At 69.3% G+C, this 54,991-nt stretch carries 57 protein-coding genes (1 of these 57 running past the window's edge); 38 read left to right on the top strand and 19 right to left on the bottom strand.

Annotated features, from left to right (window positions below):
- Positions 1-202: 202 nt before the first annotated feature.
- Positions 203-1,462, top strand: a complete 1,260-nt coding sequence (locus tag Q0568_RS03780; RefSeq protein ID WP_298862470.1) for an SAM-dependent methyltransferase — start codon at positions 203-205, stop codon at positions 1,460-1,462.
- A 7-nt stretch (positions 1,463-1,469) separates the two neighbouring features.
- Here Q0568_RS03780 and Q0568_RS03775 read toward each other — a convergent pair whose 3' ends face one another.
- From Q0568_RS03775 to flgN, 10 genes are all read right to left on the bottom strand, one after another.
- On the bottom strand, positions 1,470-2,546 hold the full coding sequence (locus Q0568_RS03775) for a hypothetical protein (RefSeq protein WP_298862467.1): 1,077 nt from the start codon (positions 2,544-2,546) through the stop codon (positions 1,470-1,472).
- Positions 2,543-3,343 carry a hypothetical protein gene (locus Q0568_RS03770; protein ID WP_298862464.1) on the bottom strand — a complete coding sequence of 267 codons (801 nt, stop codon included), beginning with the start codon at positions 3,341-3,343 and terminating at the stop codon, positions 2,543-2,545. Before Q0568_RS03770 ends, Q0568_RS03775 begins: the two co-directional genes overlap by 4 nt.
- A 276-nt stretch (positions 3,344-3,619) precedes the next feature.
- The gene (locus Q0568_RS03765) at positions 3,620-4,057 is read right to left on the bottom strand and encodes a hypothetical protein (protein ID WP_298862461.1); all 438 of its coding nucleotides are present in this window, start codon (positions 4,055-4,057) and stop codon (positions 3,620-3,622) included.
- Positions 4,054-5,121, bottom strand: coding sequence for a tRNA (adenosine(37)-N6)-threonylcarbamoyltransferase complex transferase subunit TsaD (tsaD, locus tag Q0568_RS03760; RefSeq protein ID WP_298862458.1), 1,068 nt, complete (start codon positions 5,119-5,121; stop codon positions 4,054-4,056). Before tsaD ends, Q0568_RS03765 begins: the two co-directional genes overlap by 4 nt.
- Positions 5,118-5,579, bottom strand: coding sequence for a ribosomal protein S18-alanine N-acetyltransferase (gene rimI, locus Q0568_RS03755; protein ID WP_298862455.1), 462 nt, complete (start codon positions 5,577-5,579; stop codon positions 5,118-5,120). Before rimI ends, tsaD begins: the two co-directional genes overlap by 4 nt.
- The gene (gene tsaB / locus Q0568_RS03750) at positions 5,576-6,172 is read right to left on the bottom strand and encodes a tRNA (adenosine(37)-N6)-threonylcarbamoyltransferase complex dimerization subunit type 1 TsaB (protein ID WP_298862452.1); all 597 of its coding nucleotides are present in this window, start codon (positions 6,170-6,172) and stop codon (positions 5,576-5,578) included. Before tsaB ends, rimI begins: the two co-directional genes overlap by 4 nt.
- A gap of 48 nt (positions 6,173-6,220) precedes the next feature.
- Positions 6,221-6,592 carry a flagellar assembly protein FliW gene (locus Q0568_RS03745; RefSeq protein ID WP_298862450.1) on the bottom strand — a complete coding sequence of 124 codons (372 nt, stop codon included), beginning with the start codon at positions 6,590-6,592 and terminating at the stop codon, positions 6,221-6,223.
- Positions 6,589-7,470 (bottom strand): flagellar hook-associated protein FlgL, encoded by an 882-nt coding sequence (gene flgL / locus Q0568_RS03740; RefSeq protein ID WP_298862447.1) that lies wholly within the window; start codon positions 7,468-7,470, stop codon positions 6,589-6,591. Before flgL ends, Q0568_RS03745 begins: the two co-directional genes overlap by 4 nt.
- Before the next feature lie 9 nt (positions 7,471-7,479).
- The gene (gene flgK / locus Q0568_RS03735) at positions 7,480-8,889 is read right to left on the bottom strand and encodes a flagellar hook-associated protein FlgK (RefSeq protein ID WP_298862444.1); all 1,410 of its coding nucleotides are present in this window, start codon (positions 8,887-8,889) and stop codon (positions 7,480-7,482) included.
- A 13-nt stretch (positions 8,890-8,902) separates the two neighbouring features.
- Entirely contained in the window at positions 8,903-9,391 is a 489-nt protein-coding gene (flgN, locus tag Q0568_RS03730) for a flagellar export chaperone FlgN (protein WP_298862441.1), read from the bottom strand.
- A gap of 293 nt (positions 9,392-9,684) precedes the next feature.
- Here flgN and Q0568_RS03725 point away from each other — a divergent pair, with 293 nt between their 5' ends.
- The 28 genes from Q0568_RS03725 to csrA all read left to right on the top strand — a co-directional run bounded on the left by Q0568_RS03725 (position 9,685) and on the right by csrA (position 32,657).
- Positions 9,685-10,488: a sigma-70 family RNA polymerase sigma factor gene (locus Q0568_RS03725; RefSeq protein ID WP_298862438.1), complete on the top strand. Its 804-nt coding sequence runs from the start codon at positions 9,685-9,687 to the stop codon at positions 10,486-10,488.
- A 109-nt stretch (positions 10,489-10,597) separates the two neighbouring features.
- Positions 10,598-11,485 carry a flagellin gene (locus tag Q0568_RS03720; protein WP_298862435.1) on the top strand — a complete coding sequence of 296 codons (888 nt, stop codon included), beginning with the start codon at positions 10,598-10,600 and terminating at the stop codon, positions 11,483-11,485.
- Positions 11,486-11,568: 83 nt separating this feature from the next.
- Positions 11,569-12,936 carry a flagellar filament capping protein FliD gene (gene fliD / locus Q0568_RS03715; protein WP_298862432.1) on the top strand — a complete coding sequence of 456 codons (1,368 nt, stop codon included), beginning with the start codon at positions 11,569-11,571 and terminating at the stop codon, positions 12,934-12,936.
- Positions 12,936-13,340, top strand: coding sequence for a flagellar export chaperone FliS (gene fliS / locus Q0568_RS03710; RefSeq protein ID WP_298862429.1), 405 nt, complete (start codon positions 12,936-12,938; stop codon positions 13,338-13,340). The genes fliD and fliS overlap by 1 nt, the downstream gene beginning before the upstream one ends.
- Positions 13,337-13,609: a hypothetical protein gene (locus tag Q0568_RS03705; RefSeq protein WP_298862426.1), complete on the top strand. Its 273-nt coding sequence runs from the start codon at positions 13,337-13,339 to the stop codon at positions 13,607-13,609. The genes fliS and Q0568_RS03705 overlap by 4 nt, the downstream gene beginning before the upstream one ends.
- A gap of 130 nt (positions 13,610-13,739) precedes the next feature.
- A complete protein-coding gene (locus tag Q0568_RS03700; protein WP_298862423.1) occupies positions 13,740-14,081 on the top strand; it encodes a flagellar basal body protein in 342 nt (113 codons plus the stop codon).
- Entirely contained in the window at positions 14,081-14,473 is a 393-nt protein-coding gene (locus Q0568_RS03695; RefSeq protein ID WP_298862420.1) for a flagellar basal body rod C-terminal domain-containing protein, read from the top strand. The genes Q0568_RS03700 and Q0568_RS03695 overlap by 1 nt, the downstream gene beginning before the upstream one ends.
- A 1-nt stretch (position 14,474) precedes the next feature.
- Positions 14,475-14,804, top strand: coding sequence for a flagellar hook-basal body complex protein FliE (gene fliE / locus Q0568_RS03690; RefSeq protein WP_298862417.1), 330 nt, complete (start codon positions 14,475-14,477; stop codon positions 14,802-14,804).
- Complete coding sequence (gene fliF, locus Q0568_RS03685; protein ID WP_298862414.1) at positions 14,804-16,420, top strand: flagellar basal-body MS-ring/collar protein FliF; 1,617 nt, start codon at positions 14,804-14,806, stop codon at positions 16,418-16,420. The genes fliE and fliF overlap by 1 nt, the downstream gene beginning before the upstream one ends.
- Entirely contained in the window at positions 16,420-17,424 is a 1,005-nt protein-coding gene (fliG, locus tag Q0568_RS03680; RefSeq protein ID WP_298862411.1) for a flagellar motor switch protein FliG, read from the top strand. The genes fliF and fliG overlap by 1 nt, the downstream gene beginning before the upstream one ends.
- Positions 17,414-18,046 carry a FliH/SctL family protein gene (locus tag Q0568_RS03675; protein ID WP_298862409.1) on the top strand — a complete coding sequence of 211 codons (633 nt, stop codon included), beginning with the start codon at positions 17,414-17,416 and terminating at the stop codon, positions 18,044-18,046. The genes fliG and Q0568_RS03675 overlap by 11 nt, the downstream gene beginning before the upstream one ends.
- On the top strand, positions 18,043-19,338 hold the full coding sequence (locus Q0568_RS03670; RefSeq protein ID WP_298862403.1) for a FliI/YscN family ATPase: 1,296 nt from the start codon (positions 18,043-18,045) through the stop codon (positions 19,336-19,338). The genes Q0568_RS03675 and Q0568_RS03670 overlap by 4 nt, the downstream gene beginning before the upstream one ends.
- On the top strand, positions 19,335-19,757 hold the full coding sequence (locus Q0568_RS03665) for a flagellar FliJ family protein (protein WP_298862400.1): 423 nt from the start codon (positions 19,335-19,337) through the stop codon (positions 19,755-19,757). The genes Q0568_RS03670 and Q0568_RS03665 overlap by 4 nt, the downstream gene beginning before the upstream one ends.
- Positions 19,754-21,250, top strand: coding sequence for a flagellar hook-length control protein FliK (locus Q0568_RS03660; protein ID WP_298862397.1), 1,497 nt, complete (start codon positions 19,754-19,756; stop codon positions 21,248-21,250). Before Q0568_RS03665 ends, Q0568_RS03660 begins: the two co-directional genes overlap by 4 nt.
- A 14-nt stretch (positions 21,251-21,264) precedes the next feature.
- The gene (locus tag Q0568_RS03655) at positions 21,265-21,684 is read left to right on the top strand and encodes a flagellar hook capping FlgD N-terminal domain-containing protein (protein WP_298862394.1); all 420 of its coding nucleotides are present in this window, start codon (positions 21,265-21,267) and stop codon (positions 21,682-21,684) included.
- 25 nt (positions 21,685-21,709) lie between these two features.
- Positions 21,710-22,870 carry a flagellar hook protein FlgE gene (locus Q0568_RS03650; RefSeq protein WP_298862391.1) on the top strand — a complete coding sequence of 387 codons (1,161 nt, stop codon included), beginning with the start codon at positions 21,710-21,712 and terminating at the stop codon, positions 22,868-22,870.
- Positions 22,871-23,251: 381 nt separating this feature from the next.
- Complete coding sequence (locus Q0568_RS03645) at positions 23,252-23,503, top strand: flagellar FlbD family protein (protein ID WP_298862388.1); 252 nt, start codon at positions 23,252-23,254, stop codon at positions 23,501-23,503.
- On the top strand, positions 23,503-24,354 hold the full coding sequence (locus tag Q0568_RS03640) for a MotA/TolQ/ExbB proton channel family protein (RefSeq protein WP_298862386.1): 852 nt from the start codon (positions 23,503-23,505) through the stop codon (positions 24,352-24,354). The genes Q0568_RS03645 and Q0568_RS03640 overlap by 1 nt, the downstream gene beginning before the upstream one ends.
- A complete protein-coding gene (locus tag Q0568_RS03635; protein ID WP_298862384.1) occupies positions 24,351-25,169 on the top strand; it encodes a flagellar motor protein MotB in 819 nt (272 codons plus the stop codon). Before Q0568_RS03640 ends, Q0568_RS03635 begins: the two co-directional genes overlap by 4 nt.
- A 46-nt stretch (positions 25,170-25,215) precedes the next feature.
- Entirely contained in the window at positions 25,216-26,136 is a 921-nt protein-coding gene (locus Q0568_RS03630) for a flagellar motor switch protein FliM (RefSeq protein WP_298862382.1), read from the top strand.
- On the top strand, positions 26,133-26,789 hold the full coding sequence (gene fliN, locus Q0568_RS03625) for a flagellar motor switch protein FliN (protein ID WP_298862380.1): 657 nt from the start codon (positions 26,133-26,135) through the stop codon (positions 26,787-26,789). Before Q0568_RS03630 ends, fliN begins: the two co-directional genes overlap by 4 nt.
- 3 nt (positions 26,790-26,792) lie before the next feature.
- Entirely contained in the window at positions 26,793-27,299 is a 507-nt protein-coding gene (locus tag Q0568_RS03620) for a flagellar biosynthetic protein FliO (protein WP_298862378.1), read from the top strand.
- Positions 27,296-28,228 (top strand): flagellar type III secretion system pore protein FliP, encoded by a 933-nt coding sequence (gene fliP / locus Q0568_RS03615; protein ID WP_298862376.1) that lies wholly within the window; start codon positions 27,296-27,298, stop codon positions 28,226-28,228. Before Q0568_RS03620 ends, fliP begins: the two co-directional genes overlap by 4 nt.
- Positions 28,225-28,497: a flagellar biosynthesis protein FliQ gene (gene fliQ / locus Q0568_RS03610; RefSeq protein ID WP_298862373.1), complete on the top strand. Its 273-nt coding sequence runs from the start codon at positions 28,225-28,227 to the stop codon at positions 28,495-28,497. Before fliP ends, fliQ begins: the two co-directional genes overlap by 4 nt.
- A 1-nt stretch (position 28,498) precedes the next feature.
- Positions 28,499-29,260 carry a flagellar biosynthetic protein FliR gene (locus tag Q0568_RS03605; protein ID WP_298862370.1) on the top strand — a complete coding sequence of 254 codons (762 nt, stop codon included), beginning with the start codon at positions 28,499-28,501 and terminating at the stop codon, positions 29,258-29,260.
- Positions 29,257-30,342 carry an EscU/YscU/HrcU family type III secretion system export apparatus switch protein gene (locus Q0568_RS03600; protein ID WP_298862367.1) on the top strand — a complete coding sequence of 362 codons (1,086 nt, stop codon included), beginning with the start codon at positions 29,257-29,259 and terminating at the stop codon, positions 30,340-30,342. Before Q0568_RS03605 ends, Q0568_RS03600 begins: the two co-directional genes overlap by 4 nt.
- On the top strand, positions 30,339-32,396 hold the full coding sequence (locus tag Q0568_RS03595) for a flagellar biosynthesis protein FlhA (RefSeq protein WP_298862364.1): 2,058 nt from the start codon (positions 30,339-30,341) through the stop codon (positions 32,394-32,396). Before Q0568_RS03600 ends, Q0568_RS03595 begins: the two co-directional genes overlap by 4 nt.
- A gap of 9 nt (positions 32,397-32,405) precedes the next feature.
- A complete protein-coding gene (gene csrA / locus Q0568_RS03590; protein ID WP_298862361.1) occupies positions 32,406-32,657 on the top strand; it encodes a carbon storage regulator CsrA in 252 nt (83 codons plus the stop codon).
- A gap of 22 nt (positions 32,658-32,679) precedes the next feature.
- Here csrA and tsaE read toward each other — a convergent pair whose 3' ends face one another.
- The 3 genes from tsaE to Q0568_RS03575 form a co-directional block, all read right to left on the bottom strand.
- On the bottom strand, positions 32,680-33,162 hold the full coding sequence (gene tsaE, locus Q0568_RS03585; RefSeq protein WP_298862358.1) for a tRNA (adenosine(37)-N6)-threonylcarbamoyltransferase complex ATPase subunit type 1 TsaE: 483 nt from the start codon (positions 33,160-33,162) through the stop codon (positions 32,680-32,682).
- The gene (gene alr, locus Q0568_RS03580; protein ID WP_298862355.1) at positions 33,159-34,259 is read right to left on the bottom strand and encodes an alanine racemase; all 1,101 of its coding nucleotides are present in this window, start codon (positions 34,257-34,259) and stop codon (positions 33,159-33,161) included. The genes tsaE and alr overlap by 4 nt, the downstream gene beginning before the upstream one ends.
- A gap of 124 nt (positions 34,260-34,383) precedes the next feature.
- The gene (locus Q0568_RS03575; protein ID WP_298862353.1) at positions 34,384-34,743 is read right to left on the bottom strand and encodes a holo-ACP synthase; all 360 of its coding nucleotides are present in this window, start codon (positions 34,741-34,743) and stop codon (positions 34,384-34,386) included.
- A gap of 66 nt (positions 34,744-34,809) precedes the next feature.
- Between Q0568_RS03575 and Q0568_RS03570 the strand changes: the two genes are divergently transcribed.
- Both Q0568_RS03570 and Q0568_RS03565 read left to right on the top strand, forming a co-directional pair.
- The gene (locus Q0568_RS03570; RefSeq protein WP_298862349.1) at positions 34,810-36,252 is read left to right on the top strand and encodes a family 20 glycosylhydrolase; all 1,443 of its coding nucleotides are present in this window, start codon (positions 34,810-34,812) and stop codon (positions 36,250-36,252) included.
- Between the two features lie 235 nt (positions 36,253-36,487).
- A complete protein-coding gene (locus Q0568_RS03565; RefSeq protein WP_298862346.1) occupies positions 36,488-37,321 on the top strand; it encodes a DUF559 domain-containing protein in 834 nt (277 codons plus the stop codon).
- Positions 37,322-37,482: 161 nt separating this feature from the next.
- Here Q0568_RS03565 and glmS read toward each other — a convergent pair whose 3' ends face one another.
- Positions 37,483-39,330, bottom strand: coding sequence for a glutamine--fructose-6-phosphate transaminase (isomerizing) (glmS, locus tag Q0568_RS03560; protein WP_298862343.1), 1,848 nt, complete (start codon positions 39,328-39,330; stop codon positions 37,483-37,485).
- A gap of 177 nt (positions 39,331-39,507) precedes the next feature.
- Here glmS and Q0568_RS03555 point away from each other — a divergent pair, with 177 nt between their 5' ends.
- Entirely contained in the window at positions 39,508-39,744 is a 237-nt protein-coding gene (locus Q0568_RS03555) for a helix-turn-helix domain-containing protein (protein ID WP_298862340.1), read from the top strand.
- Positions 39,737-41,032 carry a HipA domain-containing protein gene (locus tag Q0568_RS03550; protein WP_298862337.1) on the top strand — a complete coding sequence of 432 codons (1,296 nt, stop codon included), beginning with the start codon at positions 39,737-39,739 and terminating at the stop codon, positions 41,030-41,032. Before Q0568_RS03555 ends, Q0568_RS03550 begins: the two co-directional genes overlap by 8 nt.
- 6 nt (positions 41,033-41,038) lie before the next feature.
- Here the strand turns inward: Q0568_RS03550 and coaA are convergent, their stop codons facing one another.
- Positions 41,039-41,980: a type I pantothenate kinase gene (gene coaA / locus Q0568_RS03545; RefSeq protein WP_298862334.1), complete on the bottom strand. Its 942-nt coding sequence runs from the start codon at positions 41,978-41,980 to the stop codon at positions 41,039-41,041.
- A 98-nt stretch (positions 41,981-42,078) separates the two neighbouring features.
- Between coaA and Q0568_RS03540 the strand changes: the two genes are divergently transcribed.
- From Q0568_RS03540 to Q0568_RS03530, 3 genes are all read left to right on the top strand, one after another.
- On the top strand, positions 42,079-43,737 hold the full coding sequence (locus Q0568_RS03540; RefSeq protein WP_298862331.1) for a sensor histidine kinase: 1,659 nt from the start codon (positions 42,079-42,081) through the stop codon (positions 43,735-43,737).
- On the top strand, positions 43,734-44,861 hold the full coding sequence (locus Q0568_RS03535) for a hypothetical protein (protein ID WP_298862328.1): 1,128 nt from the start codon (positions 43,734-43,736) through the stop codon (positions 44,859-44,861). The genes Q0568_RS03540 and Q0568_RS03535 overlap by 4 nt, the downstream gene beginning before the upstream one ends.
- Positions 44,862-44,955: 94 nt before the next feature.
- Positions 44,956-45,771 (top strand): response regulator transcription factor, encoded by an 816-nt coding sequence (locus Q0568_RS03530; RefSeq protein ID WP_298862325.1) that lies wholly within the window; start codon positions 44,956-44,958, stop codon positions 45,769-45,771.
- Between the two features lie 281 nt (positions 45,772-46,052).
- Here Q0568_RS03530 and Q0568_RS03525 read toward each other — a convergent pair whose 3' ends face one another.
- Positions 46,053-48,071 carry a DUF4012 domain-containing protein gene (locus Q0568_RS03525; RefSeq protein WP_298862322.1) on the bottom strand — a complete coding sequence of 673 codons (2,019 nt, stop codon included), beginning with the start codon at positions 48,069-48,071 and terminating at the stop codon, positions 46,053-46,055.
- A 144-nt stretch (positions 48,072-48,215) separates the two neighbouring features.
- A complete protein-coding gene (locus Q0568_RS03520) occupies positions 48,216-49,586 on the bottom strand; it encodes a sugar transferase (protein ID WP_298862319.1) in 1,371 nt (456 codons plus the stop codon).
- Between the two features lie 293 nt (positions 49,587-49,879).
- Here Q0568_RS03520 and Q0568_RS03515 point away from each other — a divergent pair, with 293 nt between their 5' ends.
- Together Q0568_RS03515 and Q0568_RS03510 are read left to right on the top strand one after the other, a co-directional pair.
- Entirely contained in the window at positions 49,880-50,650 is a 771-nt protein-coding gene (locus Q0568_RS03515) for a DUF4422 domain-containing protein (protein WP_298862316.1), read from the top strand.
- A gap of 107 nt (positions 50,651-50,757) precedes the next feature.
- Positions 50,758-52,770 carry an acyltransferase family protein gene (locus Q0568_RS03510; RefSeq protein ID WP_298862313.1) on the top strand — a complete coding sequence of 671 codons (2,013 nt, stop codon included), beginning with the start codon at positions 50,758-50,760 and terminating at the stop codon, positions 52,768-52,770.
- Between the two features lie 58 nt (positions 52,771-52,828).
- Here the strand turns inward: Q0568_RS03510 and Q0568_RS03505 are convergent, their stop codons facing one another.
- Positions 52,829-53,974, bottom strand: coding sequence for a DegT/DnrJ/EryC1/StrS family aminotransferase (locus Q0568_RS03505; RefSeq protein ID WP_298862310.1), 1,146 nt, complete (start codon positions 53,972-53,974; stop codon positions 52,829-52,831).
- Positions 53,971-54,991: the 3' portion of a GDP-mannose 4,6-dehydratase gene (locus tag Q0568_RS03500; protein WP_298862308.1), read on the bottom strand. The gene runs 5 nt beyond the window's last position; the window shows 1,021 of its 1,026 coding nt (coding positions 6-1,026); its start codon lies off the right edge, out of view — the gene reads right to left on this strand; it ends in the stop codon at positions 53,971-53,973. Before Q0568_RS03500 ends, Q0568_RS03505 begins: the two co-directional genes overlap by 4 nt.

Genomic DNA, 54,991 nt, shown 5'->3' with positions numbered 1-54,991 from the left:
GCGGGGCCCGAATGGCGGGCTCACGGGCGCGGAGCCAGCCACATGCGACCCGCGACACTCCCGGCGACTGGCGACCGCATTCCGCGGGGCCCGAATGGCGGGCTCACGGGCGCGGAGCCAGCCACATGCGACCCGCGAAAAGACGCCCCGCGCCTGTCCGTAGGGCGAGAGGACCCCGTGCCGCGCACCGTAGGCTGGGCGCGTGGAGATGTCGGAGCTGAGCGCGCTGCTCACACGAGACGGGCTCGCGCTGCTGGACGAGGTCGGCGAGATCGCGAGTTCGGGTGAGGTCGCGAAGGCCGTCTCGCGGCTGCGTGCGGCAGGGCACTCCCCCGACCTGGTCTCGGCTGTGGTCGGGCAGGCGCACCTGCGCGTGAAGGCGCGGTCCAAGTTCGGGGAGTTCGCCGAGCGGATGCTGTTCACCCGGGCGGGCCTGGAGCAGGCCACCCGCCTGAACGTCGCCACCCTGCACGCGGTGCGGATGCGGCAGGCCGGCATCACCGCGGTGACGGACCTCGGCTGCGGCATCGGCGGCGACAGCCTGGCGTTCGCCGGCGCGGGACTGCGCGTGACAGCCGTGGACGCGGATGCCGTGACCGCCGCCATCGCGGCCTACAACCTCGCGCCGTTCGGCGAGGATGCGGCCGTGCGGCAGGGGCTCGCCGAGGATGCCGTGAGCGCCAGCCGCGGAGATGTGCAGCTGCCGCGGACAGATTCCGCGGATTCGTCCGCGCGAAGCGCACAAGTCCGCGGGGAGCGCTCGGCGGTCTGGCTCGACCCCGCGCGCCGCACCGCCGGGCATTCCGAGACGCGCCGGCTGTCGGCATCCGACTGGTCGCCGTCGCCGGACTGGTGCTTCCAGGTCGCCCGCGAGCACCCCACGGGGATCAAGCTGGGTCCCGGCCTCGACCGCGACCTCATCCCCGACGACGTCGAGGCGCAGTGGGTCAGCGCCGATGGCAGCGTCGTCGAATTGGTGCTGTGGTCCGGTGCGCTGGCGCGTGAAGGCATCCGCCGGGCAGCGCTGGTCGTCGCGGGCGGGCAGACGCACGAGCTGACCGCGGCGGCGGACGCCGAGGATGTGCCGGTCCGCACACTGGGCGCGTTCGTGCACGAGCCCGACGGCGCCGTCATCCGCGCCCGCCTGATCGGCGACGCCGGGCGGATGCTGGATGCCGGGATGCTCGATGAGCGCATCGCCTACCTCACCGGCGACAAGCCCGTGACCAGCCCGTTCGTGCAGTCTTTCCGCGTGCGCGACACCATGCCCGCACATCCGAAAGCCATCAACGCCGCCCTGCGCGCGAACGACATCGGCCGCCTGGAGATCAAGAAGCGCGGCATGGACATCGACCCCGCCGCCTTCCGGAAGAAGCTCGCTCTCCAGGGCTCTCAGGAGGCGACGCTGATCCTCACCCGCGTCGGCGAGAAGAGGATCGCCATCCTCGCCGATCGGGTCTGAGCGGGTTTCAGCCGATGTCACCGGTCGTGTCGTCGATGGACGTGCACTGGCCGGTGGCCGAATCGCACGATACCCGCGACACCGCCGACGGGTCTCGTACGACGCTCACCGCGATGCCGTGATTCTCGGTGAATCGCGCACTGTAGGCCGCGTCCCGGAATCCGATCTGGATGACGGCGTCGACCATGGGATCCGTGCAGGACTTGGTGACGTCGTGCGAGTCCGGGTCGACCACGGCGATGCAGAACTGGTCGCCCCACGTGGTCCAGATCGGGATGTCTCCGTCGACGCCGGAGATCATCAACTCGGGCCCCGTGAAGCCGTCCTGCTCCAGCACGTTCACGAGGTCGAGCTCGGCCTGGGAGTACTGCGCCTGCCAGCCGTCGTCATACGAAGCCGTGTTGATCCTGTTGACGATCACTGAGCGCTCACCGCTGATGTTCGTGAGCAGCACGGCCGTGATGATGGAGCGCAGATCTCCCTCACCGGTCTCCGACTGCACGCCGATCATGCCGTTGCCGTACGTGCCCGTCTTCGGGTCGGCACATTGGGTCTCGCGGTGCCCGTCGAGCAGCATGATGATGCACTCCTGCCCGCTCTTCGCCGCGGTCCATACGGAGGCGCCGTGCTTCGTGCCGGCGAACGACACGGAGCCGGCCTTGAAGCCGCCGTCGGCGACCAGGTCGTCGTACACCTGCCGCTGCGCCGCGTTCATGGCAGGGGGCGACGCGTGGGCGGGACGCGGAGAGACCAGCCAGCCCACGCCGAGTCCGACGACCAGCGCCACCAGCAGGACGACCGGTATCAGCCAGCGCGGGTGCCTGCGTGTGGGACCTTCGACCTCTGGAGTCGCCGAGACTGTTGTCGACCCTTCGACGGGCTCAGCGACCCCGCCTTCAGGTTCCTCAGCGGGCGCTTGAGGTTCCCCGGCGGGCGCTTGAGGTCCCTCGGCGGGCGCGGCCGCTTGAGCGGGCACCGGCTGCGACAGCATCCGCAGCTCTTCCGCCTCCTCGGGTGTGAGGCTGCCGCCCGGTGCGAACGCGCGGCGCTGCAGGTCGCGCCTGCGCGCGTCGGCGGCACTCACTGCGCACCTCCCGGAAGGCGCGTGATGCTCAGCATGCTGCTGCGATCCGAGGTCAGCACACCGTAGACCGTGTCACCGACGGACAGGGCGACCTGGTCGTAGCCCGAACCGCACTGCTGCACCACGACGCCGGTGTCCTGCACGACCATCAGGCAGGGGCCCGAACCGTCAGGCGCGTTCCCCATCCACACCGGGGTGTCGCCGTCGTAGCCGAGGATGCTGATCGTCTCGCCGTCGAAGCCTGCTGCCACCAGATTCTCAGCCTGCTTCAGTTCCGCATCGCTGTACTGCATGCGCCAGTCCCAGGGCTCATTCGCACGCTGCCGCTGCACGATCACGGCAGGATTCCCCGCGATGTCGTCGCTGAGCGTGGCCCACAGGGCATAGTCCACGCCCTTCTCCTGGTAGGTCAGGGTGGCCTGGACGGACATCTCCTGATCGGTCTCCGTCGGCATCGCGCAGCCCACCATGGAACGGCCGTCGAGCGGGCCGGGACGGGTGAGGACGACGCAGGGCAGATCACCCTGCTGCCTGGTCGCCGACCAGATCGACGCGCCGTACTTCGTACCGACGAGATGGATCGACCCGGGATCGTACTGACCGGATGCCTCCAGCTTCGCCCAGGCGTCCTGCTGCTGCGCGGTCATCGGAGTCTGCATCAGGCGTCCGAAGACGAAGGAGCCCACCACGATGCCCACCACGAGCGCGACCACCGCGAGGACGGGGATCAGAGGGAAGCGGCGGCGCGGCTTGAGGACGGATGCCGGTGGCGCGACGTCCTCCGTGGTCTCCGTCATGCGCGGACCGGGCACAGGAGCCGGCGATCCTTCACTTCGACTCGCTGACGCTCGCTCAGTACGAGCGACGGGCTCAGGGACCCAGACCTCGGAGGTCTCAGCGACAGGCTCAGGGACCCAGACCTCGGAGGTCTCAGCGACAAGCTCAGGGCCCCGGACCCGGGCATCCAGCTCCCGCAGCTCCGCGGCCTCGGCCTCGCTCAGCCCGCCACCCGGCGCATAGGCACGCCGCTGCAGCTCACGTCGTCGTGCGAGCTCCGCGGCATCCAGCATCCGTCACCCCAGCTTCTCGAACTGCATGGTCGCCCACAGCAGCCAGCCCGCGCTGAAGAGCGTCGCGCACAGTCCCAGCACCAGCGCCCACATCGCCACCGCGCGGTTCTCGATCGGGCGGCGCAGCGACATGATGGCCGCGATCACCGCGACGATCGCGACGGGGATGCCCCAGCCCACGAACATCGAGGTCGCCAGCGCCACGATCGCCGCCACCAGTGTCCAGGGCGCCAGTCGCGCATCGTCCATCGGCTCGGGAACGGGCTCCACTGTGGGCGTCCAGCCCGTGTCGGCGAGCTCCTCGGTATCCGGCACCAGCGGCTCCATGGAGACCGGACCCGTCGGCAGCCTGTCGTACCCCTTGCGCGCACCGGGCACGGCCGCGCCGCCCTCGGGGCGGGCGACCTCGGGAGTGGGGCCCTCGATGCGCGGATCGGTCACGCCGGACTCACCTGGATCTCGGTGACCGGCAGCGTGGAGTCCGCGCCGAACGCCAGTGTCGACGGCCCCCGGCCGGAGGCGATGAGCTCGACGGCGAGGCCTGCGATCATGGCGCCGTTGTCGGTGCACAGACTGAGCGGCGGGATGCGCACGGTCACGCCGGCGGCATCCGCTCTCTCCAATGCCACCTCGCGCAGCCGCTTGTTGGCGATCACGCCGCCGCCCAGCAGCAGCCGCGGCACGCCGCGATCCTTGCAGGCCGCCAGCGCCTTCGTCACCAGCACATCGACGACGGCCTCGCGGAAGCTGGCCGCCACATCGGCGACCGGGATCTGCTCGCCGTTCGCCTCGGCGCGCTCGATCCAGCGCGCGACGGCGGTCTTCAGGCCCGAGAACGAGAAGTCGTAGCGGTGCTTCTCAAGATCGGATGCCTTGGACAGCCCTCGCGGGAACCGGATGGCCTTCGGGTCTCCTCCGACCGCCGCCCGGTCGATCTGCGGGCCGCCGGGGTACGGCAGGCCCAGCAGCCGCGCGACCTTGTCGAACGCCTCGCCGGCGGCGTCGTCGACGGTCTCGCCCAGCAGCTCGACGTCGGTGGTGAGATCGCGTACGTGCAGGAGAGAGGTGTGCCCGCCGGAGACCAGCAGCGCGATGGTGGGGTACTCCAGCGGCTCGGTCTCATGCTCGGGCGAGGCGAGGATGTCGGCGGCGATGTGCCCGACCAGGTGGTTCACGGCGTACAGCGGCTTGTTCAGGCTGACCGCGAGACCCTTCGCCGCGCCGACGCCGACCATGAGGGCGCCGGCCAGGCCCGGTCCGCTGGTGACGGCGATCGCGTCGAGGTCGTCGAGGGTGACCTGCGCCTCGGCGAGCGCCTTCTCGATCGAGGGCTGCAGCGCCTCGAGGTGCGCGCGGGCGGCGACCTCGGGGATCACGCCGCCGTAGCGGGCGTGCTCGTCCATGCTCGAGGCGATCGTGTTGGACAGCAGCTTCCGGCCGCGCACGATGCCGATGCCGGTCTCGTCGCAGCTGGATTCGATGCCCAGCACCAGGGGTTCGTTCACTCTGCACTCCAGGTCGTGAGGTCCAGCCGCATCACGATGGCGTCCACATCGTCGGGCTGATAGTAACGGGGGCGGCGGCCGATCTCCGCGAAGCCCTCGGAGCGGTACAGCCCCTCGGCCACGGGGTTGTCGGCGCGCACCTCCAGGAACAGCTCGCGCGCGTCGCGGCTCACGGCTTCGGCGATCAGGGCGCGCAGCAGGGTGCGTCCCCTCCCCCGTCCGCGGTTCTCGGGGGACAGCGCGATGGTCTGGATGTCGGCATCCGATCCGCCGCGCAGCGCGCGCAGTCCGCCGTAGCCGACCACGCGGCCCTCCTGCTCGTCCACGAGATAGTGGCCGTGCTCGCCTGTCAGCTCCGCGGCCATGGTGCTCTCGCTCCACGCATCGGTGGGGAAGCTCGCGCGCTCCAGCGCCATGATCGCGTCGAGGTCGCCGGCGGTGGCGAGGCGCAGGGTCACGAGCTCACCCGCTTGGGGCGGCCCGGCTGCACGACATCCGGCGAGCGCAGGTACAGCGGCTCGGCGCCGGTCAGCGTGCGGTTCGCGGCGATCACGCGTGCGCCGACGCGGGCGAGGGCGGCTGCGTGCAGCTCGACGGCCTCGTGCGCGGGGCGCTCCAGCGCGGTGCCCTGCTTCTCGAGACGGGTGGGGATGAGCAGATTCGGGATGCCGTCGGCATCCGCTCCGTCGAACACGCTCACCGCGATCTCGCGACGGCGCGCGTCGGTGACCACCGCGAAGGGGCCGGTGGTGCCGTCGTCGAGCAGCATCTGCGCGATGGCGTGGTGGCTGGGGACGGGGATGACCGGGATGCCGCGGCCCAGTGCGAACGCGCGCGCCGCGGCGATGCCGATGCGCAGACCGGTGAAGGGTCCCGGCCCCATGCCTGCGACGACGTGCGTGATACCGGGCTGCGCGACCTGCGCCAGCAGGTCGCCGATGACCTCGGCATGGCCGAGCGGGTCGGGTGCTGCGGCTTCGGCGACGGTGCGCCCGTCGGCGTCGATGACGGCGACGGCCGTGCCCAGGGAGGTGTCGACGGCGAGGATCACGTCTCCAGGGTAGTCGCGGTCACCCGGTGCGCTGCCGAGAGGCCCGGATCAGCCCAGCGCCGCCCGCAGCGGATAGTCCTGCCCGTCGAGGATCACCTGTGCGGCACGACCCGTGGTCGCGTCGGCGACGATCGGTGCCAGAAGGTTCACCTGGGCGCCTTCGGCGGAACGGCCGGCGACCACCAGCAGGAGCGCGTCCGCGGGCGCAGCCAGCCCGAGCTCGGCGACCTGCTCGTCGGAGATCACCGGGCTGTAGTCCGCGATGACCAGGCTCGGGTCCAGCACGAACAGCCGAAGTGCCGCATCGTCGACAGCATCCAGCGTGAACAGACCCTCGGCGCCGTCGACGGGGTCGAGAGCGAACTCGGTGTGCGGTTCGAATCCGGGCGGAGGTGAGACGAAGTGCAGCAGCGCGGTCATCGCAGGAAGTCCATCAGCGAGGGCTGCAGCACGCGCGCCGTCACGGCCAGCGAGGACTGGACGACGAGCTCCTGGGCCTGGAGCCGCACGAGCACCTCCACCGAGTCGACATCCTCGACGGCGGCACGGCGAGCCTCCAGCGACACCTGATCGTGCATGGTCGCCTCTTTCGCGCGTTCCATCTGGGCCTGGCGGACGCCGACCGCACCCTGTGCACTGAGCATAGCCGTGCGACGCTCGTCGATCTCGCCGAGGTGGGCGCTCACGCCGGTGCCGGCGCGGAGGTCGGCGGCGATGCGATCCAGCAGGGCGAACACCGAATCGGCGCCGTCGCCGAAGACGGCCGTGCCGTCGGTGTCCACGCGGATGGATGCCTCGTCCGACACCCGCCGCACGACCGCGGAGCCGGGAGCGCCGCTGTGCGCATAAGCCGCATCGAACGCGGGGGCATCCGATGTCCCCGCGAAGACGGAGCGTCCCAGCACCGCCGTGTTGGCCTGCGCCAGCAGCTCGTCGCGAAGGCCCTCGATCTCGACCGCGATCGCCCCACGCGACTCGGCGTTCATGGTCCCGTCGTTTGCGCCCTGCACGACGAGGTCGCGGGCCCTGCCCAGCAGCGCCGTGCTGGACGAGATCGCGGAGTCGGCGGCCGTGACCCAGGCGATGCCGTCATCGATGTTTCGTGCGTACTGCGACGTGCGGCGCTGCTCGTCGTGCAGATTCAGCGCGGCGATCGCGGCCGACGGATCGTCGGACGGCGCGGCGAAGGCGCGCTGCGACACCGCCTGCCCCTGCAGTCTGGCCAGCTCGGAGAGGTTGGCCTGCAGCTGCCGCGTCGCGGAGTCCGTCATGGCTCCGGAGGTGATGCGCGAGATCATGATGTGCTCCTATCGACCCACGAGGCCGGTTCGGTTGATCAGGACGTCCAGGGCCTCGTCGACCGCGGTCAGCACGCGGGCGGCGGCCTGGTAGGCGCTCTGATGGGTGAGCAGGTCGACCGTCTCCTCGTCGCCGTCGACGGCGGAGACCGAGCGCTGCGCCGAGACAGCCGAGACGGATGCCGTCTCCGCCAGCCGCGCACGCTGCACATCGCCCGCGGTGCCGACGGCGAAGCCGGAGACCAGGTCGGCCCAGATCGCGTCGGGTGCCCCTGCGGCGCGGCCGAGCTGCGAGATGGCATCCGCGTTGCCGGCATCCAACGGACCGGCGCCGGGCGCGGCCAGGGCGAGATCCGAGGGAGAACCGACGGCGACGCTCAGGCCCAGCGCGGCCGGACCCGTCGCCGAGATCGTGAAGAAGTCGCCTCCCGCGGCTCCGGAGGCCGTCACGCCGGCGCGATGCTGCGTGTTCACCGTGTCGGCGAGCGCCGTGGCGACGGCGTTGTACGACGTCGCCAGCGATGCCAGCATCCCGCCGTCCTGGGCGGGTGCGAGCAGGCCGAGAGCCGCTCCGAGCTCACCGGAGTCCACCGCGACGGGAAAGCCGGACGCGCCCGCCCAGGACACCACCGTGCGACCGCCCGCGTCGATCGACGTCGGTCCGTCGACGGCGAGCTGCCGCGACTCGACGCCCGAGACGAGCGCATTGCCGTCGAGCCGCACCGTCATGGTGCCGTCGTCCTCCAGGGTGCCGCGCGCTCCGGTCAGCCGGGAGACGCTCTGCACCAGGGAGTCGCGGCGGTCGATGAGCTCGTTGGCGGATCGGCCGGTGGCCAGCGCGTCGCGGATCTCGCGGTTCAGCCCGGCGATCTGACCGGCCGCCTCGTTCACCTGAGCGACCGTGCGGTCGACGGACCCGCGCACCCCGGTCCACTGCGAGGCCACCGCACGGTAGCCGTCGCCGATGCGCGCGGCGAGCGAGCCTGCGGACTCGATCACCACGGCGGCAGCCGCTCCCGAGTCCGGCGTGTTCGCGAGATCCTGCCATCCCGACCAGAACTGGGACAGGCGTGCTGCCAGGCCGTCCTCGGTGGGCTCCTGCATGGCGGCCTCGGCGGTGGTCGCGGCCACTGCGCGTGCCGACCAGTAGCCCGAGGCGCCCACGGCGTCGCGCACGCGGGCGTCCAGCAGCGCGTCGCCCAGGCGCGAGATGCCGTCGATCCTGACGCCCTGCCCGGGCTGCGCGCCCATGCTGAACCGGCCCGATCGGGCGACGGCCGCGACCGCGGAGGTGTCCACCCGCTGCCTCGTGTAGCCCTCCGTGCCCTGATTGGCGATGTTCTGGCCGACGACGTCCATGCCGCGTCGTGCCGCGGCCAGTGCGCTGGCCGCCGTGGTCAGTCCGCTGAATGTGGACATGTCCGCCTCTCCGTCAGATCCGGGTGTCGACGATGCGGGCGGAATCGCTGGTCGCGCGATCCCCCCGCGTGGTGTATTCGCCGGCGTCGTCCCCGAGACTCGCCAGCGTCTCCTGCGTGGCGCGCAGCACCGCGCGCAGCTGCTGAGAGTTCGAGTCCCGCATACTCGCGATCTCGCCCGTCAACTGGGTCATCGCCCGAAGATGATCGGAGAACACGCCTCGCCAGGCATCGGTCGGCGCCTTCGCGATGAGCTCGCGGATGCCGGAGCCCTCCGGCGCACCCCACTCCCCGGCGACCCCGTCCGCCTCGACGACCCGGGACATGCTCGCCTCGCGCAGGCGCTCCAGCACGGTCTCGATCTCGCGCGTGGCGTGCTGCATCCAGCGCGTACGCCCCGCCAGGAGCAGCAGCTCCTGCTCCTCCAGCTTGAACAGCAGCATCTCCAGCAGTTCGCGCTCCCGCCACAGCTGCATAGACAACTCGTTCGCTCCCACGTGCATCCTCTTCCCCAAGGACCCCAGACAAGGCCACAGATCGTTGGCCCCGCACTGACTATCGGCCACCCTCGGACCATTGTTATCCCGCCGAGATGAAGAACTCCCGAATTCTCCGCCCCGCGCACTTCTTCTGCCGCGGATTCCGTGCAAGACTCCTCTCCGAGGGCGAGGGAGCGAGACGCACCGGGTGGGACCGGTGGGTCGAGTTGCCTCGATCGAGTGCCGGTTCTCCTTGAGGGAGGGAGAACCGGAGAGCTGGTCCTTCTTGAGGGAGAAGGACGTGAGAGGGCACTGCTATGTCGACGCTTGTCGAGCGCAACAGGCTGATCGTGGAGAACCTGCCGCTGGTCGGATATCTGGCGGCGGAGACGCATGCCCGCGCCACGCACATTCCGCGCGAGGATCTCGCGGCGGTCGGAGCGCTGGCGCTGGTGACCGCCGCCGACGCCTTCGATGCGAGCCTGGGAGTGCCGTTCGGCGCCTATGCCCGACGGCGCATCCTCGGCGCCTTCGCCGATGAGATGAGGTCGATGGACTGGGCCTCCCGCGGCATCCGCCGACGCATCAAGGAGACCATCGCGGTGAGCGACACCCTCGCGGCCGCCCTCGGACGCGCGCCGTCGGTCGCCGAGATCGCGACGGCCATGGCCACGTCCGAGCAGGAGGTCATCGAGGCGCTGGCGGATGCCGCACGCTCGGTGTCCTCGCTCGACGACGGCCACGAACTGGACCTGGTCGCGGACATGCCGCTGCCCGAGGAGTCCGCCGTGCTCGCCGAACGGCGAGCCGTGCTGGAGCACGCCGTCACCGCCCTCCCCGAGCGCATGCAGCTGATCATCCGGGCGGTCTACATCGAGGAGCGGCCCGTCAAGGACATCGCCGCGGAGCTGGGCGTCTCGCACTCCGCGGTCTCCCAGCAGCGCTCCGAAGCCGTGCGTCTGCTGCGCGACGCGATGGAGCGGTACTTCCACGAGAACGGCGAACCGCCGATCACCTCGCGGGTGTCCGCGACGGTCCGCGACGCCTTCTTCGACCGGATCGCCGCGACCGGCGGGGACCTCATGGCGCGCGCGTTCGGCAGGCACGCCTTCATCTCCTGACCGGCGCGCATCGCCGGCATCCTCCTAACGCGTCGCCTGCTGCGACCGATAGAGGTTCGTGGAGCCCACGGACGGGCTCCGCACGAACACAATCACGGAGGAACACACCATGGGTATGCAGATCAACACCAACGTGTCGGCGCTGAACGCCTATCGCAACCTGGCCAGCACGCAGAACGATCTGTCGAAGTCGCTCGAGAAGCTCTCCAGCGGTCTTCGCATCAACCGGGCCGCGGACGACGCGGCGGGCCTGGCGATCTCCGAGGGCCTGCGCGCGCAGGTCAACGGCCTGAACGTCGCAGCCCGCAACGCCCAGGACGGCATCTCGGTCATCCAGACCGCTGAAGGCGCCCTGACCGAGGTCCACTCCATCCTGCAGCGCATGCGCGACCTCGCGGTGCAGGGCGCCAACGACTCGAACAACACCGACTCGCGCGCTGCCATCAAGAACGAGGCCGACCAGCTGGGTGCGGAGCTCTCGCGCATCTCGGAGTCGACCAACTTCAACGGCATCAACCTGTTCCAGGCCGGTGCGACTGCGGGCCCCGCCTCGCTGACGTTCCAGGTCGGTTCCGACGGCACCTCGGCCTCGCAGATCAGCGTGAACATGCTCGACCTGTCGACCGCTCTTGGAGACGGGACCACCGACCTCGTGGCACTGACCGCGGGCACGCTGGCAACCGATGCCGCCGGGTTCAATGTGACCGACGCGACGACCGCTGCCGCGACCATCACCCTGATCGACAAGGCGATCACCAACGTCTCGACGGGTCGCGCCGAGCTCGGTGCGAACCAGAACCGGTTCGAGTCGGCGATCAACTCGCTCAACGTGTCGGCGGAGAACCTGTCGGCCGCCGAGAGCCGCATCCGCGACACCGACATGGCGTCGGAGATGGTCAAGTTCACCTCGAAGAACATCCTGTCGCAGGCCGGCACCGCGATGCTCGCGCAGGCGAACCAGTCCAACCAGGGCGTGCTGCAGCTGCTCCGCGGCTGATCCGCTCGCGCTGACGCCGGGCGGGTGAGCACCCCGCTCCCCCGCCCGGCGTCGGCATCCGCTCTGTGATGAGGAAGGCTCGCATGGCACTCTCTCTCGACGGCCTGGTCTCCGGCATGGACACCACCGCAGTGATCAAGGCGCTGATGGACGTCGAGTCCATCCCGCGCAACCTGCTGAGCGCGAAGAAGGACGACAAGAACGTCATCATCTCGAATCTGCAGTCCCTCAACTCTGCGATTCAGGATCTGGCCGCCAAGGCCAAGGCCGCGACCGTCCCGGGCTCCCTCTCCCGGTGGACGGCGACCTCGTCCTCCCCGTCGGCGACCGTGACCGCCGGTGCGGACGCCGTCCCGGTCTCCGCCGACATCGTCGTCGACGCCGTCGCTCAGCGCCACAGCATCGTCACCTCCGCGTTCAGCACCTGGCCGGCAGATCCGCCCGTCCTCACCCTCGAGAACGCCGCCGGCGAGCTGAAGACCATCACCGCGGCCTCCGGCTCCGCTCAGGACGTGGCCCGCGCCATCACGGCATCCGGATTCGGCGTCACCGCCACCGCCGTCCCCTCCGGAAAGGATGCCTCGGGCAACGCCCTCTACCGCCTGCAGGTGACCGCGGACCAGCCCGGCGCCGACGGGACGTTCCGCATCTTCCGCGGCTCCGACACCAGCGCCGATCTGGCCGCAGAACCCGGCGCGGCCGTGATCACCACGGGCGCCGATGCGCGGATACGGCTGTGGGCGGGCACCGCCGCCGAGCAGACCCTCACCAGCGGGTCGGGCACGTTCACCGGCCTGTTCCCCGGCGTCGACCTCACGGTCACCGCCGCTTCCCCCGACCCCATCACCATCACGGTGTCGACCGATCTCGCGGCGCAGAAGAGCGCGCACGGCGACTTCGTGAAGCAGCTGGCAGGCATCCTCACGCGCATCGACAACGGCTCCAAGGCCACGGTCGCTGACGCCCAGGGCAAGAACACCACCCTCGGAGTGTTCACCGGCGACAGCACGGTCCGCGCGCTGCGCGGCGCCCTCGCCGACGCCATCCAGCATCCGGTCGACGGCATCTCGCCATCGACCGTCGGCGTCTCGATCGACAGACACGGCGTGCTGAGCTTCGACGAGGACAAGTTCGCCGCCGCGCTGGCCGACGACCCCGCCTCCGTCGACGCCGTGTTCAGCGGCATTGCAGCCCGCGTGCAGGAGGTCTCCGAGCGGTACTCCGACAAGTACGACGGACTGCTCACCTCCCGCATCACCGGCCAGGAGCGCGAAGTGCGCAGCCTCAGCGACCAGATCGGGAGCTGGGACCTGCGCCTCGCGCAGCGCAAGACCACGCTGGAGCGCACCTACGCCCAGCTGGAGACCATGCTCGGCAAGCTGAAGTCGCAGTCCGACTACCTGAGCTCGCAGCTGGCCTCACTCCCCACGACGTCGAGCGGAGACAAGTGATGAACGCCGCACTGAGAGCACAGCAGCGCTACCGCGACGACGCGGTCCTGTCCGCCACGCCCGAGCGCCTGCTGACCATGCTGTACGACCGCCTGCTGCTGGACATCGACCGCGGCGAGGCCGCGCAGCGTGCGGGCGACTGGAGCACGGCCAACACGCAGCTGCAGCACGCGCAGTCGATCGTGGCCGAGCTGCAGTCCTCGCTCACCGACGGGTGGGACGGAGCCGCTGGCCTGCGCGCGCTGTACACGTTCCTCTCCGAGACCCTCATCGGCGCCAATGTCGGCCGCGACCCCGAGCGCGCCCACGCCGCGAGGGAGCTGGTGGCCCCGCTGCGTGAGGCCTGGCACGCAGCAGCCGACTCGCTGGCCGACGCGGCACGACCGGTCGCGGTGCAGGCGTGACGGCATCCGCCTGGGCGGAGCTGCTCGACACCTTCGAGCGGGAGCTGCTCCGCACGCCCGGCGACGGCGCGGGCACGGTGTGGAACCCGCCGGCCGAACCGCTTCCGCCCGAGCTCGCAGGCCGCGCGCGCGGCATCCTCGCCCGCCAGAGACAGCGCATCACCCTGCTCCAGACCGAGCTCGAGACGGTGGCCGGGCACCTGGACGCCGTGCGACGCGTCCCCGAGCCGGTGTCCGGCGCCCCCGCCTACCTGGACGTCGCCGGCTGACCGCAGTGCGAGGAGTCACGGCATCCGCCTAACGCACCCGGCACCGCGGCCGATAGAGCACGGCGAGCACGGATAGCTCGACTGTCATCGGCCAGGGATCGGCCACCGCCGCAACGGACGAAAGCCGACCGTGTTCGATTCTGTGACCTTCTCGGCGCTCAGCAGCGCTCTCGACGGGCTGTCGATGCGCCAGCGCGCCATCGCCGACAACATCGCCAACATCAACACCCCCGACTATCACGCCAAGCGGGTGCAGTTCGAGCAGGCCCTGGCGCAGGCCGTCAGTGCCGGCGACGGCACGGTGTCCCCCACCGTGGGCGAGTCGCTCGAGCCGACGCGCCTGAACGGGAACAACGTGAACCTCGACACCGAAACGCTCTCCAGCATCGACACCATGCTGCGCTACCAGTTCGCCACACAGGCCGTGAACGGATCGTTCGCGTCGGTGCGCACGGCCCTGAGGATGAGCTGATGACCTTCGACGCGATCGGCATCGCCGGCACGGGCATGACCCTGCACCGCAAGTGGCTGGATGCCCTCTCCGACAACATCGCCAACATCAACACCGCCGTCGCGACCAGCGATGCGGCGTTCCGCGAGCGCTACATCCTCGCTCAGACCAGCCCGGACTCCCCCGGTGCGTACGTGGCGGGCGCGGCGTTCGGCTCCGCCGAGGGCAGGCTGGTGCACCAGCCCGACCATCCGCTGGCCGATGCCGATGGCTATGTGCGCTACCCCGACATCGACCTGGGCTCGCAGATGAGCCAGCTCATCATGGCCCAGCGCGGCTACCAGGCCAGCGCAGGCACCGTCGATCGGGCGCGCAACGCCTACGAGGCGGCTCTGCAGATCGGACGCGGCTGACATGAATCCCCTCTCCGCCGTGGGAGCGGCCGCCGTCGGCTCCCCCGCCGTCGGCGCGCCGTTCGCGGCACCCGACGCGCCATCGGCCCCGGTTCGCGAGACCGGTGGCGACTCCGGGTTCGCGGCATCGATCCCCGGTGCCGTCGACGAGCTGCGGGGACTGCAGTCGCAGGCCGACGCTCTCAAGGTCGCGGCCGTCACGGGCGACCTGGATGACATCCACGCGGCGATGATCGCCTCCACGCGCGCCGCCGTGACCCTCGAGCTGGTCGCGGCCGTGCGCAACAAGGGCGTGGATGCGTTCAACGAGATCATGCGGATGCAGGCCTGATGCCCTCCGCGATCAGCGGCGCGCTGCAGCGCGTCAAGCGCGTCGCCGGGGGCTTCACGGTCGCCCAGCGCACCATCGCGATTATCGGCGTGGCCGTGCTCGTGCTGGGCACGGCGGCCCTGGTCAACTGGGCGACCCGACCGACGATGAGTCCGCTGTTCACCGGCCTGAGCGCCTCCGATGCCAACGCCGTGGTCGAGCAGCTGCGCGGCGCGTCCGTGCCGTACGAGATCGCCGACGGCGGGGCGACCGTGCTGGTGCCCGAGGCCGACGTGTACGACCAGCGGCTGGCAGCCGCGGCATCCGGCCTGCCTTCGTCCGGCACCGACGGATACTCGCTGCTGGACCAGATGGGCGTCACGACCTCGGAGTTCCAGCAGTCGGTCGCCTACAAGCGTGCCATCGAGGGCGAGCTTGCCAAGACCATCGAGGCTCTCGACGGCGTGTCCACCGCATCCGTCCGCCTCGCCATCCCCGAGGAGAGCGTGTTCGTCTCCGAGCAGGTCGACCCGACCGCATCCGTGTTCGTCGACACCGGCCGCGGGACGCTGGACACGCAGCAGGTCGAGGCGATCGTGCATCTCACCTCGGCGGCGGTCAGCGGCCTGAAGCCGACCAACGTGGCCGTGGTGGACCAGACCGGCCACACCCTGTCGGCTGTCGGCGGAGATGCGGCTGGCTCCGCCGCCGGCGATGCGAGCGACTACGAGACGCGCGTCGCGGCCAGCGTGCAGCGGATGCTGGACAAGCTGGTCGGCACGGGCAAGGCCACCGTGACGGTCACCGCCGACGTGGACCGCTCGGTGAGCCAGAAATACGACGAGAAGTACACCCCGCTCGAGAAGGGCGCCGCATCCTCCGAGCACGTGCGCACCGAGACCCGCGCGGACGGCAAGGGCGGCGCCGGCGTGCTCGGCCCGGACAACATCGCCGTCCCGTCGCCGGAGGGCGACAGCGGATACTCGCTCACCGATGAGACCCGCAACAACGTCATCAACCGCTCGGTGGAGTCCAGCACGACCCCGGCCGGGTCGATCAGCAGGCTCTCCGTCTCCGTCGCCGTGGACGCGTCGGCGGCGGCGGGCATCCCCGCCGATCAGCTGAACCAGCTGGTCTCCGCTGCGGCGGGGATCGACACCTCCCGCGGCGACGTGCTGTCGGTCGAGACGGTCGCGTTCAGCCCGACGGATGCCGATGCGGCCAAGTCCGCGCTGCAGGCGGAGCGGGACGCCGCGGAGGCGGACCGGCGCAACGGGCTGATCGGCGCGGCCATGATGGCCGCGGCCATCGGGCTGCCGGTGCTGATCGCCGTCATCGCCGTGATCCTCCTGGTGCGGCGTCGGATGCGGCCGAAGGACGAGTTCGAGGCGATGTTCGGCGAGGATGCTCCACGCGGGGTGCTCAGGCCGCCCGCCGAGGAGCTCGCCGCCGCCACTGTGCCGATGGAGCTCACCGGACCCGAGCCCGTGTTCGGCGAGGGGCTGCCGGAGATCGAGTCCGAGCCGGCGCAGGTCAGCATCGAACGCCGCCGCGCCGAGATCGAGGCTGCGAGCAGGCGCGACCCCAAGCGCACCGCCGAGCTGCTGCGCGGCCTGATCACGGAGGGCCGGCGCTGATGGCCGAACTGACCGGGGTGCAGACGGCCGCGATCGTGCTGATGAATCTGGATCGCGCCGCCGCCATCGAGGTGATGAAGCATCTGAGCGAGGCCGAGGCCGAGGCGATCGCCGCCGAGATCATCGGCCTGCACGACGTGGATGCGATGACCACGGCGGCGGCGCTGGGCGATTTCCAGCGGATGACGGCCGGGCATCTGCCGCCTGCCCGTGGTGGCCGGAATCTGGCCGTGGGACTGCTGGAGGCGTCGTTCGGCTCGGAGCGCGCCACCGCCGTGCTGGACCGGATGGGCACCGGCACAGGCAGCTCGGCATTCGATTTCCTCGACAGCGTCGACCCCGCGCACCTGGCCGCCCTGCTGGACGGCGAGCTGCCGCAGACCGCCGCCCTCGTACTCGCGCATCTGTCGACCGATCGGGCGGCGCTCGCCCTAGCTGCGATGCCGGACGGATCCCGCACCGAGGTCGCACACGCCATCGCGACGATGGGCACGGCCACCCAGGACGCGATCGCGATCGTGGCCGACTCCCTGAAGGAGCGCACCGGGATGTTCGCCGCACGGGACTCCCCCGAGCGACTGGGCGGCGTCGCCCCGCTGGTCGACATCATCAACCGCTCCGACGCCACGGTCGAGAAGGCGCTGCTGGAGAGCATCGAGCAGATCGACAGCGCGCTCGCGGAGGACATCCGCTCGCGCATGTTCACCTTCGCCGATCTCGTCCGGCTCGAGGGCCGCGATGTGCAGCAGGTGCTGCGCAGCATCGACATCCGCTCGCTGGCGCTGGCGCTCAAGGGTGCGGACGACAGCATCGCCGAGGTCATCCGCGGCAACATCTCCGAGCGCAACCGCGAGAACCTCGAGCTGGAGGCACGGTCGCTGGGCGCGGTGCGCATATCCCAGGTCGAGGAGGCCCGCGCCGAGATCGTGCACATGATCCGCGGACTCGAGGCCGCCGGTGAGATCACCGTGCAGCGCACCGACGAGGAGGAGTATGTCAGCTGACGTCTTCTCCCCCGCATCCTTCCCGCGGTTTTACGATGCGGATGCCGAGGCGCTGCGCGAGCGCGAACGCGAGCGTGGGTACGCCGACGGGCATGCGGAGGGCTTCCGCGCCGGAGTCGCGCGGGCGCTCGCGGAAGCGGAACGTGCGGAGCTGGTCCGTGCCGAGGCGGATGCCGCGCTGCGCCGCGACGTCGCCTCTGCCGTGACCGCGCTGCAGGTCGCCGCCGACAGGTTGACCGCCAGGGCGAGGGAGGTCACCGCCGCCTCCGAGCGAGAGGTCTCGGCCAGAGCCGTCGAGCTGGCGGAGCTGATCGTGGCCGTCGAGCTGTCCGAGCCGGGCATCGCCGCGGTGGCGGCAGTGCGCCGGGCACTGGCCGCGCACGATGCGGACGATGTGCGCTCGATCCGGCTGAGCCCCGACGACGTGCTGACGCTGGATGCCCAGGGCGGCCTGCCGGAGGGCATCCCGGTCACCGCCGATGCGGGACTGGTGCCGGGCGATGCGATCGTCGTCGTGGACGAAGGATTCGTCGACGCGCGGATCGGCGCCGCGCTGGATCGTGCGCGGCATGCCGTCGAAGACGCCGCGCTCGTCGACTTCGCCGCCGGGGAGATGCGATGAGCGCCTGGGCAGCGGTCCTCGACGCCGCCAGGCCGGAGCGGGTGGGGAGCGTCTCACGCGTGCGCGGCCTGGGCGTGGAGGTGCGCGGGCTGGACTGCGCCGTGGGCGATGTGGTGTCGCTGGGTGACGACGGCATCGCGGAGGTCGTGGCCATCAGCCGCGGCGCCGCGCAGTGCATGCCGCTCTCCTCCGCTGCGGGCGTGACCGTCGGCAGCCCGGTGCGCACCAGCGGCGGGCCGCTGCGGGTGCCGGTGGGCAGGGCGCTGATGGGCCGCGTGCTGGACGGCCTGGGGCGCCCCATCGACGGCAAGGGCCCGATCGCTGCGCCGCTGGTCAGCCTGGATCACGGCACGCCGTCGGTGCTCGGACGCGATCGCATCTCCGAGCCGCTGCCGCTGGGCGTGCGCGCGCTGGACACACTGACCTCCATCGGCCGCGGCCAGCGCGTGGGGCTGTTCGCCGGCTCCGGCGTCGGCAAGTCGTCGCTGCTGTCGATGATCGCCCGCGGCACCGAGGCGGATGCCACGGTGATCGCCCTGGTCGGCGAGCGCGGCCGCGAGGTGCGGGAGTTCCTCGAAGACGACCTGGGCCCCGAGGGCCTGGCGCGCTCGGTGGTGGTGGTCTCCACGTCGGATCAGCCCGCCATGGCGCGCATCCGCGCCGCGTTCACGGCCACGCGGATCGCCGAGGCCTTCCGCGATGAGGGCGTGCACGCCATCCTGATGATGGACTCGCTCACCCGCGTCGCCATGGCGCAGCGCGAGATCGGCCTGTCGGCGGGCGAGCCGCCGGCCACGCGCGGCTACCCGCCGTCGACCTTCTCGGTGCTGGCGGGGCTGCTCGAGCGCGCTGGGACGTCGCGCGGCGGATCGGTGACAGGCATCTACACGGTGCTCGTCGACGGCGACGACCACAACGAGCCGATCGCCGACGCCGTGCGCTCGATCCTGGACGGACACGTGGTGCTGGACCGTGCGCTGGCGCTCAGCGGCCACCACCCGGCCATCGACGTGCTGGGCTCGATCTCCCGCGTCGCGAGCAAGATCACATCGGTCCCGCAGCGCGCGCAGGCCACCGCCCTCCGTGCGGTGCTGGCGGCGCGGCGCGCGGCGAACGACCTGATCGACATCGGCGCCTACCGCTCGGGCGCGAACCCGCGCGTGGATGCCGCACTGGCGAACGAGCGGGCCATCTCGGCGTTCCTCACGCAGCCGCTCGACGAGCAGAGTCCCGTCGAGGAGTCCTGGCGGAGGCTGTCCGCCCTGGTCACCGATCTCGGAGGCGTATCGTGAACCGCTCCTTCTCACTCTCGGGACTGCTGCGCGTGCGCGCGATCCAAGAGCGTCAGGCCGCGCAGGAGCTGTCCCGCGCGGTCATCGACGCCGATCAGACCCGGGTGCGAGATCGTCGTCTGCGGGCAGCGCTGGGTGCGTCCGGCTCGGATGCCGTCGACGCCAGGTCGCTCGCCGCGCTCGCGGCCGCGCGTGTCGCAGGCCGCAGCATGCTGGCCGAGCTGGAATCCCTCGCGGCGCTTCAGCAGCAGGCGGTGCAGGAGGCACGGAGCGTGCACGACGATGCGCGCCGCGAGGTGCGCGGACTGGACCGGCTCGCCGAGGCGCATGCCCTGCGAGTGCGCGCCGACGAGCTGCGCGTCGAGCAGCACGAGCTCGACGAGATCGCCTCGCGCAGCGGGACGGAGGACCCGGCATGAGCCTGCTCAGCATCCCCGACATCACCCTGCCGTCTGCGCACCGCCAGCCGTCCCGCTCGGATGCCGCCTCCGGAGCCTCGGCGTTCGCCGACGCCGTCCGACACGAAGCGGTGCGACGCGATGATGCGCACCCGTCACCCCGCGAGCGCGCGGGACGGGATGATGCAGCGCCCGAGAAGAGCGTCGCGGAGGGCGGCACGGCGACTGCGTCCGCCGGACCGGTCCCCGCGGGCGTCCCCGGGGCCGGCGACCCGGTCGCCGTCACGGATGCCTCAGACGGGAGCAGCCCGGCAGGTCGGATCGACGCCACGACCACCGATCCACAGGCGACGGCGCGGTCGACCCACCTCCCCGCACCAGCGGACACGGGACTCGCCGGCACGACCGTGGACGCCATGAGTCCGGCAGCGGATGCGGTCATCCCGGCGACCGATGGGATCCCCGCCGCAGCTGTCACTGCGGCGGCAACGGCCGGTGACTCCGCCCCGCGCATCCCCACCGAACCGGACGCGGCGTCCACCGCCGTAGACGTCGACGCCTCGACGGACCCTGCCACCACGACCGGTGCCGTCGTCGCGAAGACGGTGCCGGCTTCGGCATCCGCCGGCGATCTCGCGGACGCCGATGCCGGGGCGCTGCCCGCGACCGGACAGGATACCCAGACGCCTGCCGGTGCGACCGCCGCGCCGTCGGCCTCTGGCTCACCCGGGACCATCGTGCAGGCTCCGGGGGTCGAGCCCGTCGGGGTGCCCATCGCAGGCAAGTCATCGACCGACACCCCTGCACCGACAGCCGGCGCGGCATCCGTCTCCGCCGCGACCGCTCCTGCACCGGACGGGATCACTCCCGCCGTGCCCACCGCTCCCGGCACGGCGACCGCGGCATCCGAGAGCATCCGCACGTCGGCGGAGCCGCGCGTCGCCGAAGCTGCTCCCACAGCTCCGGTCGTGGCGACCCCCGCCGACGCGCGCGCTGTCGCGGCATCCGCTGCACCCGCCCCTGCCGCACCCGTTCCGCGGCAGGTGCTGCTGCCGCAGCTGTCGGCTCCGGTGCTGTCGCTCGCGCGCGCCGCCGACGGCGAGCACAGTGTGACGCTGACCGTCGCCCCGGACTCGCTCGGACCCGTCACCGTGCGCGCCCACATCGCGGCGGGCGTGATCCGTCTCGAGCTGCACGCGCCGTCCGAGGCCGGGCGGGACGCACTGCGGGCGATCCTCACCGATCTGCGCCGCGACCTCGCGGCCGCCGCCCCGGGCGCATCGCTCGCGATGTCCTCGGACAGCAGCGCCGCAGGATCCACCGCAGACGGCCGCCAGGGAGCCGGTGGCCGCTCCGACCCCGGCGCAGGCCCCGATGCCCGATCCGGCGGAGGCGCCCGATCCGGCGGAGACGCCCGAGATGATCGCGGCGGGTTCCCCGACCACCGTCCGTCCCCGGCGTCCCCTCCCATCCGCACCCTGCCGCCGCACGGCGGCCTGGACCTCTACGCCTGAGGGGAAGGAGCCCCATGACCACCGTCGATCCGATCGCTGCGAGCGGCATCCACACCGGCAGCACCACGCCGCCCGCGGCCCGCAAGCAGAGCCTCGATTCCGAGGTGTTCCTCAAGCTGCTCGTGACCCAGCTGGCGAACCAGGACCCCAGTTCGCCGATGAACACCAACGAGATGATCGCGCAGACCACTCAGCTCGCCTCGATGGAGCAGCTGACCGAGCTGACCTCCACGACCACCGAGAGCTTCGCGCTCAGCATGCGGCAGACCGCCGCCGCGCTGATCGGCCGGGAGGCGACCTACACGAACGCCGACGGCGAGGAGCAGCGGGGCGTCGTGACCTCCGTCTCGTTCGCCGACGCCATGCCGAAGGTCACCATCGGCACCGATTCCATCGCCCTCGACGCCGTCACCGGCATCGCCATCGCCTCCTGAACCTCCTCCCCCGAAAGGCATCATCATGCTCCGTTCGCTCTTCTCCGGAATCTCCGGCCTGCGCAGTCACCAGACCATGCTCGACGTCACCGGCAACAACATCGCCAATGTGAACACCGTCGGCTTCAAGTCGTCGTCCACGCAGTTCCAGGACTCCCTGTCGCAGCTCGTGCAGAACTCCACCTTCCCGCGGGCCGACGCCGGCGGCACGAACCCCGCACAGGTGGGGCTGGGCGTGCAGCTGGCCGCGATCCGCACCAACTTCTCCGCGGGGGCCGCGCAGCCCACCGGCGTGCCCACCGATCTGATGATCGCCGGCGACGGCTTCTTCGCCGTGCGCTCGGGCGCCGAGACGCTGTACACCCGCAACGGAAGCTTCTCGTTCGACACCAGCGGGCGCCTCACCTCCGCCGACGGCGCTCTCGTGCAGGGGTGGACCGCGCGCAACGGCGTCATCACCACCGGCCAGGGACTGGGTGACATCACTCTTCCCGTCGGCGCCATCGCCCCCGCGGTCGCCACTACAACGACCACGGCGACCGGCAACCTCCCCTCGGAGACGGCCGTCGGCGAGGCGCTCGTGCGGGACATCGAGGTGTACGGCGCCGACGGCACGTCCGCGACACTGCAGCTGACCTTCACGCGCACGGCGACCGGCTGGGACGTCACCGATGGCTCCGGCGCATCCACGTCTCTCGCGTTCGCGAACGGCACACAGGCCGGCCCGTCCTCGCTGGTCTCCGGAGGGATCACCGTGGACCTCTCGGCAGTCACCGGCTATGCCGAAGTGAGCTCGCTCGCCCTCACCTCGCAGAACGGGCGCCCCGCAGGCAGCCTGATCTCCTACGCCCTCACCGAGGACGGCAGCCTGATGGGAACGTTCAGCAACGGTGAGACCGAAGTGCTCGCGCGTCTCGCCCTGGCGAACTTCACGAACCCGGGCGGCCTGGAGAAGACCGGCTCCTCGCAGTACCGGCCCAGCGCCAACTCCGGGGCGCCGACCATCGGCCAGGCCGGCGAGAACGGACTCGGCGGCATCATGAGCGGCGTCCTGGAGATGTCGAACGTCGACCTGTCGCAGGAGTTCACCAACCTCATCGTCGCCCAGCGCGGATTCCAGGCCAACGCGCGCATCATCACCACCAGCGACGAGGTGCTGCAGGAGCTGACCAACCTCAAGCGCTGACGCACTCGAGTCAGAGGCGGATGCCGTGGCCCTCGGGTCACGGCATCCGCCTCTCCACGGCATCCGCAACGCCCCTCGCGCGGCTCTCCCCGTCGCGCTGCTCTCCCCGTCGCGCTGCTCTCTCCCCCCTCGCGCGGCTCTCCCCCTCGCGCGGCTCTTCTCGCCCGACGCGGCGCATATAAGCGCCGCGCAGAACGAGAAGAGCAGCGCGACAGCCGGATGCCGCTGAGAACAGCCGCGCGACACGTTCCCGGTGCGGCATCGGGATGCGACGGCGGGGCTAACGCGACGCTCGCACCTGCCGACAGTCCCTGTCGACGGCCCAGGACGGGCCGCCGGTGCCCCGGTTCCGACCGGAGCGGATCTTCCAGGATGGAGCCCATGATCATCGTCACGCGTCTGAACCGAACCCGGTTCGCGGTGAACCCGGATCTCATCGAGCGGATCCAGGCAGCACCGGACACGACGCTCATCATGGTCGACGGCGCCACCTTCATCGTCCGCGAGACGATGGACGAGGTCATCATGCAGATCACCGACTTCCGTGCCCGGGTGCTCGCCGCCGCGGCCGATCCGACGCGCTCCTTCACCCCGCCGTCCCCGCCGAGGCCCGAGTTCGGGGAGATGCGCTGATGGATCCGTCCCTGATCATCGGTCTGGTCCTGGCCTTCGGCGCCCTGCTGGCCACCATCAGCATGGAGGGCGCGTCGATCAACGCGCTGCTGCTGCCTGCGCCGATGCTGCTGGTGTTCGGCGCCACCATCGCCGTCGGGATCGGCAGCGGCACCCTGCAGGACACCATCCTGGCCATCAAGTCGCTGCCGCGTGCCTTCACCGGCGACAAGGGCAAGCCGGCGCAGGCGATCGCGGGCATCGTCGCCTACGCCGAGACAGCCCGCACCTCCGGCCTCCTGGCCCTCGAGAACGGCGTCGCCGAGGAGAAGGACCCGTTCATCCGGCAGGCCCTGCAGAGCATCGCCGACGGCGTCGACGCCGAGGATCTGCGCGTCCTGCTCGAGGACGAGATCTCGTCCACGGCCACCCGCAACCGCACCGCGTCGAAGTTCTTCATGACGCTCGGCGGATTCGCGCCCACCGTCGGCATCATCGGCACGGTCGTCTCCCTCACCCATGTGCTGGAGCAGCTCGACACCCCCGACACGCTCGGCCCGCTGATCGCGGCGGCGTTCGTCGCCACGCTCTGGGGCCTGCTCTCCGCGAACTTCATCTGGCTGCCGATCGGCGGCCGGCTGCAGCGCATCGGCGAGATGGAGCTGGAGCGGATGACCCTGCAGATGGAGGGCATGCTGGCCGTGCAGGCCGGCGCCGCCCCGCTGCTGGTGGAGGAGCGCCTGCGCGCCCTGATCTCGCAGCCCAGCGGCAAGGGCGCGAAGAAGCCCGGGTCGAAGAAGGCGAAGAGCGCGGCCAAGGCGAAGGATCAGGTCGGGGGCGTCGACTTCGCTGATGCGGAGGCGATCCTGTGAGCGTCCGCTCCCGTCGCCGCCATGCCGTCGCCGCGGAGCACGACGGCCCCGACGAGCGCTGGATGGCGTCGTACCTGGACATGGTGACCGTGCTGATGTGCATGTTCATCGTGCTGTTCGCGATGTCGACAGTCGACCAGCAGAAGTTCGAGGCCCTCAGCGCCTCGCTGGCCACCGGCTTCGGCCAGACGCAGACGGACAAGGCCGACGTCTCTCAGGGCGTCGTCGTGCCGCCGGAACTTGTGGACGAGAAGGGCGAGGCGTTCGCGGACATCGACGTCAGTGCGTCGCAGGCGAAGGTGGAGTTCGACAACCTCAGCGGGCTGCGCGAGCGGATCCGCAGTGCGCTGGCGCAGCAGGGCCTCGCGGATACGGCGACCTACACGATCGACACGCGGGGGCTGACCGTGAGCCTGGTCAGCGCCGAGACGTTCTTCGCCACCAACAGCAACACGCTCACCGGCACCGCGACGCGGATCCTGGACACGCTGGCATCCGTGCTGGTGACCATCCCCAACGAGGTCTCCGTCGAAGGCCACGCCGACAACCGGCGCCCCGTCGCCCCGTACGCCACGAACTGGGAGCTCTCCGCCGCGCGCGCCACCCAGGTGGTGCGGCATCTGATCGAGGCCGACGGGTTCCCGATGGCGAAGATCAAGGCCGTGGGCTTCGGCGACACGCGGCCGGTGGCGAAGGGCGGCGGTGATGCCGACCTGGCCCAGAACCGGCGGGTCGACGTCGTGATCATCTCCGATGCCGAGGAGGGGGTGAGACAGCTGCTGCCGGGTCTGCAGGCGCAGCAGCCCGCGCACTGACAGCACACGCCTAACGCCCCAGCCGCATCGCCCGATAGTCGGGGGCGTGGCAGTGGATGACGGCGCCCTCGCGAGCGCTCGCGAGACACCCGAGGTCGAAAGGTACGACTTCGGGCGTTCGACGACCCTTTCGCGCGAGCACACCCGCATGCTCGAGGTGGCCTTCGAGACCTTCTCCCGCCAGTGGGGGTCGCGGCTGTCGGCCCGCGTGCACAGCCGCGCGCACGCCTCGCTCGAACAGCTGAGCCTGCTCACCTACGACGACTACGCCCGGACACTGCCCACCACCACGACCATGGTGGTGTACGCGCTGCCCGAGTCCGATGAGCGCATCGTCATCCAGATCCCGCTGTCGCTGGCGATCGAATGGATCATGCAGATGCTCGGAGGGCGGGTCGACGCCTCCCCCGACGAGCGGCCGCTCACCCCGATCGAGCAGGCGCTGGTGCGCGGGCTCATGGGTGACGGCGGCGACGCACTGACCACGGCGCTGGACGGGCTGCTGCCCGCCGGCATCTCCATCTCCAGCATCCAGCACAGCCCGCTGTTCGCCCAGGTGGCGGGACCCAACGACCTCGTCATCGTCGCGCGCCTCTCGCTGCGCTCCAGCGGGAGCACCTCCGACGTCACGGTCATGCTGCCGGCGTCCGTGGTGCTCGACGCGTTCGCCGTCGGCGGCGCCGAGGCCGCCGATGAGGCCGCGCCGGGACTGGTCCGCAGCCACATCGAGCGGACCCCGATCGAGCTGGCGCTGCGGCTGGCGCCCCGCCCCGTGCTGCCGCGCGAGATCCTCGACCTCGCCGTCGGGGATCTGCTGACGTTCCCGCACTCCGCCGATCGGCCGCTCGAGCTGACCGTCGACGGGGTGCCGATCGCGGCCGCCGCGGTGGGCGCTTCCGGGGCGCGCCTGGCCTGCGTCATCACCGCGACGACCCCCGATTCCGATTCCCCCGAGGAGCAACAGTGACCAGCACCCCCGCCTACGAGTCCGCCGTCTCCGCCGCTTTCGCCGCCCGGCTGGCCACCGCGTCGCCCGCCACGGCAGTGGCGTCGCAGCCGTCCGGCGACACCGGCGACGCGGTGATCGTGACCTACGTCGGCGAGGCGAGCGCGCAGATCGCGGTGCAGATCCTGGATCCCGCCGCCCTCGTCGACGGCCTCCCCGGGGCCGCATTGACCGACCGCCTGCACGGGGCGCTGGAGGCAGCGGTCCTCCCCCTCGGCGCCGGCCGGCTGGACGCCGCGGCGCTCGGCGACGCCTCCTCGGCGTTCGCCCACCCCGGCGCGCAGGTGTTCGACCTGCAGGAGGCGGGTCACGTGATCGGGCGGATCGCCGTGCGGATGCTGCGCACGCCGGCCGCCGTGTCGCGCGACTCCGTCCGGCTGCAGCGCATCGCCGGCGTGGAGATGGACCTCGCCGTCGAGATCGGACGCACCCGCATGGCGGTCCGCGACGTGCTGGGCCTGGAGCCGGGGCGCATCGTCGAGCTGGACCGGTCCGCGGGCGCCCCTGCCGACATCCGCCTGAACGGGCGCGTCATCGCCCACGGCGAGGTCGTCGTCGTCGACCAGGACTACGCCGTGCGCATCACTCGGATCCTCGAGAGCGCCGAGGCCTGATCCTTGGACGAGCTGCTCCTGCTGCTGCGCGTCGCCGTGTCGCTGGCGGCGGTGCTCGGGCTGCTCTGGTTCCTGCAGCGGCGACTCGGCCGGCGCACGCAGCGCAGCCGCGACTCCGAGGTGATCACCGTGCTCGGGCGGCGAGGCGTCGGCTCGAAGGCGCAGCTCGTGGTGGCCGAGGCCGAGGGGAACCGTTACGTGCTCGGCGTCACCGAGCACGGCGTCACCGTGATCGACAAGCTGCCCGGCCGCAGGCCGGTACGCGCAGTCCCGGCGCACCCGGTGAAGGAGGACGCCGGAGCATCGGAAGCCGAGCGCGCTCCGGACTTCGACCGGCTGTTCGCCGCGGAGTCGATGTCGCAGTCCTCCGCCCCCGTGCAGGTGACTGCGCTCTCCGACCTCCCTCTTCGTCGGGATCGCGCGACGAAGCGCGCCGACCCGCTGCACGGCTCGATCCTGTCCCCCGGCACCTGGCGGCAGACCGCCGACTTCCTGCGACGCCCCCGATGAGCGGCGCTCTCGCCCGGCGAGCGCGCATCGTCATCCTGGTGCTGTTCTCGCTGCTGCTCGCCGGCGTCGTCGTGCTGTCGGCCGACACCGGTGCCCGTGCCGAGGTGCGGGACACGTCGGCATCCGCGCAGGCGATCGCGTCAACGGCATCCGTCGGCCCCGCGGCATCCGCATCCGTCCAGGCGACGGCTCCGGTCCTCCCGGCGGCACCCGGCGATCCCGACGAGCCGGTCGAGCCCACGCCGCCGGCCGAGGACCCGGGGATCAGCATCGACATCAACGGCATCGACGGGTCGCCGTCCTCGTCGATCCTGGTGATGCTGGGCATGACGCTGCTGTCGGTGGCGCCCGCGCTGCTGCTGATGGTGTCCTCGTTCACGAAGATCTTCGTCGTGCTGGCGATGACCCGCAACGCGCTGTCGCTGCCGACCATCCCGCCGAACCAGGTGCTGGCGGGACTGGCGCTGTTCCTGTCGCTGTTCATCATGTGGCCCGTGCTGGGCGAGATCAACACGCAGGCCGTGCAGCCGTACATCGACGGGTCGATCACGTTCACGCAGGCGTTCGACCTGGCCCAGCCGCCGCTGCGGGACTGGATGCTGGGCTTCACCCGCGAGGAGGACCTGGCGCTCATGACGCGCATCGCGGATCAGCCCAACCCGGCCGACCCGCAGAGCGTGCCGCTGCACACGCTGATCCCCGCGTTCATGATCTCCGAGCTGCGCAGCGCGTTCATCATCGGCTTCGTCATCTTCGTGCCGTTCCTGGTGATCGACATCGTCGTCGCGGCGGCTCTGATGTCGATGGGCATGATGATGCTCCCGCCGGTGATGATCTCCCTGCCGTTCAAGATCCTGCTGTTCATCCTGGTCGACGGGTGGGGGCTCATCATCAAGACGCTCATCGAGAGCTACGGGGGTGTCGGATGACGCCCGAGACCGCTCTCGACATCGGCGTGCAGGGCCTGATCATCGCCGCCAAGCTCGCCGCCCCGCTGCTGATCACCGCGCTGGTGGTCGGCTTCGCGATCTCGCTGCTGCAGTCGATCACGCAGGTGCAGGAGGTGACCTTGGCGTTCGTGCCGAAGTTCATCGCCGTCGGTGTCGCGCTGGTGGTCGCCGGCAACTGGATGATCTCCGAGCTCGTCTCCTTCACGCACACGATGTTCGATCGCATCCCGCAGCTGCTGGGCGGCTGAGATGCAGATCCCCCTCGATCTCGCATGGCTGGAGGCGACGATGCTCGCCGGGGTGCGCATCGTCGCCTTCGTCATGATCGCGCCGCCGTTCTCCTACGGCGGCATCCCCGTGCGGATCCGCGCCATGCTCTCGGTGGGCCTTGCCCTGGCGATGTCCGGCTCGGTGGCCCCCGGATACCAGAACCTGGACACCTGGCCGTTCTTCGCCGCGCTGAGCGCGCAGGTGCTCACCGGCGCCGCGCTCGGGTTCCTGGTGTCGGTGTGCTTCTCGGCCGTCCAGGCCGCCGGAGGGCTGATCGACGTGTTCGGCGGCTTCCAGCTCGCGCAGGCGTTCGACCCGCAGTCCCTGGTCAACGGCGCGCAGTTCACCCGGCTGTTCCATCTGACCGCGCTCGTGCTGCTGTTCTCGTCCGGCGGGTACCAGCTGGTGCTCGGCGGCCTGGCGCGCAGCTTCACCGCCGTGCCGCTGACCGGCATGCTGGACCCCGGCCCGGTCTCGGCGGTCCTCGTCGACGGCGTGGTGCAGCTGGTGCTGTCGGCCGTGCAGATCGCCGGCCCGCTGATGCTCGTGCTGTTCCTCGCCGACGCGGGTCTGGGCCTGATCACCCGCGTGGCCCCCGCCCTCAACGCCTTCGCCATGGGCTTTCCGGTGAAGATCCTGCTCACGCTGACGCTGGTCGGCTTCACGTACGCCGCGCTCCCCGGCGTGGTCGACGCCCTCGTGGCCGACGCCCTGCGGATGATGCAGGAGGCGAGCCGATGAGCGACAGCGGCGAGCGCACCGAGAAGGCCACCGAGCGGCAGCTGCGCGAGGCCAGGCAGAAGGGCAAGCTGTCCCGCAGCCAGGATCTGACCGCGTGGCTGGGTGTCGGCGCGGCGGCGATCGCGATGCCGGCGGTGCTCTCGGCCGGAGCGTCGGCGGGCACCGAGCAGACCATTCTGCTGTCCTCGGTGATGAGGGATCCGACCCCGACCACGGCCATGGAGGCGCTCGCCCGCGGCCTCGGCTCCGTGCTGCCGACGCTGGGCACGCTGCTGGCGGGCGTGGCGATCGTCACCCTCATCGGCTCGGTGGTGCAGGGCGGCCTGCGCGTGCGGCGCCTGGAGGGCCGCTTCGAGCAGTTCAACATCGTCACGGGCCTGCGCCGGGTGTTCGGCATGCAGGCGCTGTGGGAGGGCGCGAAGGCGCTGCTGAAGACCGCCGCCATCGCGCTGGCGCTGTGGACGGTCGTGGCAGGGCTGATCCCCGTGCTGACGGCCAGCGGGGCGCAGTCCATCACCCAGCTGCTGGCCACCGCCGCCGGAGGGGCGACCGGGCTGCTGCAGGTGGCGATCGCGGTGGGCCTGGCACTGGCGGCGGTCGACGTCTTCGTCGTCATCCGACGCAACCGCAAGCACACCAGGATGACCCAGCGCGAGGTGCGCGATGAGCACAAGAGATCCGAGGGCGATCCGCTGATCCGCTCGCAGCGGCGCTCCCGCCAGCTCGCGATGAGCCGCAACCGCATGATCTCCGCGGTCGCCGGCTCCGACGTCGTGCTCGTGAACCCGACCCACATCGCCGTCGCGCTGCGGTACGAGGTGGGCAGATCCGCCCCGAAGGTGGTCGCGAAGGGCGCCGGCGTCATCGCCGAGCGCATCCGCGAGCGGGCCACCGAGGCCGGAGTGCCGATGGTGCGCGACATCATGCTGGCCCGCGCACTGCACGCCGCGTGCGATCTGGGCCAGGAGATCCCCGAAGAGCTCTACACCGCCGTGGCGCGGGTGCTCGTGTTCGTCGACCTGCTCCGACGACGCGGCGCCGCGCGCGGCATGCATTCCATGCCCTCAAGGAGGACCACATGACCCGGATACTGCCCAGGATCGTCGTGCCCATCGGCGTCGTCGGCATCATCATGCTGCTCGTCGTTCCTGTGCCGCCCGTGCTGCTGGACACGCTGATCATCCTGAACATCATGTTCGCCCTGGTCATCCTGCTGACGACGATGTTCATCAAGAGGCCGCTGGACTTCTCGGTGTTCCCGTCACTGCTGCTGGTGGCGACGCTGTTCCGGCTGGGCCTGAACGTGGCATCCACCCGCCTCGTGCTGGGCGAGGCGTACGCCGGTCAGGTCATCGAGGCGTTCGGGACCATCGCCGTGGGCGGGTCCCTCATCATCGGCGCGGTGGTGTTCCTCATCCTCGTGGTGATCCAGTTCGTGGTGGTCACCAAGGGCGCCGAGCGCGTCGCCGAGGTCGGCGCGCGGTTCACTCTGGATGCCATGCCCGGCAAGCAGATGGCCATCGACGCCGACCTGAACGCCGGACTCATCACCGACATCCAGGCACGCGAGCGCCGTGCCGAGGTCGCCGCCGAGGCGGACTTCTACGGCGCCATGGACGGCGCCTCGAAGTTCGTCAAGGGCGACGCGATCGCCGGCCTGGTGATCATCATCATCAACATCATCGGCGGCATCGCCATCGGCATGGTGCAGCACGGCATGGCCATCGACGAGGCCGTCAGCACCTACAGCCTGCTGACCATCGGCGACGGCCTGGTGACCCAGATCCCGGCGCTGCTGATGGCCGTCTCGACCGGCATGATCGTGACCCGCTCGAACGCCGAGACCGAGATGGGCAGCACGGCGTTCGCGCAGCTGGGCCAGTCCGCGACCGCGCTGTACATCGCCGGCAGCGCGGCGATCGTGATGGCCTTCATCCCCGGGATGCCGCTGCTGACGTTCCTCGTCATCGGCGCCCTGCTGATCCTGGCCGGCCAGCGCATCAAGGCGGCCGCGCAGCGGACCGCCGCCGCGGCCAAGGCCGACGAGGCCGAGGTGCCGGCATCCGAGAGCCCAGAGGATCTCATGGAGCGGATGCGGGTGCACGCGCTGGAGATCCTGCTGTCCACCGACGTGGTGGATCTGGTCACCGGCGGCCCGGACGATCTGCTGGCGCGGGTCAAGGCGCTGCGCCGCCGCATCGCCCTGGATCTCGGGCTGGTCGTACCGCCCGTCCGCACCCGCGACAGCATCGAGCTGCCGCCGTCGACGTACGTGATCCGCATCGCCGGCGTCGAGGCGGGCCGCGGCACGGTGCCCTCCGGTCGCCTGCTGGCCCTGGGCGAGGGCCTGGGCGCGCTGCCCGGCACGGCCGTGCACGACCCGGTGTTCGGTCTGGAGGGCAAGTGGATCCCGCTGGAGATGCGGCACAGCGCAGAGCTGGCCGGCGCGACCGTCATCGACCGCGCCAGCGTGGTCGTCACGCACCTGTCCAGCATCATCCATGCCGGGGCGGCGCGCCTGCTCAGCCGCGAGGACGTGCGCCAGCTGACGGATGCCCTGAAGCAGGTCTCCCCGTCGGCTGTGGAGGAGCTCACGCCTGCGCTGCTCTCGCTGGCGGAGATCCAGCGCGTGCTGCAGGGGCTGCTGGCCGAGCGCGTGCCGATCAACGACCTCGGCCGCATCTACGAGGCACTGGCGCTGCGCGCTCGCGTCTCCACCGAGCCGGAGGGCCTGATCGAGGCCGCCAGGGCTGGGCTGGGACCCGCGATCGCGGCCCGCTTCGCGGAGAACGGCGTGCTGCGCGTGATCATGATCAACCCGCTGCTGGAGCAGAGCATGCTGGAGAGTCTGCGCACGGGTGATGACGGCCCGCAGATCGTGTTCGACCCCCAGCGGATGGAGGCCGTGATCGAATCCGCGCGGCAGGCGGCGGCGAACGCGGCCGATCACGGCGGCGAGCCGGTGCTGGTGTGCGCGCCGACGCTGCGCGGCGCCGTGCGCCGCATGATCTCCGCCCAGACCGACGGTCTTCCGGTGCTCTCGTACAACGAGGCCACCGGCGGGGCGTTCACGATCGAGACCGTCGGGGTGGTGCGCGACGCGGTGGACGCCGGTGTGGCCGCCTTGCCACAGTAGGCTGGTCAGATGCTGGTTCTGACGAGAAGGGTCGGAGAGAGCGTCCTGATCGGTGGCGAGATCGAGGTCACGCTGCTCGACATCAAGGGCGACAGTGTGCGGATCGGCGTGAACGCCCCGCGCGAGACCCGCATCCAGCGGGCGGAGATCGTCGAGGCCGTCGGCGAGCAGAACGCGGCGTCCGCCGCGGCCGCCGACGCCGACACCGCCAAGGTGCTCGGAGAGGCCATCGCCCGCCTGCGGGGGAATCCGGACTCCTGAGCCCGCGGTGCCGAACGAGCGCTCAGGACCCGATGCGCTGAATGGTCACGAACCGGGGTGCGTCGGCATCCAGCTCCTCGTCGGCGAGATCGGCCACGCCGCCCACCGGGCGCTCGATCTCGATGTCCCACCATGCGTCCGCCACCGAGGAGGCCATCTCGCGACCCCACTCGATGACGACCACCGAGCGGGTGAAGTCGATGTCCAGATCGTCGAGCTCGGCGGCGGAGCCCAGCCGGTAGGCGTCCACGTGCACCAGCGGCGCGCCGCCGACCAGCGACGGATGCGTGCGGGCGATGACGAACGTGGGGCTCTGCACGGGTCCTCGTACGCCCAGCCCTTCGGCGAGCCCGCGCGTGAAGGTGGTCTTGCCCGCGCCCAGCGGGCCGGTCAGCACCAGCAGGTCCCCGGCCTGCAGCTGCTCGCCGATGTGCAGGCCGAGCCGCTCCATGGCATCCGAGGTCGCGATCTCGTGCCGGCCGAGGAAGGCGGGGTCGATGCTCATGACACCGTCCGTCGTGGCACGCGGTGGCCGATGCGGGTGACGATCTCGTAGTTGATCGTGCCGGCGGCATCCGCCCAGTCCGTGGCAGACGGCTGACCCAGCGTCGGGTCGCCGAACAGCACCACCTCGTCGCCCACCGAGACGGGCTCGTCGCCCACGTCGACGACGAACTGGTCCATGGCGATGCGCCCGGCCACGAAATGCGGACGACCATTGATCAGCACCGGGCCGCGGTTGGACGCCTGCCGCGGGATGCCGTCGGCATAGCCCAACGGCACCAGCGCCAGCGTGGTCTCGCGCTCGGTGCGGTACTGGTAGTCGTACGAGACGCCCACGCCCGCGGGCACGCGGCGCACGGCCGCCACCGAGGCTGTGAGAGTCATGGCGGGCCGCAGGCCCAGGTCGGCCGAGGTGCGCCCGGCGAAGGGCGAGAGCCCGTACAGCCCGAGTCCGACGCGCACGGCGTCCAGCCGCGCCTCGGGCAGCGAGATCGCCGCGGCGGTGGCGGCCAGGTGGCGGATCTCCGGATGGATGCCGAAGGACTCGGCCATCGCGAGGATCTCGGTGTACTTCGCCAACTGCGCGCGGTCGTCGTCGGGACTGGCGCCGGAGAGGTGGCTGAACAGGCCCACGATGCGGATGCGGCCGATGCGCTCCAGCCGCGCGGCCTCGGCCAGCACGTGCTCGAGCTCGTGCGTGGCGATCCCGTTGCGGCTGAGTCCGGTGTCGACCTTCAGATGCACGGATGCCGGCGAGCCGGCCGCCTCGGATGCCGCCAGCAGCTGCTCGTACGAGGAGATGCCGATCTCGATGTGCGCCTCGACGGCGTCGTCGAACCGGCGGCCGGGCTCGTGCAGCCAGGCCACCAGCGGCGCGGTGATGCCTGCGCGGCGCAGAGCGAGCGACTCCTCGAGCGTGGCGGTGCCCACGCGCGCCGCTCCCCCGGCGAGCGCCGCCGTGGCCACAGCGGGGGCTCCGTGCCCGTAGCCATCGGCCTTCACGACGCCGATCACGTCCACCCCGGTCAGGCGCCGAAGGTGGCGCACGTTGTCGGCGATGGCATCCAGGTCGATGCGCGCCTGCCGGAACGGGTTCATGCCGCACCCACCTGACGCCGAGACCCCGTGCTGGCGTCCAGACCCCGGCCTGCAGACGCCCACAGGCCGGGGTGTCGACGAGGAACAGGGGTGTCGGCGGAGAAGGTGGCGGTGGTGGTGGGGGTCATGCATCCGTCCTCTCGAGGATGACGTGCGCGACGGCCAGTCCGCCGTCGTGCGACATGGTCAGGTGCACGGCGGTGATGCCGCGGTCGACGAGCACCTGCGCGGTCGAGCCGGTCAGCGCGAACATCGGGCGACCGGACGGCTCCGAGACGATCTCCATCTCGGTCCAGTGCACGCCATCGCTGCCGCCGAGCGCCTTGATGAGCGCCTCTTTGGCGGCGTAGCGCGCGGCGAGCGAGTGCAGCCTGCGCTGCTGCTCGGCAGGCGTGAATAGCCGCTGCATCAGGCGCGGCGTGCGGGTCACCGAGCGCTCGAAGCGCGCGATATCGACGAGGTCGATTCCCGTGCCCATGATCACCCTGCCAGCCTACTCGGGGCCGTCACGGCGGTTGGTGGTCGGGCTCGCAAAGGATAGATTTTGTTCATGGTCTTCACTTACGCGCCGCTGGTGCCGCTGCCCGCCCGCATCACCGCCACAGCCGGTTCACTCGCGCTTTCTCAGGTGCGAATCATCGGCGATGCGGATGCCGTAGCCGCACTGCGCACCGGCCTGGCGCTGCGCACGGCGTCCCGACTGCCCGAGAGCACGGACTCGGATGCCGTGGAGATCACACTCTCGCTCGTCGGCCAGGGCACGCAGGACGCCTACACCCTGGACACCCGGGGCGACGGCATCCGCATCTACGGCCACGACGCGGCCGGACTCTTCTACGGCACGCGCACGCTGCTGCAGCTGCTGCAGGAGACGCCCGACGGCTGGACCGTGCCCCGTGTGCTCATCGACGACGCCCCGCGCTTCGCCTACCGCGGTGTGATGCTGGACCTCGCTCGGCACTTCTTCCCCGTGGCGGAGATCGAGGCCTACGTCGACCGGGCCAGCGCGCTGAAGTTCAACCACCTGCACCTGCACCTGACCGACGACCAGGGCTGGCGCATCCAGATCGACTCCTGGCCGCTGCTGACCGAGCGCGCCTCGATCGGCGATGCGGGCCCGTGCACGGGCGGGTTCCTCAGCAAGGACGACTACCGGCACGTGGTCGAATACGCCGCAGCGCGGCACATGACGGTGGTGCCCGAGGTCGACCTGCCCGGGCACACGCACGCCGTCGGCGTGGCCTACCCCGAGCTGGTGGAGCAGCCGTGGCTCAGCGAGACCGCCGTCGCCGAGGCCGCGGCCCTGGGCCAGGATCTCCCCGTGCACGGCGAGCACTTCGCCGGCTGGGCCGTGGGGCACTCCTCGCTGCGCATCCACGAGGAGCGCACCTACGAGTTCGTGACCGACGTGCTGAACGAGCTCGCCGAGATGACGCCCGGCCCGTACCTGCACATCGGCGGCGACGAGTGCCTGGGCACCCCGGCCGCGGACTTCACGGAGTTCATCGCCCGTGCCACCCGCATCGCGGCGGCCACGGGCAAGACCCCCGTGACCTGGCACGAGGCCGGCGCCGTGGCCGACATCGCCGCCGGCACCGTGGGCCAGTACTGGGGCAGCGTGACACCGAAGGGCGCGCACGCCGAGGAGGCCGCGCACTTCGTCGCCCGCGGCGGGGCGCTGATCATGTCGGCATCCGACCGCACCTATCTGGACATGAAGCCGTCGGAGGACTTCCCGCTGGGCCAGTCGTGGGCGGGAATCGTGCCACTGCAGACCGCGTACGACTGGGATCCGGCATCCGTCGTCCCCGGTGTCCCCGAGAGCGCGATCCTGGGCATCGAGGCGCCGCTGTGGACAGAGACCGTGGACTCCTACGCCGACCTGGAGGCTCTGGTCCTCCCCCGCCTGCTCGCGCACGCGGAGACGGCGTGGTCGCCGCAGGCCGCCCGTGATTGGGATTCCTTCCGGGCCCGCGTCGCCCTGGCCGGCTGACCCCCCGCCCCGGCCCCGGGCTGGCCTGACCGGTACGGATGTCGGTCGAGATCACGGATGTCGGCCCGGATGCCGCAAACGGGCCGCCATCCGTACTTTGAGCCGACAAGTGTCCCGTGCGGGCCGCCCGAGCGGGCCGCCGCACTCCCCCTCCACAGGCCCGGAATTTGCCGATTCTCTCCACAGATCCCTGTTATCACCCCCGGCATCCGACGAACACGGCGATGCTCGGAGGATGCTGAAGCCCGAAGACCTGCTCGCACGATTCGGCGATGTCGCTCGCGGCACTCTCCTGCAGCGGTACGGGTGCACCCGGAAGGAGCTCGCGGCTGCGGTCGACGGCGGGCGCATCGACCGCATCCGTCCCGGCGTCTTCGCCCTCAGGACGCTCGACCGCAAGGTCCGTTCCGCAGCCGCCCACGGCGGAGAGCTGACCTGCACCGACGCCCTCCGCGCGAAGCGCGTCTGGATCCTTCCCGACCCGGACGACACGGTGCACGTCTGGGTCGGACGCGCCGGCCGGACTCACCTGCACCCCGGATGCGCCTGCGTCGTGCATCACTCTCCCGGCACCGCGCAGGTCGGGATGGCCGAGGTGGCGACCGCCCTGGTTCACGCATACCGCTGCCTGAGCGCGGAGGCGTTCTTCGCCGCGTATGAATCCGCGTGGAACAGGCGGCTCATCACGGCATCCGATCGCTGTCGAATCCGACGGGAGCTGCCGAAGTCCGCTGCGTGGATCCTGGATCTCGCGCGCTCCGACGCCCAGAGCGGCTTGGAGTCGCTGCTGCGCTTCCGGCTGCATCTGCTCGGGATCAGCCTCGACTGCCAGGTGGACATCCCCGATGTCGGGCGGGTCGACTTCGTCGCCGGCGGGCGGCTCATCATCGAGGTGGACGGCCGCGAGAACCACGCCGGCGCCGAACGGCTGCACAAGGATCTGGTGCGGGATGCCGCAGCATCCGGCCACGGATACGAGACGCTGCGATTCGACTACGCGCAGGTCATCCACGACTGGGATTCCGTGGTGCGCGCGATCCTGGCGGCGCTGGCGCGGGCAGGCGCCTGACCCGCGGCCCGGCAAACCCTCCGGCCCGGCAAACCCTCCGGCCCGGTACGGATGTCGGCTCAGATCACGGATGTCGGCTCATCCGCGGCATCCCAGCCGACATCCGTACTCTCGACCGACATCCGTACCAGCGGAGGCACGGGCGGGCCGATGAGGCGGGATTACTCGACCGTGACCGACTTCGCGAGGTTGCGCGGCTGGTCGACGTCCAGGCCCTTCGCCGTGGCCAGGGCCATGGCGAAGATCTGCAGCGGCACGACCGAGAGGATCGGTTCGAGCAGCGGGGATGCCAACGGGATGCGGATGACCTCGTCGGCATACGGCAGCACGGCGGCGTCGCCCTCTTCGGCCACGACGATCACACGGGCACCGCGGGCGCGGATCTCCTGGATATTGGAGACCACCTTGGAGTGCAGCAGGGCGGAGTGGCGCGGCGACGGCACCAGCACGAACACCGGCTGACCGGGCTCGATCAGCGCGATCGGCCCGTGCTTGAGCTCGCCGGCGGCGAAGCCCTCGGCATGGATGTACGAGATCTCCTTGAGCTTGAGCGCGCCCTCGAGGGCGATCGGGTACCCGACGTGACGGCCCAGGAACAGCACGGATCGGGTGTCGGCCATCCAGCCGGCCAGTTGCGAGACGTGCTCGTTCTCCTCGGCCAGCACCTGTGCGACCTTCTCGGGCAGCACCTGCAGCTCGGTGATGGTCTCAGCCGCCTCCGCGGTCAGCGTGCTGCGCACGCGGCCCATGTGCAGGCCCAGCAGCAGCAGGGCGGTGATCTGCGCGGAGAACGCCTTGGTCGAGGCGACGGCGACCTCGGGGCCGGCGTGCGTGTAGACCACAGCATCCGATTCGCGCGGGATGGTGGCGCCCTGGGTGTTGCAGATCGACAGCGTGCGCGCACCGCGCTCGGTGGCGTACTTGACCGCCATCAGGGTGTCCATGGTCTCGCCGGACTGGCTGATCGACACGACCAGCGTGTCGTCGCCGATCACCGGGTCGCGGTAGCGGAACTCGTGCGCGAGCTCGACCTCGACGGGCACGCGCGCCCACTGCTCGATCGCGTACTTGCCGACCAGGGCGGCATAGGATGCCGTGCCGCAGGCGGTGATGATGACGCGATTGATGCCGCTGAACAGCTCGTCGTGGCCGACGAGCTCGGGGATGACGACCTCGCTGTCGTGGATGCGCCCGCGGATGGTGTTGGCCACGGCGTCCGGCTGCTCGGCGACCTCCTTGGCCATGAACGACGGCCAGCCGCCCTTCTCGGCGGCGGCAGCGTCCCACGAGACCTCGAACGGCTGCGCCTCGACCGGCTCGCCCTCGAAGGTGGTCACGGTCACCGACGACGGGGTGATCGCGACGATCTGGTCCTGGCCGATGGCCAGCGCGTGGCGGGTGTGCTCGACGAAGGCCGCGACGTCGGAGCCGAGGAAGTTCTCGCCCTCACCCAGGCCGATCACGAGCGGAGAGTTGCGGCGGGCGCCGACGACCAGGCCCGGCTGGTCCTGATGCATGGCCAGCAGCGTGAACGCGCCCTCCAGGCGGTTCACGACGGTGCGGAAGGCTGCGACCAGGTCACCGGATGCCCGGTACTCGCGACCCAGAAGGGCCGCGGCGACCTCGGTGTCGGTCTCGCTGAGGAACGTGACGCCCTCGGCGGCGAGCTCGTCGCGCAGCGCGGCGAAGTTCTCGATGATGCCGTTGTGGATGACGGCAAGCTTGCCATCGTCTGCCAGGTGCGGGTGCGCGTTGACGTCGGTCGGGCCGCCGTGGGTGGCCCAGCGGGTGTGGCCGATGCCGGTCGTGCCGTCGCCCAGCGGTGCGTCTGCGAGCGAGTCGCGCAGCACCTGCAGCTTGCCGGCCTTCTTGCGCATGCCCAGGTGCCCGTCGGCGTCGATGACGGCGATGCCTGCGGAGTCATAGCCCCGGTACTCGAGACGAGCCAGCCCCGAGAGAAGGATGTCCTGACTGGGCCGCGGGCCCACGTATCCGACGATTCCACACATGGATTCCAGGGTACCGGGCACATTTTGCTAGGCATCCGAACGAAAGCAGTAATTGGATACCCGTCATGAGCGCACGCATCGCGCAACATGTCCGTGAATTCAGACACACTTGCATGTCCGGATTTCAAGAAATAGTCTGGTGTCAGCATATCCGGACAAACGATCGGGGAGAGCAGCATGAGCGAGATCGATATCCGCCGCCCCGGCGATCTCGGGCAGGTCATCTCAGCGGTTCGCACGCAGCGGGGCCTCCGGCAGGAGGACCTCGCTGACGCGCTGGGCGTTTCACGCACCTACGTCGCGGGGCTGGAATCCGGGCACTCCACCACGCAGCTGCTGCGCCTCTTCCGGGCGATGCGGATGCTGGGGATCCATCTCACCGCAACCGTCGACGAGGTCCCATCAGATGGCTGAGTCCCTCACTGTGCATCTAGGAGAGCATCCGATCGGAGAGCTGACCCGCCCGCAACAAGGCGGACGAGCACGACGGGGAGGCCAGGGAGGTCGGCATCTCGTCGATTTCCACTGGCATGCCGATGCCGAGCTCGCGCGAACCCGACTCACCGAGAGTTTCGCCAGTTCCCCCGCGCTGCCCCTGGACCGTCGCCGAGTGTCCCGCTTCTTCGGCGGCTACCTTCCCGAAGGAAATCAACGCCAGGCGATGGCCGACCAGCGCCAGATCGGAAAGGATGATCTCTTCGCCTTTCTGCGCGAGTACGGCGGATCGGTGGCCGGTGCACTCAGCTTCCGTCTGCCTCGTCAGGATTCCGGATACGCACCGCTCAGCGCCTCCGATCTCCGACGAGCCCTCAAGGACGCTGCGGGAAAGCACAACCAGGCGGTGCGAGACGACAGCCGATCGATGATTCCCGGGTTCCAGCCGAAAGTGCTGGTCGCGAAGATGAACGGCCAGTGGGCGATGCCTCATGGGAACGCGCACTCCACGCACATACTCAAACCGCCCAGAGCATCGGCGCCAGAACGCATCATCGATGAGTTCTACGCCCATGAGCTCGCGCGAGCGCTCGGACTGGCTTCGTTCGGCAGTGAGATCATGCGCACGGGCGGCATGCGCTACCTGGCCATAGAACGGTTTGATCGACGCGTCGTCGATGGCCATGCGCGGGTCATCCACCAGGAGGACGCAGCGCAGGCCATGGGGCTCGATTGGCTCGACGACTCCGCGAAGTTCCAGGACCCGCGGCACCCCCGCGACTCCGGTCGCGCCAGTGCGTATGCCATCGCCGAGGTTCTCGCTGCTCTCGACGCAGACCCGCTGGCCACCTGGCTGCGACAACTGACGTTCCGGGTGCTCATCGGCGACAACGACGGACACGCGAAGAATGTCGGGATCATCCACGAGCCCGATCACGACCGGGTCAGTGACCTCTACGATGCCGTCCCCAACCTCTTCCAGGAAGACCGGATCGATTGGACGCTCGCTCTGGCCATCGATGGCGAATTCGACCACCGCCGGATCACCGCGCAGCATTTCGTCCGCGAAGCGCGTTCCTGGGGCATGCGAATCCACGATGCGGAAAGAGCAGTCAGCGAGACGCTCTCGCAGTTCCTCGCCGCGCTCGACACCGTGAACGTGCCATCCGGCGCATCGCCACGGATGCCGGAGTCGCTTCGCCACACCGTGGAGCAGCTGCTGGCCGGCCGTGAGATCGGCCGATTCGACCGCCGTCGCAAGGGCTGAAAACCCTCAGACCTTGCGCAGCTGCACGCTCTCGACGGCGTGGTCGGCGCCCTTGCGCAGCACGAGTGTGGCGCGGTGCTTGGTGGGCATGACGTTCTCGACGAGGTTCGGCATATTGATCTCGTTCCAGTACCCGAGCGCCGTCGTCACAGCCTCCTCGTCGGTGAGATGCGCGAACACGTTGAAGTACGACGACGGGTTGGCGAAGGCTCCCTGTCGCAGTGCCAGGAACCGGTCGGTGTACCAACGCTCGATGTGCTCGGGGGCGGCGTCGACGTAGATGGAGAAGTCGAACAGATCGCTGACGGCCACGTCATTGGGCGCGGGCGGCGGCTGCAGCACATTCAGGCCCTCCACGATCACGACATCGGGCCGACGCACCACGACCGTCGCGTCGGGCACGATGTCGTATCGCATGTGCGAATAGAACGGCGCGCGCACCTCGGGCGCACCGCTCTTGACCTCGGTGAGGAATTCGATCAGCGCCCGGCGGTCGTACGACTCCGGAAAGCCCTTGCGGTCCATCAGCCCGCGGCGCTCCAGCTCGGCGTTGGGGTAGAGGAACCCGTCAGTGGTGACCAGCTCGACGCGAGGCGTGCCGGGCCAGCGGCTCATCAGCTCGCGCAGCAGGCGCGCGATGGTCGACTTGCCGACGGCGACGGATCCCGCCACGCCCACGATGAACGGCGTGGTGGAGTCCTCCTCCTGCAGGAACTCGCTGGTGGCGGCTCCGAGCCTGCGCGTCGACGACGCGTACAGGCTCAGCAGCCGGCTCAGCGGCATGTAGACCTCTCGCACCTCGTCGAGGTTGAGGCGGTCGCCGATGCCGCGGATGCCGACGACCTCGGTCTCGCTGAGCGGCTGGTCCAGCCCCGCCGACAGGCGCGCCCAGTCGGCGCGGTCGATCTCGCGGTACTGGGACAGCGGCAGGTTGGCGGCGGATGTCACGGGTTACATCGTATCGGGAGGGAGAAGCGCAGGCGGATGCCGGAATCCCGCCGCTCCACCCCGCCTGCCGGCGCATGGCTCCTGGCTAGAATGTGGCCATGCTGACCGGCTTCCGCGCGCCCTCGCCCCCGGTCGCGCGGAGCTTCGGCGACGCACGCTGCCGGTCGATCTGGCAATGGCAGCTCGCGATCGCCTTCACCGTGGTGACGATCAGCGCAGGAATCGCCCTGCTGGCGCCGACGCGGTTCGCCGATGCGCGCTTCAGCGCGGGTCTCGTGCTGATCATCGCCATCACCATCGGGTCACTGGCCGTGCCCTGGCACCGGATCAGCGCACCCGGAGTCCTCGTGCTCCCGATCCTGGACATCGTGGCCATCTCGCTGATCGCCGTCGGTCACACGCCGGTGGTGGCATTCCTGTGGGTGCTCCCGGTCGCGTGGGTCGGCACGTACTTCTCCGTCGGCGTGCTGATCGGGGTCCTGTCGCTGATCATGCTGCTCTGCCTCGCGGGCCTGCTCGTCTTCGGCATCTCCGTCATGACCACGCTCAACGCCGTCGTGCTGATGATCACGCTGGGCTTCGTCGGGATGATCATGGCGGTGGGCGCGCAGCGGAACCGCGCCGCCCGCCAGCTTCTCCGCACCCAGTCCGACCGGCTCACCCGCGCGCTGCAGCGCGTGAACGAGCAGAAGGCGCGGACGAGCCGGCTGATGAACTCGCTGGACGTGGGCGTGGCCCGGGTGGGCTCCACCGGGCTCCTCGAGATCTCCAACGACCTGTTCCGCACGATCTTCGCCCTCGGCGGCGACGCACAGCAGCATCCGATCCGCTCGGTGGAGTACCGCAGCCGGCGCGGCGCGCCCGTCCCCTCCGACCAGACCACGATCGCCCGGGCATCACGCGGCGAACGGTTCACCGATGAGATCGTCTGGCTGTTCGGGCTCGATGGCGAGTGGCGTGCCGTGAAGGCTTCCACGAAGATGATCGATCACGGCATCGTCACCGGCGACGGCCTGCTGCTCGTCGTGGAGGACGTCACCAAGAGCACGGATCCCGATGCCAGCGAGAACGCGAAGCGGCGGACGATCTCGCACGAGCTGCGCAATCCCCTCACCGCCATCCTCGGGCACATCGAACTGCTGCTCGAGAGGGACGGGATGCCGGATGCCGCACTCGAGCAGCTGCGCGTGGTCGACCGGGCCGCGAGTCGCATGGAGCGGCTGATCGACGATGCGCTGGCGAGCCCTGCCAAGCTGCAGGGCGATCCTGGCATCGACTTCGACCTGGCCGAGATCACGCGAGCATCGCTCGAGGGCTTCGCTCCGGCAGCGGAGTCCGCCGGCGTCACGGTGGAGTCCACTCTCGGTGAGCCGCTGAGACTCTGGGGGGATGCGTTCCGCATCCGTCAGGTGGTCGACAACGTCATCGGGAACGCGATCAAGTACGCGCAGCGCGGAGGGAGGGTCTCCGTGACCGGATATCGCCCCACCGCCGACGAGGTCGCGGTGACCATCGCCGACACGGGCATCGGCATCGCCGGGCCCGACCTGCCGCGCATCTTCGAGCGGGAGTTCCGCACCGAGCTGGCCCGTGCACGCGGCATCCCCGGAACGGGTCTCGGACTGAGCATCTCGCGCGACATCATCGTCGCCGAGGGCGGTCGACTGGAGGTGGAGAGCGAACTGGGCAAGGGCACCGAGGTGAGCGTCGTTCTCCCCGCTCGGCTTCCCCCCTCCCCTCACGGAAGGCCCGCATGATCACGTCGACGCTCGTCATGCCGATGATCGCGATCTCCACCCTCGCGACAGTCATCTTCATCGGACTCGGCTTCCTACGCCGTCCTTCGCGGGCCACGGCGCTGTGGTCGGCCGCCTTCGCGCTGGCGATGATCGGCTCCTACGTGTGGCTCGCCCAGGAGTACGCCTATCCCGCCGGGCTCCGCGCGCTCGGGTCGTCGCTCGTCATCGCGCCGATGCCGTTGATCTGGTCGGGTCTGCGTGCGTATCGCGGCCTGCGGCGGCTGTTCCTGCCGCTGACGTTCGCCGTGCTCGTCGCCATCCCCGCACTCCTGCTCACCGCGACGGCGCTCGAGGTCTACACGATCGTGTTCCGGGTGGTGTTCGCGACGATGTCGGTGTTCGCGGCGCTCATCATCGCGGAACTCGCGCGCCTCGGACCGCAGCTGCGCAACGAGACGCTGCCGTTGATGGCGGTGTCGGCCGCGTACACGGTCTTCGGCGTGATCACCGTCACCAACGGCATCCTGCAGGCACTGGGCGAGATCCATCCCGCGGACAGCCTGGCGTTCATCCGCACTCTCAACATGATCGGCGTGAATGTCTATGTCGTGTGCGCGCTGGTCACCACGCTGCTCCTCGCCACACGCTCGGACGACACCTCCTCGACACCCCAGCGCAGCTTCGAACTCACGGCCCGCAACCGTCTCGATCGCGCACGGGCGGCGGGTGACGAGTGGTGGGCGATGCTCGACATCCGCCTCGACGACCCCGATGACATCCGGGAGGCGACCAGTGCCGCCGCGTTCGACGCGGTGTGCCATCGATTCGCGCTGGATGTCGACAGCGCGCTGCCATCGGATGCCGACATCGAGCGGATCAATCCGACCAGGTTCGTGGCTCTGATCCCCCGCTCGCCCGGCGGCGTGCGCGAGCTGCTGACGGAGCTGCTCGAACGCGTCACGAAGACCGACGATTCCTCGCCGCCGCTGCCGCTCCGCTGCTCCGCGAGCATCGGCTGGGCACCGGTGAGTGTGGTGGGGTACGAATATGAGGCGCTGGTCTCCGCCGCATCCGAGGCCGCGGTCGGGGCCGCACGGAAGGGCGGTGACCGCTGGCAGCGGATCCACGGTCCGGACGAGTAGAATTCGTGCCCAGCGTCACATCGGCCTGTTGAAGGGGACCGCGCCGATAGCGTGGCGCAAGCATTGTGTCCCCGACTCCCCTGAGAGGACTGTGATGCTCGAGCCTTCGCCGTCTCCCAGGACCGCCGTGGTCATCGAGGACGATCCCGACGTGCGCCACCTGCTCGCCGAGATCCTGGAATCCGCCGGGTTCTCGACAGTGGTCGCCGACAACGGGACCGACGGCGTCACCGCCGTCCTCGAGCACCAGCCGCTGGTCACGACCCTGGACGTGAACATGCCGGGGATCGACGGCTTCGAGGCGGCGCGCCGCATCCGCGCGCAGAGCGAGACGTACATCGTCATGCTGAGCGCGCTGGATGAGGAGGCCGACATCGTGCTGGGCCTCGCCGCCGGCGCCGACGAGTACATCAGCAAGCCGTTCCGGCCTCGCGAGCTGAGGGCGCGCATCGATGCACTGCTGCGCAGGCCGCGGGTGCTGGTTCCCGCCTCGGCGAACGTCGACAGCGCTGCTGCGACACTTCCGATTCCGGTACCGGCTGAACCGGGACCACCGGGAGTCGCCGTCACCACAGCGGTGTGGGCGACGCACCGCGACCTGCGGTTGAATCCCGCCACCAGGATCGTGCTGTTGGGCGATGCCGAAGTGGAGCTCACCCGCACCGAGTTCGACCTGTTGAGCGCGCTGATGGAGTCACGGCGCCGGGTGCGCGGCAAGGCCGATCTCGCCCTCACGCTGCACGGTGAGTCATACGTCTCGAGTGACCTGGTCACCGATGCCGACAAGCGTGCGATCGAGGTCCACATGACGAACCTTCGACGCAAGCTGGGCGACAGCGCCAGCAGGCCGCTGTACATCGAGACGGTCCGCGGCGTCGGATACCGGCTGACCGCCGATCCGCGGCCCTGACGCGACTCTCGCCGAACGGGATGTGGCAGCCGGACCCACCCCAGCGGGTCCGGCTGCAGACGAGTAACTCCCCAGTTCCCCGTTTCCCAGTACGCCTCCCCAGCGCGACGGGAACCGAGCCGATCCGTCAGACCTCCTCCGACGCTGACTTCATCAGCTCTGCAGTCATGCCGTGAGCTTCGGGTGCTCCCGGCACATACATATTGTGGCGTATCGACTTTCAGATCGCCACATGTAGACCTTCGTCTATACGCAAGATCGCCTTAAGACCATCCGCACCATCACTGCGCGGCCGGAAACATCCCCGTGCAGGATGCGTCGATCGTCACCGGAGTGTCGGTCACGGTGGGCGAATAGCGGACCGAGAGGGGCTGCTTCGCATCGTCCGGGACGGTCGAGGTGAACGACACCGTGCGGGTCTCGCCCTTCTTCACCTCGATGAACAGGCTCTTCGCCTGACGGCCGTTGATGGCGCCATCGCGGTCCCAGCCCTTCTTGTCCCCGTTGCCGGGGTCGGTGGCGACCAGCTGCCCACCGGGAAGAGCCATCGAGATCACGTCGAAGGCCATCGTCCTGCGGTCGATGCCGAGCTTGGCGTGCCGCCAGTTGAGCGTCCATCCGTTGAGCTGGGTGCTGGGCACCGAACTCTTGAGCGTGATGCTCGTGGTGACCGTGCGCTTCTCCGCCGAACAGGTGACTGCCATGGATGTGCTCAGGAAATACTCCAGCTTGGAGTACGACGCGTCGTTGATGTAGATGCCCAGCTGCGTGGTCTTGTCGTTGGTCGCAGCGACGGTGCCGTCCAGCCCCAAGTCGGCGGCCATCGCCTGCTCGCTGTCCTTGGCGAACCACAGGTTGATGCGCTGCTCCTTCGCGCTCAGCTGCAGCTGCTCGAACATGTTCATCGGGTCCCAGCCACCACCCATGATGTGCTTAAACACTGCCGCGGACACCTTGGCGAAGTAGGCATCGGAGGCCGCGCCGTCGGCGCCGAAGCGCTGGTACGTGTCGAAGAGCAGAAGCTGCACGGCGTTGTCGGCCGTGATCTGCTGCTTCTCGCCAGGGATCTGCATGGGTCCGGCGACCTTGAGCATGTGCGAGAGCACCACCGGATCGAGCGAGATCACGCCGTCGAGGCGCCCGCCGGTCGAGTCCGCCCACAGCCCGTCGAACATTTTGGCAGTGTCGGGGAAGTTCGGCAGGCGGGTGTAGTTCTGCGTGTACTTCGCCGTGTCCGACTCGAACAGCTTGCGCGTCTCGTCGGGCTCGATCTTCTGCTGGTGCGCATTGGTGCGCCCCGCGAGGAAGTAGCGCAGCACGTCGCGGTCCTCGCGCATCGCGATGTGCCCGTCCTTGACCGTCAGGATCGCGCCGGCACCGGGATTGCCACCGGTCGCACGGCTCTCGGCGTTGTTCTGGAACAGCAGCGCATAGGTGCGCTCGCCGCCGTCGCCCATCACCGCGAGGATGTCGGGAAGGTACTTCTCGACGGTCTCGATCGCCGGCGTGGCCTGGTCAACGATGTCGACCAGCTGCCCGATGTTCTGATCCACGAACGGCAGGATCGCCTTGCGGTCGATCTTGTCGACGTGCGTCTTGGCCTCGTCGAACGCCGCCTTGATCTGCGGCAACTTGGGCTGGATGTCGCGGAACGGCTGCAGATTGATCCCGCCGCCCTCGACCTTGAGGTTCTTCACGTCGATGGTGGCGAGAAGGTCGAGCGCCACCGGCATGGCGTCCCGCACCAGCACGTGCGTGGCCTTGGTGGTCTCGCTGACAGCGGCGACGTTCTGACCGACGAACGGGACTCCTGCAGCGAACTGCCACAGCGGGTTGCTGACGATGCCGTCCGCCTCGGAGGTGAGCTTGAGAACATCGGATGCCGTCTGTTTGACGCCCGCAGTGTCGCCCGCCTTCACCATCGGGACCACCTGCGAGATCTTCCCCTTGGCCTGGGTCAGGTCATCCCGCACCTGCATCGCCTGCAGAAGGAACACGCCGCCGATGCCCGCCAGGATCAGCAGCACCACCAGGATCGAGAAGACGATCCACGGCCAGCGGCGGCGCTTCTTCTTGGGGGCATCTCCGTCCACGTCGCCACCGTCTCCATCCCCGCCGTCTGATCCGCCGTCTGCAGATGCACGACCACCGTGCAGCTGCTCGTAGTCCCGTTGCAGCCGTGCCATCGCATCATCCTCGACGGCAGCATCGTCGTCGTGGAGCGCCGCGAAGACGTCCAGGCCCGACGGCTCATCGCTCACGACTGCGAACGGCTCGGCGTCGCCACCGGCTGTGCTCACAGGGGTCGTCGCCATCTCTGCTGCCGCCGCGGCGGCCTCGCGCGCGCGGCGTGCCTCACTGCGCGTGAGCGGGGGTGTCGAATCGCTGATGAGTGCTCCTTGGAATCACCGGGATCCTACCGATCCCCGCTGAATGACTGCCTGTCAGTGCGCGCTGGCGCCGGGTGCGGCGACGGCCTTGATGGTGCGGAACAGGATCACGATGTCCTGCATGAACGACCAGTTCTCCACGTAGTACAGGTCGAGGCGGATGGTGTCCTCCCACGACAGCGTGGAGCGTCCGCTCACCTGCCAGAGGCCGCTCATTCCGGGTTTCACCATCAGCCGGCGGTACGCGGCGTCGTCGTACAGGGCGACCTCGGCGTCGCGCTGCGGACGCGGCCCGACCAGGCTCATCTGCCCGAGCAGTACGTTGAACAGCTGTGGCAGCTCATCCAGGGAGTACTTGCGGATGAAGCGTCCCACCCGCGTGATGCGGGGGTCGTTGTCGACCTTGAACAGGGGCTGATCGCTGCGCCCCTGCTCCTCGAGCAGCGCGGCGAGTTGGGCATCGGCGTCCGTCACCATCGAGCGGAACTTGAGCATGCCGAAGTGGGTGCTGTTGCGGCCGACTCTCACCTGCTTGTAGAAGACGGGCCCGGGGCTGGACGCCTTGACGGCGATCGCCGTGCCGATCAGCACCGGTGAGAGCAGAAGGATGAGCAGGCCCGAGCCGATGATGTCGAAGCTGCGCTTCAGGAAGCGTCGCGCACCATCAAGCCGAGGGTAGTCGACATGCACCAGTGGGAGTCCCGCCATCGGACGGGAGTGGATGCGGGGGCCGGCCACGTCGGTCAGCGAGGGCGCCACGATCCAGTCGACGTCCTGGCTGGCCATGTTCCAGCCGATGCGACGCATCACCTTCGGCGAGATGTCGTCGGCGCCCGAGAGCACGACGAAGTCGACCTGAAGCTGCTCCACGACCCGTTCCAGGTCTCGGAACTTGCCGAGCACCGGTACGCCCTCGACCATGGCTCCCTGGGACTGCTCCGTGAGCAGGCCGAGGATCTTCACGCCGGTGTCATCGGTGCCGTTGAGCGTTCTGATCACGTGCGCCGACTTGCGCAGCTCACCGATGACCAAGGCACGGTGCACGAATCTGTCGGCGCGCTGCTGCTTGCGCAGCCACTGCCGCCACAGCCAGCGGGAGACCACAAGCAGCACCAGGCCAACAGGAAACACGACCAGCAGGATCGTGCGGGCGAGATCCACGCGGAAGAAGAATGCGAAGACGATCAGCAGGGCGAAGGATGACAGAGTGGCGCGGAACACGCGATCATATTCGGTGATGCCCTGGCCGACGACGTGCTCATCTCGGCTGTCAGCCGCGTCCAGCGCGATCATCCAGACAAGCCACGTGATGACGAGTGCAGCCCAGTAAGGAACGAGGGGTCCACCCGGCCAGGCGACCACGTCGAGTTCGGCACCCATGCCCCGCGAGACCACAACATAGATCCACAGCAGGGCGACCAGCACTAGCCCGTCTGTGAGACGAAGTCTCGCCGCGTACCGTCTCGGCCATCGACGTGTCGTCTGCATCCTGCTCCCTCGGCGGTTCCATCCGCCCATTCCACATTCCCCATATTCGTGTGCTCAGCGCCGCCCAACCCTCATACTCGCGCGGCCGCGCACGAAACAACTCCTGTAGTGTACCTGGGCCTCCAGCAACCTCTCAGGCGCACGCTCCGCCGGAGCGCACCACGCCCTAGAATCGAGGGAGTAAAGAGCCGCTGCATGCGGCGAACATCACACAGCCTGGAGTCACGCAAATGTCAGCGTTGATGCTCGTCGCGACGCACAAGCTCGCCCCGATGCCCGCGGATGCGCTCTACCTGCCTGTACACGTCGGGCACGCACGCAGCGATCAGGACCTCGGGTATCAGCCCGATGACAGCGGCGAGAACATCTCGATGCTGAATCCGTCGTTCTGCGAGTTGACGGCCCTGTACTGGGCGTGGAAGAACGTGCCCGACGCCGACCTCGGGCTGAGCCACTATCGCAGATACTTCGCCGGACATGCCCATGGGCCTCGAGGCTCGAAGATTCTCGGTGGCGACGAGGCCGCTGAACTTCTCGCTTCCCATGACCTCGTGCTCGGGCATCCCCGCAACTATCTGATCGAGACCGTCGAGAACCACTACCGCAACGGTCACCACGGCTCTGACCTCGAGGTGCTCCGCCGGGTGGTCGGCGACCACTCCCCCGAGATGCTCGACGCGTACGACGGCGTCTTCGCAGGCACGTCGCTCTCGCTCTACAACATGTTCCTCGGTCGGCGCGACGTCGTCGACGCCTATGCATCGTGGGTCTTCCCGATCCTGAACGACGTCAGCTCCCAGATCGACAACGACTCGCGCACTGTCTATCAGCAGCGCACATTCGGATACCTCGGCGAGCGCCTGCTGAACGTCTGGGCGCGCAGCCAGGCCGACCAGCTGTCTGTCACATACCGAAAGATCGTGAACACCGAAGGCGAACCGAAACTGAAGAAGGCCGTGGGCTTCCTGAAGCGCAAGCTGCGGGGCGGGCCCACGCAGTGATTGGCTCCGCTGGTACCCGTGCCGCCACCCAAGGGACGAGGCTCAGGGCCGTACGCAGAGGGTTATCATCGTCGTCGCAATCCGTGACGCGAGGATTCCGCGGAGATGTGCAGGCGCTCCGCGCTCTCGCCGTCATCGCCGTCATCCTCAACCACCTCTGGCCCGACAAGCTGACTGGTGGATACATCGGCGTTGACGTCTTCTTCGTCATCAGCGGCTATCTGATCACCGCTCACCTGCTCAGAGAGGGCGAACGCGACAACAAGATCGCGCTGGGAAGGTTCTGGGTTCGCCGTATCCGCCGCCTCCTTCCTGCTTCCCTTCTCGTCCTGCTGGTGTGCGGCATCTTCACCGCGATCGTCGTACCGATCACGAGTCGGAGCGACAACTACACCCAGATCGGCGCGGCAGCCGTCTACGTCGTGAACTGGGTCCTAGCTGCGAACTCACTCGACTACTTCGCTCAGGAGGCAGGGCACACCCTCGTGACCCACTTCTGGTCTCTGTCCGTCGAGGAGCAGTTCTACATCATCTGGCCGATTCTCGCCCTCTGCGTCATACTCGCGACGCGCCGCAGCTCTGCGAGACGGCGCAGACTCGCGCTCGGGCTGCTCTTCGGCACCCTTCTGGTTCTCTCGTTCACTTACGCAACCTGGTCAACATCGCACATGGCCGCCGCCGCGTATTTCCAGACCCCGGGGAGAGTCTGGGAATTCGCGGCAGGTGGGTTGCTCTCCTTGCTGCCCACAGCAACCGAACAATGGCGGCAACGCCTGGTCGCGGTGACCTGGGCGTGCTGGGCCATACTGATCGCGTCCACGTTTGTGCTCAACTCCGGTTCCGGAGTTCCCGGTGCCGCCGCTGTCATCCCCGTCGCCGCAACCATGGCGCTGATTGGGATCGGGGAGCCCACGACGCGCGTCTCGCCCAACGTCATCACACGATGGCGGCCCATCCAGTTCATGGGCGACGTCAGCTACTCCGCCTATCTCTGGCACTACCCACTGATCATCGGAGCCTCGTACGCGGGTATCCACCTCACCGCCGCTCTGAAGGTCGTTCTGGTTGCGATCACTGTTGTCGTGTCTTACCTCTCGAAACGCTTTGTCGAAGATCCGGTTCGCGCAGGGGCACTTCCGAAAGCCCATCCTCGGATCGTTCTCGGCACCATCGCTGCAGCCATGGCAGTCATCGTGGCCTCGAGTCTCGTCGGTGTGACTGGTATCCAAGAACGCACTGCCAGTGCGAGCGCTGCATTGATGCGGCTCTCGTCGGAGCCGTCCGCCTGTTTTGGCGCCCAGGCGTCCCCGCTGACACAGCCATGCCCAGGGTCCCACACCCTGGAAAATCCTGACTATGCCCTCGTCGATTCAGCATTCCGAGCTGCGACATTCATTCCGGACGCCGTATGCTCGAATCTCCCCGGTAAGACGCCACCCATAAGTACGTGCGTCTTTGGAGCCTCGGCCAAAGACGCCACCCATCAGATCGCGGTTGTCGGAGATTCCCACGCGATGATGTGGCTTCCTGCCATCAGACAGATTCCCGGCGCACGCACGACGACGTTCGTGCGGCCGGGTTGCCCGCCCACCGCCGACATCGGTGTGTTGGGGCACGAACAGCCTGATATTCAAGGCTGCGCTGAATGGCGCCTTGCCATGATTGCCACCGTCGCAGCCGACCCCGACATCGATACAGTGGTGGTCGCAGCGCGCGAGTCGCTGTACCTCACCGCGTCGGGCACCCATGCGTCCCCTGACGGATACGCGCAAGTATGGCGCAAGTGGGCTGCGGCAGGAAAGCGCGTGATCGTCCTCGCCGACGTCCCAGAGTTCCAGGCTTCACTGGATCGGTGTTTGACCATCGACGAGTCTTCGCCGAGTTGCACGCAAGCAAGACCCATCGCGGCCGATTCGACCCTTGGCCGCAGTGTAGCCATGGCCGACGACCCGGCGATCACACTCGTCGATGAGAACAGCCTCGTGTGCGGCGACCGTTGTCACCTCATCGTCGGTGGCATCCCCGCATATGCCGACTCCAACCACCTAAGCGGCTACTTCACCCGCTCGATCGGGGACGGGTTCCTAGCAGCGGCACTGAGCGAACAAGCCTCACGCTGAGACCACAGCGGGTGTATCGGCCCTTTCGTGAGCCAGACACCCGCCATTCGTAGGCCGCCTACCGCGATGCGTAGAACTCCTGGACAGCATCGATCACGCGCTGCTGGTCCTCCTGCGTCAGATGAGTGGAGCTGGGAAGAGACACACCGCGTTCGAACAGTTGGCGGCCATTGTCTCCACCGATCCGCACCGCATTCGGATATGCCGGCTGCATGTGCAGCGGACGCCACAGGGACCGCGCGCCGATGGAGCGGCCGGCCATGAACGCCAGCAGCGCGTCACGCTCGGCGGCGTCTGCTGTCAGGATCGAATACAGCCAGTAGGTGGAGTCCATGCCTTCGACCCGCGGCGGAAGCACCACGGGCAGCGCCGCGAAGGCAGCGTCGTATGCAGCCGCGTGCCGGTGCTTCGCAGCGACGAAGTCATCAAGTCTCGAAAGCTGAGCGTTGCCGAGCGCTGCTGAGAGGTTCGTGAGGCGATAGTTGTAGCCGACCTCATCATGCAGGTACCCCACGTCCGGGACCTTGGCCTGTGTCGTGAGATGGCGAGCACGCTTCGCGAGCGCTTCATCATCCGTCACGATCATTCCGCCACCGCCGGTCGTCGCGATCTTGTTCCCGTTGAACGAGAACGCGCCGACGGCGCCGACCGTGCCTGTGTGCCTGCCAGCGAGGGGACCCTCGGACCACCGCGCGCCGAGGCTCTCTGCTGCGTCTTCCACAACCGGTACGCCGTACTTCGCGCACGCTTCGAGAATTGGAGCAGCATCTGCCGGTTGGCCGAGAACGTGAACGATCTCCACAGCCGCAGGCTGCTTCTCACCTGCGGCTTCCCGGCGCTCCAGCTCCGCGACGACCAGACTCGCGTCGATATTCCACGTGGTGAGCTCAGAATCGACGAACACGGGTCGAGCGTGCAGGTACGCAATCGGGTTGCCGGAGCCGGCGAAGGTGAAGTCGGCACACAGCACATCATCGCCCGGTGCGACACCGACGATCTGAAGCGCCACATGCAGTGCCGCGGTTCCGCTCGAACAGGCGACCGCGTACTTCGAACCGACGATCTCGGCGAAACTGGCCTCGAACGCAGTCACCGCGGCACCGACCGAGGAAACGAAGCCCGAAGCAAGTGCTTCATCCACGTGCTGCGTCTCCACCTCCGAGAGATTCGGCTCCGCGAGGGCGATGAATGTGGGCTCGCTCACTTCTGATACCTTCCCGCCTTCTCGGCGTCATAGCGGCCGTCGAGCCATTCGGCAGTCCGGCGCAGACCCTCCTCGAGTCCTACTGCAGGTTCCCAGCCCAGCAGGCTCTTCGCCTTCGCCGGATCAGACAGGAGGACTTGGACTTCGGAGCCGGCAGGGCGGATGCGCTGTTCATCCGTGACGATCTCCGCTGTCGATCCCGTGACGACCTTGCACATCTCCACGAGGTCGCCGATGGAGACCGTGCGCCCTGTGCCGAGCTGGACCACCGTTCCCGGATCCAGCCTCGCGACTGCTGCACGGGCGAAGCCCTCGGCCGTATCCGTGGCGAAGGTGAAATCGCGCTGAGGACTCAGCGCGCCGAGCTTGACCACATCCGCACCGGCGAGCATCTGCGACATCACGGTCGTGATCACTGCGCGCGCGGACTGCCGCGGGCCGTATGTGTTGAAGGGCCGAAGCACGGTGACCGGGGTCTCGAAGGAAAGCGCGTATGACTCGCACATCTTGTCCGCCGCGATCTTCGAAGCGGAGTAGGGCGACTGCCCCTTCAGCGTGTGATCCTCACGGATCGGGACACTGTCAGGCGTACCGTACACCTCAGAGGTCGACGTGTTGACAAAGCGCTCGACTCCAGCCTTGCGCGCAGCTTCCAGCATGTTTACGGTGCCGACGATGTTCGTCTCCACATACGAGCGCGGTGCCGAATAAGAATAAGGAATCGCGATCAGAGCGCCTAGATGCAGAATGACGTCGGTCCCCTGCGCTTCTGCCGCCATGTGCTCGGCATCGCGCACATCTCCCAGCACTGGACGTGCTTGGTCATCCCGTACAGCTTCAGCGAAGACGGTTGACTCGTCGAGCCATCCGTATGAGCCGAACGAGTTGTACAGGCAGAGCGCCTTCACGTCGGCGCCGTAGCCGATGAGGGTCTCGACGACATGGGAGCCGATGAAACCGTCTGCCCCGGTGACGAAGACTTTCTTTCCCGCAAGCGCAGATGTCAGGTTTTCCGTG

Origin of the sequence: uncultured Microbacterium sp., assembly GCF_937927635.1 — a bacterium.
In the GTDB taxonomy this organism is placed as follows: Bacteria; Actinomycetota; Actinomycetes; order Actinomycetales; family Microbacteriaceae; genus Microbacterium.
This window is presented reverse-complemented; position numbering and strand designations above follow the sequence as displayed.

Bases quoted from the DNA above. Each gene is read 5' to 3' on its own strand.
- Q0568_RS03770 (WP_298862464.1), bottom strand. From the start codon at position 3,343: ATGACGGAGACCACGGAGGACGTCGCGCCACCGGCATCCGTCCTCAAG.
- Q0568_RS03745 (WP_298862450.1), bottom strand. From the start codon at position 6,592: ATGACCGCGCTGCTGCACTTCGTCTCACCTCCGCCCGGATTCGAACCG.
- flgL (WP_298862447.1), bottom strand. From the start codon at position 7,470: ATGATCTCGCGCATCACCTCCGGAGCCATGACGGACTCCGCGACGCGG.
- flgK (WP_298862444.1), bottom strand. From the start codon at position 8,889: ATGTCCACATTCAGCGGACTGACCACGGCGGCCAGCGCACTGGCCGCG.
- flgN (WP_298862441.1), bottom strand. From the start codon at position 9,391: ATGCACGTGGGAGCGAACGAGTTGTCTATGCAGCTGTGGCGGGAGCGC.
- Q0568_RS03725 (WP_298862438.1), top strand. From the start codon at position 9,685: ATGTCGACGCTTGTCGAGCGCAACAGGCTGATCGTGGAGAACCTGCCG.
- Q0568_RS03720 (WP_298862435.1), top strand. From the start codon at position 10,598: ATGGGTATGCAGATCAACACCAACGTGTCGGCGCTGAACGCCTATCGC.
- fliD (WP_298862432.1), top strand. From the start codon at position 11,569: ATGGCACTCTCTCTCGACGGCCTGGTCTCCGGCATGGACACCACCGCA.
- fliS (WP_298862429.1), top strand. From the start codon at position 12,936: ATGAACGCCGCACTGAGAGCACAGCAGCGCTACCGCGACGACGCGGTC.
- Q0568_RS03695 (WP_298862420.1), top strand. From the start codon at position 14,081: ATGACCTTCGACGCGATCGGCATCGCCGGCACGGGCATGACCCTGCAC.
- fliE (WP_298862417.1), top strand. From the start codon at position 14,475: ATGAATCCCCTCTCCGCCGTGGGAGCGGCCGCCGTCGGCTCCCCCGCC.
- fliF (WP_298862414.1), top strand. From the start codon at position 14,804: ATGCCCTCCGCGATCAGCGGCGCGCTGCAGCGCGTCAAGCGCGTCGCC.
- fliG (WP_298862411.1), top strand. From the start codon at position 16,420: ATGGCCGAACTGACCGGGGTGCAGACGGCCGCGATCGTGCTGATGAAT.
- Q0568_RS03675 (WP_298862409.1), top strand. From the start codon at position 17,414: ATGTCAGCTGACGTCTTCTCCCCCGCATCCTTCCCGCGGTTTTACGAT.
- Q0568_RS03670 (WP_298862403.1), top strand. From the start codon at position 18,043: ATGAGCGCCTGGGCAGCGGTCCTCGACGCCGCCAGGCCGGAGCGGGTG.
- Q0568_RS03660 (WP_298862397.1), top strand. From the start codon at position 19,754: ATGAGCCTGCTCAGCATCCCCGACATCACCCTGCCGTCTGCGCACCGC.
- Q0568_RS03655 (WP_298862394.1), top strand. From the start codon at position 21,265: ATGACCACCGTCGATCCGATCGCTGCGAGCGGCATCCACACCGGCAGC.
- Q0568_RS03650 (WP_298862391.1), top strand. From the start codon at position 21,710: ATGCTCCGTTCGCTCTTCTCCGGAATCTCCGGCCTGCGCAGTCACCAG.
- Q0568_RS03645 (WP_298862388.1), top strand. From the start codon at position 23,252: ATGATCATCGTCACGCGTCTGAACCGAACCCGGTTCGCGGTGAACCCG.
- Q0568_RS03640 (WP_298862386.1), top strand. From the start codon at position 23,503: ATGGATCCGTCCCTGATCATCGGTCTGGTCCTGGCCTTCGGCGCCCTG.
- fliP (WP_298862376.1), top strand. From the start codon at position 27,296: ATGAGCGGCGCTCTCGCCCGGCGAGCGCGCATCGTCATCCTGGTGCTG.
- fliQ (WP_298862373.1), top strand. From the start codon at position 28,225: ATGACGCCCGAGACCGCTCTCGACATCGGCGTGCAGGGCCTGATCATC.
- Q0568_RS03605 (WP_298862370.1), top strand. From the start codon at position 28,499: ATGCAGATCCCCCTCGATCTCGCATGGCTGGAGGCGACGATGCTCGCC.
- Q0568_RS03600 (WP_298862367.1), top strand. From the start codon at position 29,257: ATGAGCGACAGCGGCGAGCGCACCGAGAAGGCCACCGAGCGGCAGCTG.
- Q0568_RS03595 (WP_298862364.1), top strand. From the start codon at position 30,339: ATGACCCGGATACTGCCCAGGATCGTCGTGCCCATCGGCGTCGTCGGC.
- csrA (WP_298862361.1), top strand. From the start codon at position 32,406: ATGCTGGTTCTGACGAGAAGGGTCGGAGAGAGCGTCCTGATCGGTGGC.
- tsaE (WP_298862358.1), bottom strand. From the start codon at position 33,162: ATGAGCATCGACCCCGCCTTCCTCGGCCGGCACGAGATCGCGACCTCG.
- alr (WP_298862355.1), bottom strand. From the start codon at position 34,259: ATGAACCCGTTCCGGCAGGCGCGCATCGACCTGGATGCCATCGCCGAC.
- Q0568_RS03570 (WP_298862349.1), top strand. From the start codon at position 34,810: ATGGTCTTCACTTACGCGCCGCTGGTGCCGCTGCCCGCCCGCATCACC.
- Q0568_RS03565 (WP_298862346.1), top strand. From the start codon at position 36,488: ATGCTGAAGCCCGAAGACCTGCTCGCACGATTCGGCGATGTCGCTCGC.
- glmS (WP_298862343.1), bottom strand. From the start codon at position 39,330: ATGTGTGGAATCGTCGGATACGTGGGCCCGCGGCCCAGTCAGGACATC.
- Q0568_RS03555 (WP_298862340.1), top strand. From the start codon at position 39,508: ATGAGCGAGATCGATATCCGCCGCCCCGGCGATCTCGGGCAGGTCATC.
- Q0568_RS03550 (WP_298862337.1), top strand. From the start codon at position 39,737: ATGGCTGAGTCCCTCACTGTGCATCTAGGAGAGCATCCGATCGGAGAG.
- Q0568_RS03540 (WP_298862331.1), top strand. From the start codon at position 42,079: ATGCTGACCGGCTTCCGCGCGCCCTCGCCCCCGGTCGCGCGGAGCTTC.
- Q0568_RS03535 (WP_298862328.1), top strand. From the start codon at position 43,734: ATGATCACGTCGACGCTCGTCATGCCGATGATCGCGATCTCCACCCTC.
- Q0568_RS03530 (WP_298862325.1), top strand. From the start codon at position 44,956: ATGCTCGAGCCTTCGCCGTCTCCCAGGACCGCCGTGGTCATCGAGGAC.
- Q0568_RS03515 (WP_298862316.1), top strand. From the start codon at position 49,880: ATGTCAGCGTTGATGCTCGTCGCGACGCACAAGCTCGCCCCGATGCCC.